At 45.7% G+C, this 57,671-nt stretch carries 44 protein-coding genes and 1 pseudogene (1 of these 45 running past the window's edge); 21 read left to right on the top strand and 24 right to left on the bottom strand.

All coding sequences use genetic code 11. The features are described 5' to 3' along the window. From NC997_RS22985 to NC997_RS22970, 4 genes are all read left to right on the top strand, one after another. Positions 1–115, top strand: partial view of a sulfite exporter TauE/SafE family protein gene (locus NC997_RS22985; protein WP_190523859.1) — the end only. The gene continues 1,313 nt to the left of window position 1, outside the view; 115 of the gene's 1,428 nt are visible here — the last part of the coding sequence; its start codon lies beyond the left edge, outside the window; it ends in the stop codon at positions 113–115. Positions 116–402: 287 nt separating this feature from the next. Next, on the top strand, positions 403–651 hold the full coding sequence (locus NC997_RS22980) for a hypothetical protein (protein WP_348257827.1): 249 nt from the start codon (positions 403–405) through the stop codon (positions 649–651). 349 nt (positions 652–1,000) lie between these two features. Next, positions 1,001–2,335, top strand: coding sequence for a hypothetical protein (locus NC997_RS22975; RefSeq protein WP_190523856.1), 1,335 nt, complete (start codon positions 1,001–1,003; stop codon positions 2,333–2,335). Positions 2,336–2,480: 145 nt separating this feature from the next. Further along, the gene (locus tag NC997_RS22970; protein ID WP_190523854.1) at positions 2,481–4,208 is read left to right on the top strand and encodes a hypothetical protein; all 1,728 of its coding nucleotides are present in this window, start codon (positions 2,481–2,483) and stop codon (positions 4,206–4,208) included. A gap of 96 nt (positions 4,209–4,304) precedes the next feature. Here NC997_RS22970 and NC997_RS22965 read toward each other — a convergent pair whose 3' ends face one another. Further along, a complete protein-coding gene (locus NC997_RS22965; protein WP_190523852.1) occupies positions 4,305–9,227 on the bottom strand; it encodes a CHAT domain-containing protein in 4,923 nt (1,640 codons plus the stop codon). Positions 9,228–10,234: 1,007 nt separating this feature from the next. Between NC997_RS22965 and NC997_RS22960 the strand changes: the two genes are divergently transcribed. Next, a complete protein-coding gene (locus tag NC997_RS22960) occupies positions 10,235–10,939 on the top strand; it encodes a DUF547 domain-containing protein (RefSeq protein WP_190523849.1) in 705 nt (234 codons plus the stop codon). A gap of 178 nt (positions 10,940–11,117) precedes the next feature. Here the strand turns inward: NC997_RS22960 and NC997_RS22955 are convergent, their stop codons facing one another. From NC997_RS22955 to NC997_RS22900, 12 genes are all read right to left on the bottom strand, one after another. Next, positions 11,118–11,873 (bottom strand): TIGR04283 family arsenosugar biosynthesis glycosyltransferase, encoded by a 756-nt coding sequence (locus tag NC997_RS22955; protein WP_190411518.1) that lies wholly within the window; start codon positions 11,871–11,873, stop codon positions 11,118–11,120. An 80-nt stretch (positions 11,874–11,953) separates the two neighbouring features. Further along, entirely contained in the window at positions 11,954–12,844 is an 891-nt protein-coding gene (locus NC997_RS22950) for a M48 family metalloprotease (RefSeq protein WP_190523845.1), read from the bottom strand. Between the two features lie 223 nt (positions 12,845–13,067). Continuing rightward, on the bottom strand, positions 13,068–14,189 hold the full coding sequence (locus NC997_RS22945) for a nucleotidyltransferase family protein (RefSeq protein ID WP_190523842.1): 1,122 nt from the start codon (positions 14,187–14,189) through the stop codon (positions 13,068–13,070). A gap of 45 nt (positions 14,190–14,234) precedes the next feature. Further along, a complete protein-coding gene (locus tag NC997_RS22940) occupies positions 14,235–15,149 on the bottom strand; it encodes an SMP-30/gluconolactonase/LRE family protein (protein ID WP_190523910.1) in 915 nt (304 codons plus the stop codon). A 76-nt stretch (positions 15,150–15,225) separates the two neighbouring features. Continuing rightward, positions 15,226–16,116 (bottom strand): SDR family oxidoreductase, encoded by an 891-nt coding sequence (locus NC997_RS22935; RefSeq protein ID WP_190523838.1) that lies wholly within the window; start codon positions 16,114–16,116, stop codon positions 15,226–15,228. Between the two features lie 8 nt (positions 16,117–16,124). Further along, on the bottom strand, positions 16,125–16,832 hold the full coding sequence (locus NC997_RS22930; RefSeq protein ID WP_190523835.1) for a glycosyltransferase family A protein: 708 nt from the start codon (positions 16,830–16,832) through the stop codon (positions 16,125–16,127). 55 nt (positions 16,833–16,887) lie between these two features. After that, positions 16,888–17,658, bottom strand: coding sequence for a glycosyltransferase (locus NC997_RS22925; RefSeq protein WP_190523832.1), 771 nt, complete (start codon positions 17,656–17,658; stop codon positions 16,888–16,890). Positions 17,659–17,661: 3 nt separating this feature from the next. Next, complete coding sequence (locus tag NC997_RS22920; protein ID WP_190523829.1) at positions 17,662–18,744, bottom strand: serine kinase; 1,083 nt, start codon at positions 18,742–18,744, stop codon at positions 17,662–17,664. A gap of 107 nt (positions 18,745–18,851) precedes the next feature. Continuing rightward, complete coding sequence (locus tag NC997_RS22915; protein WP_190411527.1) at positions 18,852–19,313, bottom strand: PqqD family protein; 462 nt, start codon at positions 19,311–19,313, stop codon at positions 18,852–18,854. Positions 19,314–19,622: 309 nt separating this feature from the next. After that, positions 19,623–20,870, bottom strand: coding sequence for a nucleotidyltransferase family protein (locus NC997_RS22910; RefSeq protein ID WP_190523827.1), 1,248 nt, complete (start codon positions 20,868–20,870; stop codon positions 19,623–19,625). Between the two features lie 460 nt (positions 20,871–21,330). After that, entirely contained in the window at positions 21,331–21,666 is a 336-nt protein-coding gene (locus NC997_RS22905) for a carbon dioxide-concentrating mechanism protein CcmK (RefSeq protein ID WP_190411529.1), read from the bottom strand. A gap of 214 nt (positions 21,667–21,880) precedes the next feature. After that, entirely contained in the window at positions 21,881–22,192 is a 312-nt protein-coding gene (locus NC997_RS22900; RefSeq protein ID WP_190411530.1) for a carbon dioxide-concentrating mechanism protein CcmK, read from the bottom strand. 92 nt (positions 22,193–22,284) lie between these two features. On the opposite strand from NC997_RS22900, the gene NC997_RS22895 reads away from it, so the two are divergent. Both NC997_RS22895 and ubiG read left to right on the top strand, forming a co-directional pair. After that, a complete protein-coding gene (locus NC997_RS22895; protein WP_277877524.1) occupies positions 22,285–22,407 on the top strand; it encodes a hypothetical protein in 123 nt (40 codons plus the stop codon). Positions 22,408–22,515: 108 nt separating this feature from the next. Continuing rightward, positions 22,516–23,271 (top strand): bifunctional 2-polyprenyl-6-hydroxyphenol methylase/3-demethylubiquinol 3-O-methyltransferase UbiG, encoded by a 756-nt coding sequence (gene ubiG, locus NC997_RS22890; protein ID WP_190523825.1) that lies wholly within the window; start codon positions 22,516–22,518, stop codon positions 23,269–23,271. Positions 23,272–23,356: 85 nt separating this feature from the next. Here ubiG and NC997_RS22885 read toward each other — a convergent pair whose 3' ends face one another. Together NC997_RS22885 and NC997_RS22880 are read right to left on the bottom strand one after the other, a co-directional pair. Beyond that, positions 23,357–24,211 (bottom strand): rhodanese-like domain-containing protein, encoded by an 855-nt coding sequence (locus NC997_RS22885; RefSeq protein ID WP_190411531.1) that lies wholly within the window; start codon positions 24,209–24,211, stop codon positions 23,357–23,359. Between the two features lie 83 nt (positions 24,212–24,294). Next, on the bottom strand, positions 24,295–25,176 hold the full coding sequence (locus NC997_RS22880; protein ID WP_190523822.1) for an alpha/beta hydrolase: 882 nt from the start codon (positions 25,174–25,176) through the stop codon (positions 24,295–24,297). A gap of 261 nt (positions 25,177–25,437) precedes the next feature. Here NC997_RS22880 and NC997_RS22875 point away from each other — a divergent pair, with 261 nt between their 5' ends. After that, positions 25,438–27,309 (top strand): tetratricopeptide repeat protein, encoded by a 1,872-nt coding sequence (locus NC997_RS22875; protein WP_190523819.1) that lies wholly within the window; start codon positions 25,438–25,440, stop codon positions 27,307–27,309. Between the two features lie 70 nt (positions 27,310–27,379). Further along, a complete protein-coding gene (locus NC997_RS22870; protein ID WP_190523816.1) occupies positions 27,380–28,822 on the top strand; it encodes a bifunctional orotidine-5'-phosphate decarboxylase/orotate phosphoribosyltransferase in 1,443 nt (480 codons plus the stop codon). A gap of 19 nt (positions 28,823–28,841) precedes the next feature. On the opposite strand, the gene NC997_RS22865 is transcribed toward NC997_RS22870, so the two are convergent. After that, positions 28,842–29,756, bottom strand: a complete 915-nt coding sequence (locus tag NC997_RS22865; RefSeq protein ID WP_190523814.1) for a histone deacetylase — start codon at positions 29,754–29,756, stop codon at positions 28,842–28,844. A 250-nt stretch (positions 29,757–30,006) separates the two neighbouring features. On the opposite strand from NC997_RS22865, the pseudogene NC997_RS22860 reads away from it, so the two are divergent. From NC997_RS22860 to NC997_RS22845, 4 genes and pseudogenes are all read left to right on the top strand, one after another. Next, a pseudogene (locus tag NC997_RS22860) lies at positions 30,007–30,156 on the top strand (bifunctional orotidine-5'-phosphate decarboxylase/orotate phosphoribosyltransferase); the annotation flags it as partial. A gap of 211 nt (positions 30,157–30,367) precedes the next feature. Then, positions 30,368–31,033 (top strand): ferritin-like domain-containing protein, encoded by a 666-nt coding sequence (locus NC997_RS22855; RefSeq protein WP_190411536.1) that lies wholly within the window; start codon positions 30,368–30,370, stop codon positions 31,031–31,033. A gap of 277 nt (positions 31,034–31,310) precedes the next feature. Beyond that, the gene (locus tag NC997_RS22850; protein WP_190523811.1) at positions 31,311–31,787 is read left to right on the top strand and encodes an SRPBCC family protein; all 477 of its coding nucleotides are present in this window, start codon (positions 31,311–31,313) and stop codon (positions 31,785–31,787) included. Continuing rightward, complete coding sequence (locus NC997_RS22845; RefSeq protein ID WP_190411538.1) at positions 31,777–32,037, top strand: hypothetical protein; 261 nt, start codon at positions 31,777–31,779, stop codon at positions 32,035–32,037. Before NC997_RS22850 ends, NC997_RS22845 begins: the two co-directional genes overlap by 11 nt. Positions 32,038–32,193: 156 nt before the next feature. Here NC997_RS22845 and NC997_RS22840 read toward each other — a convergent pair whose 3' ends face one another. From NC997_RS22840 to NC997_RS22830, 3 genes are all read right to left on the bottom strand, one after another. After that, a complete protein-coding gene (locus NC997_RS22840; protein ID WP_190523808.1) occupies positions 32,194–34,212 on the bottom strand; it encodes a family 10 glycosylhydrolase in 2,019 nt (672 codons plus the stop codon). Positions 34,213–34,294: 82 nt separating this feature from the next. Next, positions 34,295–34,840 carry a hypothetical protein gene (locus tag NC997_RS22835; protein ID WP_190523803.1) on the bottom strand — a complete coding sequence of 182 codons (546 nt, stop codon included), beginning with the start codon at positions 34,838–34,840 and terminating at the stop codon, positions 34,295–34,297. Between the two features lie 70 nt (positions 34,841–34,910). Continuing rightward, the gene (locus NC997_RS22830; RefSeq protein ID WP_190523800.1) at positions 34,911–35,897 is read right to left on the bottom strand and encodes a threo-3-hydroxy-L-aspartate ammonia-lyase; all 987 of its coding nucleotides are present in this window, start codon (positions 35,895–35,897) and stop codon (positions 34,911–34,913) included. Between the two features lie 625 nt (positions 35,898–36,522). Between NC997_RS22830 and NC997_RS22825 the strand changes: the two genes are divergently transcribed. From NC997_RS22825 to NC997_RS22810, 4 genes are all read left to right on the top strand, one after another. Then, positions 36,523–38,394: an NAD(P)H-quinone oxidoreductase subunit F gene (locus tag NC997_RS22825; protein WP_190523797.1), complete on the top strand. Its 1,872-nt coding sequence runs from the start codon at positions 36,523–36,525 to the stop codon at positions 38,392–38,394. 159 nt (positions 38,395–38,553) lie between these two features. Next, complete coding sequence (locus tag NC997_RS22820; protein WP_190523793.1) at positions 38,554–39,267, top strand: carbonic anhydrase; 714 nt, start codon at positions 38,554–38,556, stop codon at positions 39,265–39,267. Positions 39,268–39,466: 199 nt separating this feature from the next. Beyond that, a complete protein-coding gene (locus NC997_RS22815) occupies positions 39,467–40,978 on the top strand; it encodes an NADH-quinone oxidoreductase subunit M (protein WP_190523790.1) in 1,512 nt (503 codons plus the stop codon). 172 nt (positions 40,979–41,150) lie between these two features. Then, on the top strand, positions 41,151–42,452 hold the full coding sequence (locus tag NC997_RS22810) for a CO2 hydration protein (RefSeq protein ID WP_190523788.1): 1,302 nt from the start codon (positions 41,151–41,153) through the stop codon (positions 42,450–42,452). Between the two features lie 141 nt (positions 42,453–42,593). Here the strand turns inward: NC997_RS22810 and NC997_RS22805 are convergent, their stop codons facing one another. The 4 genes from NC997_RS22805 to NC997_RS22790 all read right to left on the bottom strand — a co-directional run bounded on the left by NC997_RS22805 (position 42,594) and on the right by NC997_RS22790 (position 49,675). Further along, positions 42,594–42,995, bottom strand: coding sequence for a fasciclin domain-containing protein (locus tag NC997_RS22805; protein ID WP_190411546.1), 402 nt, complete (start codon positions 42,993–42,995; stop codon positions 42,594–42,596). A gap of 148 nt (positions 42,996–43,143) precedes the next feature. Then, positions 43,144–44,940 carry a diguanylate cyclase gene (locus NC997_RS22800; protein ID WP_190411547.1) on the bottom strand — a complete coding sequence of 599 codons (1,797 nt, stop codon included), beginning with the start codon at positions 44,938–44,940 and terminating at the stop codon, positions 43,144–43,146. Further along, entirely contained in the window at positions 44,933–45,325 is a 393-nt protein-coding gene (locus NC997_RS22795) for a response regulator (protein ID WP_190427114.1), read from the bottom strand. The genes NC997_RS22800 and NC997_RS22795 overlap by 8 nt, the downstream gene beginning before the upstream one ends. Positions 45,326–45,769: 444 nt before the next feature. Beyond that, a complete protein-coding gene (locus NC997_RS22790) occupies positions 45,770–49,675 on the bottom strand; it encodes a PAS domain S-box protein (protein WP_190523786.1) in 3,906 nt (1,301 codons plus the stop codon). Between the two features lie 229 nt (positions 49,676–49,904). Here NC997_RS22790 and NC997_RS22785 point away from each other — a divergent pair, with 229 nt between their 5' ends. Then, entirely contained in the window at positions 49,905–50,480 is a 576-nt protein-coding gene (locus tag NC997_RS22785; RefSeq protein ID WP_190427118.1) for a DUF924 family protein, read from the top strand. A 61-nt stretch (positions 50,481–50,541) separates the two neighbouring features. Here NC997_RS22785 and NC997_RS22780 read toward each other — a convergent pair whose 3' ends face one another. Then, positions 50,542–53,037, bottom strand: a complete 2,496-nt coding sequence (locus NC997_RS22780; protein ID WP_242031215.1) for a glycogen/starch/alpha-glucan phosphorylase — start codon at positions 53,035–53,037, stop codon at positions 50,542–50,544. Positions 53,038–53,841: 804 nt separating this feature from the next. Between NC997_RS22780 and NC997_RS22775 the strand changes: the two genes are divergently transcribed. The 3 genes from NC997_RS22775 (at position 53,842) to NC997_RS22765 (ending at position 57,121) form a co-directional block, all read left to right on the top strand. Continuing rightward, positions 53,842–54,381 (top strand): pentapeptide repeat-containing protein, encoded by a 540-nt coding sequence (locus tag NC997_RS22775; protein ID WP_190441366.1) that lies wholly within the window; start codon positions 53,842–53,844, stop codon positions 54,379–54,381. 384 nt (positions 54,382–54,765) lie between these two features. Beyond that, positions 54,766–56,361: a DUF4419 domain-containing protein gene (locus NC997_RS22770; protein WP_190523781.1), complete on the top strand. Its 1,596-nt coding sequence runs from the start codon at positions 54,766–54,768 to the stop codon at positions 56,359–56,361. 139 nt (positions 56,362–56,500) lie between these two features. Beyond that, complete coding sequence (locus NC997_RS22765; protein WP_339380597.1) at positions 56,501–57,121, top strand: Uma2 family endonuclease; 621 nt, start codon at positions 56,501–56,503, stop codon at positions 57,119–57,121. Positions 57,122–57,671: the final 550 nt, after the last annotated feature.

The following is a 57,671-nucleotide window of genomic DNA, read 5'->3' as shown; positions in this document are numbered from 1 at the left end:
GATTCAGATGCGGATCGTAAGGATTTTGCCTGCGGTGAGTGCATTAGTGATTGCCCTCCTGGGTGTAGGCATCACCACCCAAGCCTTGATGCAAACCGGGTTGGTTCGGCTATAAAGCGTGGCGTGTTAGCGATCGCTCCTATTGCATCGCTTGCCGAACCCGTTTTCTAAAAAATTGACATTTATCCCGCTAAGTAGGTATGGCAATTGAAATTAAATTATGAAATATTGGCAACAGTAATGAGTAATTCCCAATTCAAAATCAAACAAAAATTTTTTAGCCGTTTTTGATCTAAAAATTTTCCAATCAAATTAACCATTAAAACCTAGGTAAAACCAATTTTGAGATGTTTTCGTTTAACAGCTACCGTATCTACCGTTCTAATTTCCTTGTTTCCTGGAATGGCTTTGAGCCTCCCTTTACAGGCAGACTCTCCTTATCCAGTCGTGCCCGCTTCAAATATAGATATTCCGGTTTGCTATCTACAAACCGAAGATGGAAGAACGGTGGATCTTGGTAAATTATGCATTCAAGCCCCTGAAAATTCTAATGCTCCTTTAAGTAGTAATTTTGGGGCTGGAAATTGCTACTTTGTTGACTCGGCGGGCAAACCCTGTAGAGCTTCTTCAGCCAGTAATCCTCAGCAGTAACCGTCAAGAACTTGGATTGTTGAATAATACCAATTCACTGCTTTGATGCCACATTTACGAGTCCCCAATCCGGTTAAAAAGGGGGCAATAGATGGATATGTGTCAGACATAAACTAACGACATAGGTTAGCGATACCACATTCTTGTTGAGTCACCTGCCCTAAGCGGAGGTGGGTTGGGGCAAGTCGCATTATCAGTCAGTTGAAAAACCACTTTCCAAGTGAACTGACCCTAACTGAAATAGGTACTACCTGAGCAAGGCTTTGCAAAGTTTTTTTACAAGCGGTGTTCGTTATTGGCTATTGACATCAAGCTTTGGATAGAAATATTTGATGAATGGAATTTATAGATGCCAATCGAAACAGTAGCCGGAACTTCTTTAAAGTATTACCTGCTATCCTTTGATGCCGCAGGCAAAGAACGCGATGAATCTGGCGGGTTGATGAGCCAAAAAATCTTGGAAGCGCTGGCTAGCGAACCAATCACAGATGTATTCATCATGAGCCACGGGTGGTTGGGTGATGTTCCCGCAGCCCGATCTCAGTACAACGACTGGATTGGCGCAATGGCAGGGCAAACGGCTGATATTGAAAAAATCAAACAGGCGCGACCAGAATTTCGTCCCTTACTCATCGGACTGCACTGGCCCAGCAAGCCTTGGGGTGATGAAGAATTGACAAGTTCTTCGGTGTCCTTTGACGTAAACGACGAAGATCCAGTTGATCGGTTAGTCGATGAGTATGCCGATCGCATTGCTAACACTGAGGAAGCGCGGCAAGCCCTACAAACAATTCTCAGGTCGGCGATGGAAGACAGCGCACCCGATACCTTACCGCCAGAGGTACTGAGCGCCTACCAAGTGTTGAACCAAGAGGCTGGTTTGGGTAGCGAAGGTGAGGGTGGGGCACCGGGTTCGGATTGGGAAGGTTTCGATCCAGAAGCCATCTATGAAGCGAGTAAAGATGAACCAGTAAGTTTCAGCATCGACAGTAGTTCGGTCTTGGATAAGGTTTTAAACCCCCTGAGGTTACTGTCTTATTGGAAAATGAAAGATCGCGCTCGCCAAATCGGTGAAAGCGCCGGGTTCAACTTGTTAAAAGCACTTCAAGAGAAGGCTGCTTCAACTGTGAGGTTCCACCTGATGGGTCACAGCTTCGGATGCGTTGTTGTCTCTGCCATCCTGAACGGTTCGCAAGGAAAGGGCACGTTAGTCCGCCCAGTGGATTCTTTGGTGTTGGTACAAGGAGCTGTATCGCTCTGGTCTTACTGTTCAAAGATTTCATACGAACGTAATCATCCTGGTTACTTTCACTCAATCATCGCTCAAGGTAAAGTCGCTGGTCCGATCGTTACGACCCAATCTGAGTTCGACTATGCAGTCGGCAAGATGTACCCCCTGGCTGGAAAGATTGTCTTTAGTAGTGTGGACTTTGCCCCCGGTCAATTGCCTAAATATGGCGGAATTGGCAGCTTTGGTCTAGGCGGAGATGACCTGGGAGCGGAAAACACGGATATGCTCCCCTACGATGCCTCTTATGATTTTAAACCGGGCAAAATCTACAACCTAGAAAGCGGCAAGTTTATTTGTAACGTAGAGCTGGGAGGACCAACCAGTGGTGCCCATTGCGACATTGCCAAGCCGGAGGTCGCTCATGCCGTATGGTCGGCAGCTTATCCCATGTAACCGCTAGGGTTAGACCAAATTTATTTGCCTGCGAGAACGGATAGAAACTCAGAAAGTCCCTGTTTTAAAGGTTTTTGGAGTTTTTATCTGTTTGACTCAAAAATTAAATTGTTATTATTCGCCCAACCAACCAGGAACCAAAGAGATGTCTGAAGACCTGCTATTCTTCAATGGAATTGATGGAGCAAGCGGCGATTATTTGCTACCTCCTTTGAGCGCAGAGCAAGTATCTAAGTTTGCCCAAGGCGAAGAATTCGATCCAGAAAGTTTAGAAGATATCCAGCTCAAAAAGCGACAAAAAGAAGAGCCTGATTTTGCTCCTATAGAGGGAGTAGACCCCAAAAACCTCGCAGAAACAGGTTGGGGAGTAATCTTCGCTTACGATGCCGATCCGGCAATCCGAGAGGCACTTAGCGAACTGTTAGATCATCGCAAAAAGCAAGCAACTCAGCAGCACGAGCATTACTACCAGGAATATAGCGGTGCTAAAGGTTATCGTTACGACAAGGCAAAAAATCAGTACGAGTCAAAAAATAAGTTTCTGTCGCGTCAGGGAGTAGGGCCAGGTCCTGCCGATCCAGATAAAATGCCCTACTACCTGCTGATTGTTGGAGATCCAGTAACAATTCCCTATCGCTTTCAGTCCCAGCTTAGCGTTCAGTACGCAGTAGGTCGCATTTATTTTGATACGCCACAGGAGTACGCGCAGTACGCTCGCAGCGTAGTAGAAGCAGAAACTAGCAATCTATCCCTATCCCCTAGTGCTGCCTTTTTCGGTGTGTGCAACCCAGGAGATGCTGCCACTAATCTCAGCACTCAAGACCTAATTCAGCCGTTATCTGAATGGGTTGTTGAGGAACATTCCAACTGGGATGTGAAAACGATTATAAAAGAAGAAGCAACCAAAGCGCGTCTGGGACAGCTGCTAGGAGGCAGCGAAACGCCTAGTTTGCTGTTCACTGCCAGTCACGGTATGGGTTTTCCCAACGGCGATCCGCGACAGATACCCCACCAAGGCGCATTGCTGTGCCAAGACTGGCCGGGTCGTGAATGGGGACGAAAACCGATTCCGGAAGATTTTTACTTTTCTGGGGATGATATTAGCGAACAAGCACGGCTGTTAGGGATGATTGCTTTTCACTTTGCCTGCTATGGTGCTGGTTGCCCCCAAAAGGATGAATTCGACGGTCACTCTAAATTTCTTTCCGAACGACCAGACATTGCGCCGTACCCGTTTCTTGCCCGCTTGCCGCAGAAACTCCTAAGCCATCCCAAGGGAGGTGCCCTGGCTGTCATCGGTCATGTCGATCGAGCTTGGGGTTGTTCTTTCTCTAGTTCAGATATTCGCGGTTCTAGTGCAGATCGCAGGCAGATAGCAGTTTTTCAAAGTAGCGTGAAGCGCCTGTTGGAAGGTCATCCAGTCGGATCGGCAGTGGAGTATTTTGATGAGCGCTATGCGGAAATCTCCTCCGACCTCAGCTCTGAGCTAGAAGAGATTAAGTTTGGTGCGGTTCCCAATAATCAGAGTTTGGCTGGGATGTGGACGGCTAACAATGACGCCCGCAACTATGCGATTATTGGCGACCCCGCAGTCCGCCTCGTGGTCAGTAGTAGTAAAGATGCGATCGCCGAGCGCCCCACGATTGAAACTGTGCATTTGCCTTCCAACCAGTCCGGACAGGGGTTGGCTCAGGAAACTCCAGAGCAAGTGGCTGATGAAGCTGCCCTTAAGCAAGCTCAGACGCAACTGATTTCATCATTAGAGCAATTTGTCAATACCGTACAAAAAGCTCCGGCTGACAGTGCAGAAAGCTTGCAAACAGCAACGTCAATAGCCACCAATCTATTGAATGTGTTGAAGGGATTGAGTTAATCGCGATCGCAACTATCGCAACTATCGCAACTATGTAAACGGCTGTGTGGGACAACTCCCGCACAGCTTTTAAATTTTTAGGCAGTAGCCAATGTCTCAGTTAGGTTTAGGTGGATTATTAGCAGAGCTAATACCATGACAAACCTGACGTTCTTTAAGCGTAAGTTTGGAATCTTGATTATTGAGATAGTCGTGTACCCAAGCGCAACCCCGCACCATCAGCTCATCTAATCCTTCAATTCGCCACAACTTAACCGTTCCATCTTGACCACTCGTAGCTAGAAGCTTGCCATCGAGACTAAAATCGATACTCTTGACCTCCCCTTTATGACCTTTGAATACGGCTACCTGTGGACCGGATACATCCCATAGACGAGCGGTTGAGTCAGATCCAGCAGTCGCTAGCAGCTTATCATCCTTACTCCAACGGAGTTTCTGTACTGGACCTATATGACCTTTGAATTCCTTTAATTGTTTACCAGACAAATCCCACAAACGAATAGTGCCATCGCCACTACCTGTAGCCAGTTTTTGTCCGTCATTACTCCAAATGACGCTAGTGATAGGTTCTGGATGCGCTTGGAATTTTTCTATCTCCTGACCTGATGAATTCCACAAGCGAACCATGCCATCCACTCCTGCGGTAGCTAGTACCATGCCATCCTTTCCTGCGGTAGCTAAAAGTTTGCCCTTCGGGCTAAAACTGACACTTAGGACGTCACCTATATGACCTTTGAATTTTCGCAGTTCTTTTTTAACAGACAAATCCCACAAACGGGCGGTGTCATCCTTTCCTGAGGTTGCTAAAAACTTACCATCCGGGCTAAAGTTCAAACCTAAGACTTCATCTTCATGGCCTTGGAATTGTCTCCGTTCCTTACCAAATACACTCCACAAGCGGGCGGTCTTATCCTCTCCTGATGTAGCTAAAAGTTTGCCCTTCGGGCTAAAAGTAACCTTCCAAATTACACCTTTATGACCTTTAAATTCCCCTAACTGCTCGCCTGATAAATAATCCCACAGGCGGACAGTGCCATCAGCTCCAGCAGTCGCTAAGATTTCGTCATCCGGGCTAAAACTGACGCTCCAGACTGTGCCTTCGTGCCCTTTGAGATCAGTGGACTGCTGGTGGTCTTGCAAATCCCACAAGCGTACAGTGTTGTCGTATCCAGCCGTAGCTAAAAGCTTTCCATCTGGGCGGAAAACAACACTTCTAACTGAGTTTTTATGCCCTTTAAATTCTTTCAAGAGTTTTCCATTCAAACCCCAGTAGCGAACAACACCGTCCTTGGAACCAGTGGCGAGATGCTTGCCATCGGGACTGAAAATGACGCTAAACACCCAGTCTTCATGTCCTGACAATGCTCTCAACTCTTTTCCTTTCAAATCCTTTCCGTTCAAATCCCACAACTTGGCAGTACCATCCATAGCGGCAGTGGCAAGTTTTTGACCATCAGGACTAAAATTGACACTAAACACCGTATTTTTATGCCCTTTAAATTCCTTTAATAGTGTTCCGTTCAAATCCCACAACTTGGCAGTGCCATCTCCAGAACTAGTAGCGATCTTCTCACCATCAGGACTGAAACTGATACCCCACACTTTACTATTAGTATTATGAGCGGGAAATGTAATCAAAGAATTTCCCTCCAAACTCCATAAGAGAACGATGCCATCCCCAGAACCAGCAGCGATCTTCTTACCATCAGGGCTGAAAGTGATGTTATATACCCCCTTCTTCTGCTTAGGAAATTTCGTCTTAGAAAAGTTCGTCAATAGTTTTCCGTTAAAATCCCACAATTTTATAATCCCATCCTCAGCACCAGTTGCCAGTATCTGACCCTTAGGACTAAACTTGACACTTCTAACTCGCTCTTTACTAACTTCACTTTTAAAGAGTTCATTGCCATGTAAATCTGACAAACGAACTGTGCCATCATCTCCAGTACTCGCCAGCATTTGACCATTTGGGCTAAAACTGACATCTATAACTGAGTCTGTATGTCCTTCTAAGCGATTGCGTTCTCTGACTTCAGAAGTTACTTTTTGCAGGCTGCCTATTACTTTATTCGTTAAGACTTTATTCGTTAAGGTTGTTTGTGACAGCCCCAGTTTCTTAACTCCTTTGGCAGCTTGTAAACTTCCGATCAATGTTTCTAATTGATTTGTTGCTAACTGAGCTTCTGAGGAAGTACTTAACGCCTGAATTCGCTCGATTTCTGTTTGCTGCTTCGCACTTTCTGTTTGCTGCTTCGCATTTTTTGCTTCCTGCGTCGCACTGTCTGCTTGCCGCCACTGATATGCAGCAAAGATAGCAAATCCAGCAAAGACAAAAGCTGAGCTGACAGCGGCGAAAAGCAGGCGATGTCTGCGTTGTTTTTCTTGCCTGCGGATGCGATCGCGCCGCTCCAAACAAGCCAAGACATATTCAGCTTCTTCTTGGTTGAGATGCACAAATTTGGGCTGTTTCAACAGCACTTGTGCATCTTCTAATCTTCCGCCCTGATGGATTAAATAGCTGTCTTGGTCTGGTTGCTTTTGGTGCTGGTGCCAATCTTCTGCCGCCTGACATATCGTTTCTCGGAGTTGCAAATCGCTGCGGTTCTGGCTCAACCACTCCTTCAATGTTGGCCAATAGCGGATTAAAGCTTCATGGGCGACTTCTACTTCTTCCTTCCCGGTAGTTTGGTTCCGACTGGTGACGACTAGCCGTACCCCTTCACCAGCTAGCTGCTGTACCAACTTCTTCGTCTGGGCCAGATTGCTCCCACTCGGCACCAAATCCTCTAGTTCCACTCGCTGGCGGGTGTCCCGTCGCTTCTCTCCCTGGATGGCATTCTTATCCAAGCGAGTTAAGCGCAAGAAAATATTCTGGACTTGCTCTTGTTGCTTAGCTGGGAGGCTATTGTAAAAATCATCAGCAGTTTTAGCGATCGCCTGGTGAACTCTACCGATAGATTGGTACTCCTCATCGCACATCCAGCGCCCCCGCCGCCGCTTCCACAGTTCCTGCAACGCATATTGCAGCAGTGGCATTGCCCCAGGCTCTCCTTGCACATCATTGAGAATCGAGTGGCTCAAGCCAGTTTCAAAGCGCAACCCTCCCCTATCTGCCTGCATCTTCATCGCTGTAATTAGTTCGGCAGGTTCCATCGGTCCAACCAATTTTTGTCGGGTTTCAATCCGCTTTCTCAGTTCGGGGTAGAAGGTACACTCTCCTAAAAAGTCCGCCCGCATCGTAATCACAACTTTCCGCCGGGAGGCAAGGTGTAACAACTTGTCGATAAATTCTTGGCGATTGGCTTTATCCTCGCAGAGGGTGAACAGTTCCTCAAATTGGTCTACCACCAGTACCGAATGCTGTTGGGATACCTTTAACAGTATTTCTAATTGTTTGAGCGGCTCGTTGCTTGGTGTGATGCGAACCGACTGTAGGCTTGGCTCCTGTTTAAGCTTAGGAATCAGTCCAGCTAGTACCACTGATGACTTGCCGCTGCCCGAAGCACCGATAACCGCTAAGAAATTATCCTTCGCCAGTTCCTTTTGTAAGTCTCTAATCAGCTCATCGCGCCCAAAAAAGAACTTATGGTATTGTTCCTCAGCAAAGGAAGATAGACCCGGAAAAGGACACTCAGCCTTGTATTCTGGTGGTTCTTTGCCTAAAGCTGCCAGAGCATCAAAGCTAATTTCCAGGACTTGATCGCACAGGTTATCGATCTCTACTATTGCCTGCTGGCGCTGTTCACTCGCTATGCGTGACTCGGCTCCTTTGGTACCGTTGAGCGTCTCTACCTGCCTTTTAAAGCTCTCCTTGAGTACGGAGGCATGAGGGGCGCGTTCTTGAAGGAGTTGGCTCAGCTTGCCAATACCATAGTCGATTTCCTCGTCAGTTAAATCCCGATCGTCAAGGCGATCGCTAAATAAGGGACGCCCACCCAAGCGGCTAAACAGAGCTGGGACAGCAATATCGTGGCGTTTTCCCAGTCCGGCTGTTGCCTCTTGTAGCGCCGTATCTACCTCTCCGGACTCTCTAAGTCGTCGATAAAAGCTCTGTCCTAGAGCCAAGCCTGTCTCTACGCTCACCTTGCGAGTCATCGCTACTACAGCAGGCATCCCCAAATTTCTGACCAATCGCTGACCTAATCCCCCTAATCCTGCTTCTGCTCTGGGGTCGGCACTTTCGCAAGTGCAGAGAAAGGCAAAGTGAGGTAAGCTCCTCTGATGATTACCGATATTCTTCAACTCTGAGAGTAATTCTTCCCCAGTCACTGGCTGAACTTGGTTATCGGCTTTTGCCCAGTACAGAACAGTTTCTCCGTTATCCATCAGCTTGCCGTGGGCGACAAAGTGCAGCAAGGTGTATGGCTTCTTAGAGTTAGTCAGTTGCTTAGACAGTTCTTGTAGCGTTGGGGGTCCGATAGCACCTGCAACATCATTTGCCAAAATTTCGTAAGGAATATCACCAAGCGCTTCCTTGACTCCAGATAAGACAGCTTCAACGTCAAAAGGTGCTAATTGAAACTTACCGATATTAGAGGGACTCGCTACCAGCACCAGTGCCCGCAAGTCCCGCCGCCCAATCGGGGGAAAGCGGCGATCGATAACAGTGGGAATGTACAGGGAAAAGGGAACGCGCTGGTCGCGGGCTAAAAGATCCCAATCCTCGTCGGCATCAATCGGAGCACACAGCCTTTCCCAATGCAAGGTCTTCACTTCGTCGTTGTCAGCCGCTTCAATCGATAGCAAAATTCGCAGGCGACAGTCCTGACTGCTCTTGGATAGGGCACGAACAAAGGTGTCATAGACAGCCCCTCGAAACAGGGCTTTGCCTAGTAGGGTGCCGTATTCCCTCTCGTTTTCTTGCTGTTGAGTGAGTTCGTTAAAGTCATCCTGACTTAGCTCAAGAGTCTCTTTTGAATGGATGGTTAGTCCATCCGGTTGCTTACACCTGACAACAATAGGCCAGCTACTATCGCCGGATTTGCTCTGGATGGTAATCTCGAACTCAAAGACATTCATGCATTTTTTCCTTTGATTATTTCTCGCTCTCCAGATGCCGGATAACGAATTATTTGTCGTTATTAGGAGACGTTATTACGAGGCTATAAGTACAGTGAGTAGTTCTTTTGGTGCACTCTAGGTAGAAGAAAAATAATATAGCCGTTCTCACGTATATACGGTAAAGTTTTGCTCTTTCTTTAAAATCAGAGAGAGGCTTTGAAATTAGCCCGTTTCTCGATTCCAGGAACTCTATTGGAAGTTAGGGCTTGAGTGTGCTTCACTCAAGCGAGAAGCACTATAAGGTTTTTTTGTCCCTTGCAGCAGAGCAAATTTTGAACCCCTTACAAGGAGATACTTTTACTGTTCGATAGCTTAACCCATGTTTTTATCAGCTTTTAATCAATTAAATAATTGTTAATAATAAAACTTATTGTTTGCCTATGATTTCTATTTTTATAGATTAATTACCAAAAATAAAGGGTTGAACACTTAAGCGATTGGTAAACATCAAACCAAGAAAGGTTTCTTTAAAATTTAAATAAGTCAAAGACAATGTTTGTTATGCAGTTATAATCCGAGTAATAGCTATATAGATAAAAGCCTCCGATGTTTCGAGTATTCTTTGATAATCGCCAGATAAACACACGTTAGATTGCGCTTAATATGCGCTAGTCATTCGCGTGCGCGTGGTGTTAATGTTTGCAATTTCAGCTTCCGCTTTGTGAGCTTTTTTCCAACTAACCCTACCTTTCAAAACATCCTCTAAAAGAAGAGGAAAGGTTAGTTGTTCTTCCTTCACTTATAGGGAACCACACATCTTGCATCAGTCGCAATACCTCCAGAGATAAAAATCTCTGGCTAATAGCCAAATTCCTTTTGCATAGGAGTCTCATACTGACTAGATAAAGATTTCAGTCCATTAAAAAAAACTTTGGATATAAGCTGTAGAAATTTATTTCTTGGCGGGTTTTGGGAGTAACTCTAATATGGGGTTAGATTTGTCCGCTCGGAGAAAGTATTGAGCCATGATCGACTTTACAGTTTGGGATGAGCTACTGCGCCGATACGTGGATCTAGAAGGTCGCGTCGATTATCATGCTTGGTCTTCAGAGCGATCGCAAGCGCTTTCACAATGGCTGAATTCCTTGCAGGAAGTAGATTTGGGGGATTATCCCAACCTAGATGAACGGTTAGCGCTGTGGCTGAATTTATATAATGCGATCGCGATCAATCAAGTTCTAGAACGCTATCCCATCCCCTCCATCCGACCGAAGATTTTAGGAATTCCCAACTGGATTGCCTTCCTGTTGTTCTTTATCCGTCCCGTCTATTCCTTTGCAGGTAAGCGCTACAGCCTCAATCAAATCGAACATGACATTCTCCGGCGCGAATTTGACGAACCCCTCATCCACTTCGCCCTTGTTTGTGCATCCATCGGTTGTCCGTTGTTGCGAAACGGTGCATACTTTCCGGAATCGGTGCGGACTCAGTTAGAGGATGACGCCAGCCGTTTTATCAATAATCCCGATAAAGTTCGCTACGATTTCCAAACGGGAACGCTTTACTGTAGCAAAATTTTCAAGTGGTACAAGAGCGATTTACTGAAAGTCGCACCTTCAATTCCTGAATACATCCGCTTGTATTTAAAAACCGACGTGCCTCTTGACGCTTCAACGCCGATTTCCTATCTCTATTACGACTGGAATCTGAATGAAAAAAAGAGTTATTAGTTGTTAGTTGAGCGACAGCAGATGCACTTTGATATCAAATTCAGTAATTACCCACTCCCCGGAATCCCACCCCGCCAACGCCTGCGGCTCTGGCTCCCCTCCCCGCAAGCGGGGAGGGGTTGGGGGGTGGGGTTCTTTTATTATGGGAAATTAAACAGATTCTATAACTAATAACGAATTAGCGAATTTCCTCATAAAACTTTTTCAGGTAAGTTGCTTCAACGCCGATACCCCAAAGAAAGCCGATGTAGAGATATATCGCGGTAGCCTTCAGCGAACCCCATTTTGCCACACGGCGATCGCTACTTTGCACAACTCGATTCACTTGACGAATCCGACCTCGTTGCACCAACTTCAGGCACAAATCCGCTTCCTCCATAATTGGCAATGCCGGATCAAATCCGCCACATTTCCAGAAATCGGCGCGACGACAAAACATCACCTGATCGCCAAATAACAATCGCAACCCCTGAAAAAACAAACGAGGTCGGAAAAGCAGCGGCGCGTAGTAAGTTTTGAGGTAATTATGCAGCGAAACTCCCCAGCGCGTCGTCTGGGAACCTGTCATCAAAGAAATAAACCCGCCGCCAGCAACAGATGGATCGGCTAAAGTTTGCTCAACCACTGCCACAAAATCATCTGGAACCGAAGTATCTGCGTGTAAGAAGCACAGGATATCTCCCGTCGCCGCCTCTGCGCCTCGGTTCATCTGCACTGAACGTCCGCGAACATCACAACAGAGGACACGCGCTTGAGATGACGGGGCGATCGCTTGTAAGATCCGCTGGGCGATCGCAACTGTCTCATCGTCACTTCCCCCATCTACCACCAGCACTTCCCAAGCTGGAGGATCTAGCAAATTCAACTGGCGCAGCGTGCGTTCCAAGCACGTCGCCTCATTCAGCGTGGGAATAATAATCGAAACGCGAGACATCTCCGGTTTAGCATCCTCATTCAATAAAAAACCGGCGTTACCACCGGCTAAAATCAAGCATCACCAGCACTGCTTGCACATTATGCGATTGCTGGAGTCATTTGCTTTTGTTGCTTTTGTTGCTGAGCCAATTCTACGAGACGACGAATCCGATCCTCAGTCGGGGGATGGGTACGGAAAAGAGATTGCAACCCTTTTGTCGAGATAGGATTGACAATCAGTAGCGGCGACATCGTGGGATTGCCGTTCATCGGAATCTGATGACCCATTGCCTCAAGCTTCTCCAACGCACTGGCAAGCGCCAAAGGATTCCCCGTGATTTCAGCCGAACCCAAGTCAGCAGAATACTCCCTGGTGCGGGAAATCGCAAACTGGATTAGCGCCGCAGTAATAGGAGCCAAAACGATTAGAAACAAGGCACCCAAAGCGTTTCCACCTCGGCGGTCATCGCGGGTGACAGGGCCGTAGAGCGCTCCCAAAGTGAGAATCCGTCCGACAAAAGTAATCGCTCCAGCGATGGTGCCTACAACTGCCTGAGTTAAAGTGTCGCGGTTTTTGACGTGGGTAAGTTCGTGAGCCAAAACACCTTCAAGTTCTTCGCGGGAGAGTAATTCTATAATCCCTTGAGTCACTGCCACAGAAGCATGATCCGGATCTCGTCCGGTTGCAAAAGCATTGGGGGATTTGGTTGGCACTGAAAACAGTTTCGGCATGGGAATCCCCGCCCTTTGGCTCAAAGAAGCTACCATATCGTAGAGTTCTGGAGCCTCCTGACGCTCTAGCGGTTGGGCGCGATACGCCATCAAGGCGGCTTGGTCAGAATAGTACCAGGAGCTAAAACTACTGAATGCAGCAAAAGCCAGACCTAGGTATAGCCCCTGCTCGTTGCCTACCAGATAATAGCCACCCAGAACCAGAAGACCGCTGAGGAGTCCCAGCAACGCTGCTGTCTTAATTTGGTTTCCAAACATGATGATTAGAAAGCAGTTGTTGAAGATTTTCTTTATTTGTTCTTAAGTTCTCAGATTCTGGAGTGTCTAGGCTCTATCTCATGTATGAGACTTGCCTCTTCCGGCTGGTAGGGAAATGTGTAAAGGGCTTTAGGAGACGCTTATAGTTATCTGCTAGTGCATTGATGGCGATCGCTTCCAACCCTGGTTTTCTTCATCTCTTTTCAGGTGAAAGCGATCGCTCTTACCAGAGCCTTTTTATACCCCGAATCATTGCTTGCAATGGAACTTCCCATAAGTGTTCCAAACCCCAGATATATTGTAGATATCTAGGAAAACCTAAAAAGTTTAATTTAAAATTATCTGTATTTACTGCTCTTGAATATTGTAGATATCTGCTTATCAAACGCTCGTGGACTGATTTTTCTGGTCTACTCGTGAGCTGATATTCGCTGCGCTCAAATTTAGAAATTGGTATATTTTGTACTTCTTGTAAAATCGACAGAGGGATTGGCGTATTTAGGATTTCATGTAATTTCGTCAATACATTTTGTAGGGGCAAAATTAAGCGGTAGTTTTGGGCTAAAGCTACCAGTCGGTTCCAATCAATTTCTGATTGGTATGAGTTAAGAAGTATTGCGGCATCAGCTAGCCGACTAATTGGAAAAACAAAATTACTCATTCCTCCATATACACAAACGTACAATAGCTGCTCGGTAGGATTTAAAACATAAGTTGGTAAGTCATCCAGGTTGGTTAATATCGCACTATCCCAGAAATATTTTTCAGCATCTTTTTGAAAACCATCTGCGAACAGATGCCAGCGAAGATTAAACTGTTGTTTTAATTCATTCTCAAATCCTAGATTATGAGAGAAAGGCGTAATTTTAACTGGTATTTTTTCTTTAGCTCTCCAGCCAATTTTTTGTAACAAACTTATGGCTGCTAAAGCATCTGTTGGATGAACTAAAAGATCAAAATTATGTATCATTCGGGAGCCATAATCTTTGTAATAATGTATATTCAAAGCTGCATCCTTGAGCAGCATTGTTGTGATACCATCATTCTGAAAACAACTGATAATAGCTGCGATTTGTTGCAACAAAACTTGGGTTTCACACCATGTGCGTCGGTAAACTCCCTTCAGTCTTGCCATATGCAGATCCGTCACGCCATGTGCGGATAAGTTGCGATAAAGTAAAGGCAGCAATCGATAGGATTCTACATCGAGATTCTCAATATCGGCAGATGCTTTCCATTGATTCCAAGAATCAATTGCCTCTTCTCCCTGCAACAGTGCTGCCCGCAAAAGCAATTTTTGCTCGGAATTAAGCCAGTCACAGCTATCCTTATTATATAGATTCATTTTACGCATCTTTTGTAATTGAAAATTTTAAACGATGGTAATCAATTAAGGCACTTTGATGCCTGGAACATTTACTCGAATTTTGTAAACAGAAGTGCCAGCAGTAATATAAAGACTTTGCAAATCATCATCTCCCCAAGCACAATTCGCTGGCACCTCCGGAGTCACAATTGTTCCCAAATGATTCCCTTCTGGATCAAAAACCCACACGCCTCCTGCACCTGTGCAGTAGATATGTCCTTGCACGTCTACTTTCATCCCATCAGGTAAACCCGGTCTTTTCCCATTAATATTGTAAAAGATGCAGCTATTAGCAAGTTTACCGTCAGCTTGAACATCGAACACGCGAATATGACGGCGTTCAGAATCGTCGATATAAAGCTTTTTTTCATCCGGTGAAAATGCTAGCCCATTGGGTTTATCAAAATCGTCGGCTACGACAATAATTTCTTTGCCATCAGGAGAGAGGCGGTAAACCCCCTGGATTGGTTGTTCCTGCTGTTCGGGTTTGATGCCATAAGGCGGATCTGTGAAGTAGATAGCACCGTCACTTTTCACGACAATATCGTTGGGACTATTCAGTTTCTGACCTTGAAATTTTTCAGCTAAGACAGTAATCAAACCATCTTTTTCCATGCGGGTGACACGGCGCGTTCCGTGTTCACAAGCAATGAGTCGTCCTTGCTTATCTCTAGTCAAACCATTGGAATTATGGCTAGGCTCTCTAAAGACTGTTACGTCACTACTGGGAGTCAGTTTAAAGATTTTGTTAGCTGGAATATCACTAAAGAGGAGATACTTTTCTTCAGCAAACCAAATGGGTCCTTCAGTAAATTTAAATCCGGTTGCCACCCGTTCGAGCTTTACTTTTTTAGGGAAAATAGTTTTAAAACATTGAGATTTTGCATTTAGACAACCAGAAGCTAATAGAGTTTTTATCCATTTCTCTAGCAAAAACATTTTTCTTTTATTTTGACTGAATACACTTATGAAAAAGCCAAATCCAAGTAAGAAAATAAAAAATAATATGGTTCTTCTACTGAGATGGATGTTGGCTAACACGATAATTATATAATGATAGTCCTGCATCAATCTTTAACACTGTTCCCGTAGTAAATTTAGAAAAATAGTCTGAGGCTAAATAAACAGCCGCTCGACCAATATAACGAGGACTTATTGAACTTTGATGCAGCGGCGTATATTTATGAGGGAGGGGAATTCCCTGGTCATCTTCCGCTACCCAACCGGGAGCTATTCCGTTCACTCTGATCCCATAGGCTGCTAAGTCGATAGCCAATTCTTCTATAATCATTTTTAAGGCAGCTTTTGAAGAACTATAACTAAGCCAACGTACAAGTGTCTCTTGGTGTAAAGAAGTAATAAATATAATAGTTCCCTGAATTTGCTTATCTATCATCATGATTGAGATCAGCTTCGTTAGATACATGGGACCGAAAACATTTGTATTAAAAGTTTTATGCCATTCATCTAAATTTAGATTTTTTATGCCTATTGTTTCAAATTGAATACCTGCATTGTTAATCAGTATATCAATAGTAATATTGCTCTGCACAAAAAAAGTTTTTAAAGCATCTACATCTTCATTGTTTGTAATATTTGAAAGAAAACTTTTAACTTGAACTGAATAGCTAGTTAATTCTTGTTCTAATTTTTCACATCTTTCCCGATCAATTTCAGTGAAAAAAACATTTGCACCTTGTTTAGCCATCTCTAGGGCAATGCTTCTGCCAATATTTTTACCAGCCCCAGTTATCAAAACATTTTTCCCTGCTAACAGTTGATTATCTATTACCCTAGAAGGCTCTACTTCTTGAAGCTGAATAATTGGCTTTGGAGGGATAGATAGAGATGGATTAATGAAGGATTTTAAGGCGGCTTTTAAACGAATTTTAAAATTGATTTTCATGGCAATAACTATGAGTTGTTTACCCGATCACCTGCGGCGCGTCGTCGGTCAAGAGAAGCTTTAAGAATTTTAATATATTCAGTTTGGAATTGGCGCTCTGTAATTCCCTTATTTTTTTTATGAATACGTCGCTTTGCAACCAAATATGGTAAAACCTTCATCCGAAGTTTTAACTCAACAGCACGCACATACCAACTGGCAAATTCTGCTATAGTCCAGTTAGGTTCAAAAGAGCCTACACGGAAAAAAGCATCTCGTTTTATCAGTAAGGCTGAGGGGATATGTCCCGGTACTAACTCAGTAGGACAGTGGATTTTTGCCCTCATACTCTCCTCTAAGTCTGGGCTATAAAACTGTTCGACTAATCCGAATACTAGATCTAGTTCAGGTTCGCTTTCAAAAGCTGTCATTTGACTTGCCAGTTTATCTTCTACCCACAAATCATCAGCATCGAGAAAAGCAAAGAAGTTACCTTGTGATAATTCTATGCCGTGATTGCGGGCAGCAGCACTACCACTGTTAGTTTGAAAATAGTATCGCACTAATGAGCCAAAGCGTTTTGCGACTTCTGCACTACCATCGGTTGAACCATCGTCTACGACAATAATTTCTATGGATTGATAGGTTTGAGCTAGTACGCTTTCAATCGCTTCAGCTAAATAGCGCTCGCAGTTATATACTGGGATGATGACACTGATTAGTAGATGATTTTCCATTCCGATACCTCCTTCTACTTGATTTTTTAAAATTTGCTGTCTAATTAGCTCTTCATCAAAAAAATTTGGGCGTATTCGGAGGCGCGCCCAGATATTCGTTTATCTTAGGCATTCCTGGTAGCGAACTATTAGCAAAGTGCCCTTTTTGCCTGCACCGATCGAGATGTTTCTTGTAAATTTTAATAAACCCCAATTCAATTAAATTTTTTCCCACAGTCATATTGTCTTGGTGTCTTCGATAAAAAAGCGTCACCTGTTCCAGCACCACCTTTGACACCCTATTTTCCCAGGCTCTTACAAACCAATCAACATCTTCAGCAAAACTTAAACTTTCATCAAATAAGCCAATTTTATCAAAAACGGATTTTCGATAAAGGGCACTTCCCAAGTTGATGTAATTATAAGGCTGATAATGTTTTTCAAAGATTGCACCTTCTGGTGTCAACTGAGAAATTTTCAGGTTTTGGATTAATCCTTGAACAATCTCTACTGATGGGTTATATACTAAGTAATCTGTTTGCAATTTTAGGTTATTTTCAGACCACAAGTCGTCGACATCTAGAAAAGCGATCGCATCCCCTTTTGCCATCCTTAAACCACGGTTACGAGCTGCTGATGGCCCGCTATTAGGCTGATAAACATAGTGAATACTATCTTTATAGCGAGCAGCAACTTCCGCCGTTTTATCTGTTGAGCCATCGTCAACAACAATGATTTCTAGAGGCTGATAGTTTTGATTGAGGATATTTTGAATAGCTTCTGCTAGAAACTGTTCTCCGTTATAGACAGGGACGATCGCACTAACGAAGAATTCCTTATTATTCATGGGCTATTGCTTTGAAAGTAAGCTTAAAATGACTTCAGGAATTTGCTTCAGGTCAGTGCCGAGTTCTAGATAATAACAAGGTAGCTGGCTAACAGTTTTTGTCATCAGCTCACAAGCTTCCTTACCTGCACCGGGCAATTGCAGGATTGTACTAGGAACAAGTGCTGCCAATCCTGCCGCTGATGAGGTAGCTTTCAACGTGGTATTGCTTCCCCCAGTAATGCGGGGGATTAAGATAGCTTGAAGCGGAAAACTGGGCAAGATTTTTTCGGGAAAATGGTCGTTGATGAAATAAAGCGCTTTTTCCGAATCTAAGCGATCGCTATTGCTAATTGCCTTAGCGAGAAACGGCAATCTTTGAACATCATCGGCATTTTTTTTGCCAGTGCTGTAAATGCTAAAAACAGTTGGAGTGGGGTCGGAAGTAATCAAACTATAGTCGTCGCTGGCATAGAAAAGCTCAGAGTTAAGGCAGGTTAAAGCTGTAGTTGATTTACCAGACCCCCCTTTTCCGACTAGCAACACGCCGCCACTGGGCATTCCAACTGCACCCGCATGAACCAGTTGCAGTCCCCGCTTACTCATCCAGACGTTAAAAATTGTCCGTAGCGGAGAACCTGCTTCCCAGTAAGGAAGTTGTTCGGTTGTCTCAACCCAATATATTCCCAGGTTGCGATCGCTATCTAAAATACTTAACGCAAACGCTCCCCATTGGAAACTGGTATGAATGCGCTCATTAGTAAACCCGATAATTTCCCCACGCTTTGGATGATGATGATTTATTTGCCAAGGTGGAGGTGGCATTACGGTGTTTGTCGAGGCGCTATCCCACAAACAAACTGTCAGCGCTGGATCTGAAACGGGTTCTGTAGCTAAATGTCCTAAAGCAGGTGTCATGTAGGAAATTAAAGCTGAACCAGCAAAACGCAACCGAATTTTAAACCCGCCTAAGCAATAAAAACGGTCAATAGAACCAGATGCAGCTTCAGCTTTTTCGTATAATTCATAAACCGTATTAAAAAAGGCTAAAGGGTCTTTCGCTTCTGTTTTAGTGGCAATCTCAGATGCCAACTCGTTAGTCATCATGTTGAAAAAACTTAAGGAATTAGCTGAAACCTAGGGGCAAATCCTGACGACTGCCCCTTCCCAATACACCTTGAAGCTGCTGATAATGATGCCAAATGCTGATTCAATCAGGCTTCAACTTTAACATTAGGCCAGCCCACCACCTCATTCACTTCGTGAATGGGGTCTAAAGCTAGCAATTCTTCCATATCTGTATATTTTTCTAAAGTTGGGGGTGAAAAACTCAGCTTTTCAGGATTGTCGTTTGTGGTGCTTGGTGCGCTGTCTATATTTAAATTTTTAGGATCTTCGGTGCCATCAAGAGTAATGAGTTCTTCTTGCTGCAATCTGGCAATAAAATCATTGACAGTATTTTCAATATTTTGGCGATCGCCATCGTAGCACTGGATTATTTTTTGGATAATATTGCTTTTGGAAGTACCTTTAATAATTTCTTCCCAAATATCAGCCCCAACTTTTACTAAGCTATAATAATCTCCCTTATCCAAGTTGACGATTACAACTTCACCATCAATCGTTTCGTGGACAACTTTAGGAGCATTCGCCTTAAATATCTCTGAATGATTCATGATTTTTTTGCTATACTATCAAGCTTTGTTTCGCTTTTCTTAACCCTAAGCTAACCTTGAGATATTCTAATGTCAAGGTATAACCAATTAGGTTTATTACTAAATTTATAGACTTTATAATGATTCCGCTTATATTATAAACTAACGCTTTTAAATAATATTAATTATCAAACAATACATATTATGAGCTTTTGATTTAGTTTAAATTTAAAGCTCATAATATGTATCCGGTTTAAAATTGAAAAAGATTTATTCCTTACTTACTACCATTTTGATTAAGGAATAAATTTTATAGTTTAAGCATGAAAATCATAAGTTTTTTTTACTCAGCTTGAATCTTTTTAATATTTGCTCTCCTATTAGCCTGAGTGGTCGCAGCAAATAGTAAAGGAAAGCTGGAAATTCCGCCAAAGGTAGTAGCAACCAGTCGGTAGTAGTCGGAGTGATTGCTAATTTCAGAGAGTACCGCAGCCTGTCAATCAGGCGTTCTCTGGCTTTTAAATGGAAGCGGGTGGTTGTCCCGTCTTTAACAAATCCGTCCGACGAACGGAAAAGCTGTTCGCATACTTCAGCCGCCAGCAATTCTACCGCTGGGTCAGCCTGAATCTTTTGCCAAACATCATCTGGCAGGGCAGTTCCCTGAAGACGATGTGCCAGCATTAAACCTAGAAACAACATTCGCTGACCGCCCTTAGCGCTAGCTTGCTGCATCAGTTTGACCCAATCTAGCTGCGGATGGCTGCGGATAAGTTCGGCTACGTCGCAGATTCTTGCCAGTTGCGTCCAACAGTCTTTGGTTCCGTGTCCGCAGATGGTTAGCAACGAATTCTCTGGCGAGAGGTTGGGAACTGTCGTTCCAGCAATGGAGACTGGCTCTAGGTCATCCCACAATTCTTTAGAATCGATGGGAAAAGAAAAATACTTTGGCATTACTCCCCAGTGCAGTTCCACCAACACTCCTTTCTGGTGGTTTCTAAATGGATAGGCGGCTTCGCGTACAAATTGATGAATATGAGGCGATCGCACAAAAGCCGCTTCCTGTTCTTGAGTCACTTCGATGCGCTCGATTTTCATCTGGTATCCTTGAGACAAAAACAGCGCCTTTGCCCTTTCGATGTCTCTTTCTTGCACCAGAATGTCTAAATCCCAGAACTGTCTTCTCAACAAATTACCGTAGGCAGAAGCGGCTAATACTGGACCTTTGAAAGGTAGAACCGGAATTCCTTGTGCTTCAAATAGATTCACAAGTCTAACCAGTTCGCCGCTCAAAAATAGGCTGCGTCGCGTGAGGGTTTGAAAATCAGCCCGCAACTTAGCCAGAATATTCTTCGGAACCGCTTCCGGACAGGTGCTGTTTAGGTTCGAATACAAAAGTGGCATCACCCTATGCTCAGTCGCCATTTGCATCAGTTCTGCCCAATCTATATGATTTTCCTGGAGTAAAGTGACTAGCCGCTCAACTCTTTCCAATTCCATCCGAGTGCTGGCACAGATTAGCAGCACTTCGATTTCAGGGCGAGTACCTACCGATGAAGCTTTAGCAAGTAATGTTTGCAATATCTGGCTCCACTAAATTTAGCTAAGTCTGGTAGTAATATTCACAATTCATCAATTTTTATATACAACTACGGCATTATTTGTATAGTTCTGATAAAAATATAGGGAATTTTAGTAAAGATTTAGTAATTTCTAGTTTTTGTCAGTATTTGTACGATGCTAGCGTCACGAAATTTTCACGAGACGAGAAACTCCAAATTTTAGAACCCTGACGAATCAAGGGTTTAAGAAATTACCTTTAGGGTGAGGTGAAAAACGAACACCATTAACCACTTGTAAGAGAGAGGTTTTCTCCGGTTTAAAGGGAAAGTGAGTCTTATTCAAAAAATATTGCTAAAAAAACCCATTTTCTTGAAGAAAACGGGTTGTAACAGCAGCTATGATTTTGGACGCTCTCTTGCAGGCAGTCTTTCTACTCAGCAGGCGCTGCTTACGCGCCTTTCGCTAACAGATGTTTCCACTACCTGCGTACTATCGGCTGTTCGACAGCATCTCGGAACTGTTGCACGTCTTCAGTGAAGCCAATTGGCAGTACACTCACGACATTTTCATGGGGACGGGGAATGATCACCCAGGATTCTACAACGCCACCATAAACTTTTTCTACTGCGGCAATTCCCGCCTCCATTGAGGTTTTCACTTCTGAAACATCGCCCCGAATATTGACATTAAAACGGGCGCTACCAACTCGGATATATCCGACTAGGGTAACTCTTCCAGCTTTAACCATCGCATCTGCCGCTGCTAGGACAGCAGGAAAGCCTTTCGTTTCTATCGATCCAACTGCCTGTGGCATTGGCTATCTCCTGAATTTGAATTTAATTGAGTTACGTAGAGCTAAGAACTAATTGTACGAATTTTCGATGCACCTTTGGATCGAAATGCCCCTTGCCTTTACTTTCCCACTTTTTGACTTGACAAAAGACCAAACAATCGAGTAAACAAAATCCCAATAATTGCTGGGATAGCTGGCAATGTCTACTCGCAATTAAGTTCCGATTGTTAACCAACTACGACATACGGAACTGTTCAACTTTTTGGGTGAAATGAATGGGCATAACAGTTTCAACATTTTCCGTAGGATTGGGGATGATGTAGTGGGAGATCACTTGACCTCCGTAGACTGTCTCTGCGGCTTTAATCCCTGCCTCAACAGCGATGTTGACTTCAGAAACTTTTCCCCGAACGGAGACCATAAAGTTCCCTTTTTCTACAAGTGCATAATGAACCAGCGTGACTGCACCAGCTTTAACCATTGCGTCTGCTGCTGCTAGTACAGCTGGGAACCCTAACGTTTCAATCGTTCCCACTGCCTGTGGCATAAAATCAGCTCCTTGAGTCCCAGCAATATTCCCAGCAATATTTCATTGTACGAGGCTTGTGATAATATTTTTGATTTTAGATTATAAGATTTATGCTTCTGGAGACAAAGCGAGAAGCGTGGCTGCGGGCAGTATACGCTAGCTATTATCGCTCAGATGCAGCGAAGATAGCGATCGCTACCTTTCATAAAGGACATCCTACTAGATGCCGATAGGCTAGAAGTGGAATGATTGAGTTCGCAATGTCAGCATAATTTTCCCACTGAAGCAGCGACTAAAATTACCTTAGATGCGTTTGTCCTATCAACCTTCCCAGATACAGGATGCAAAACAAACACTTGAAAAAAAACGACTTAAAATTTTATGATTTGAGTGCAGATAGATGGTGGCAGGAAGATGAGAAAATCTATGCTCTCTATCATCTCAATCAACCCCGATTTGATTTTTTCGATCGCTATGTTTCAAATTGGCAGGGATTGCAAGCCTTAGATGTTGGATGTGGCGGCGGATTTACCTGCGAATTTATGGCGAAAAGAGGAGTAAAAGTCTCAGGAATCGATCAATCGGCTAAATGTATTCAACAAGCTCAAGATCACGCATCTCTAAGCGGACTTCAGATTGACTATCAACACGGATATTCTGAAAACCTCCCTTATCAAGCTAATACTTTTGATATTGTCGTTTGTGTTGATGTTTTAGAGCATATTGCAGATTTACGTCAGACACTTTCTGAAATTTATAGAATTTTAAAGCCAAACGGCTTGTTTCTATTTGACACAATTAATAAAACTTTCGCCTCCAAATTAATAATGATTTGGCTATTAGAAAATATTTTGCAGGAAATTCCTCGTGGTATTCACGATTGGAATAAGTTTATTGAGCCGCAAGAATTAACAAGCTTAATGCATAGCCAGGGATTTAACAGTATAGAAATTAAAGGGTTTAATATATTTGGTGAAAGCATTTACCAAAACGTGCTTGCTTATATTCACTACAAAAAAACGGGCAAATTTCAAGTAGGAATTAGTAACAATACTTCAGTTATGTATATTGGTAAAGCAATAAAATCGCCTAAATAATTACTGTTTATTATTGAATTCATGAGCAATTAAAAGAAGCTTGATTGTTTGTAAAATAGTTACTGATTTTGTTTAATTTATTTTCCTACTTAGGTTCAGATTCTAGAGGATAATGATTTTCTGGCGAAGCTGACCATTCCCACATCGAACCTGCATAGTTTTTTACATGATTAAATCCTAAATCAACAAGTACAGCCGTGAAGAAAGCTGAGCGGATGCCGCCTGTACAATAAGTAATAATGGGAGTATGATGCTGAATTCCTAATCTTTCCAACTTATCAATAATCTGGTCACGAGGCAGCAAGTTCCCCTTGGCATCTTTCAAATCTTGGAAGTAGAAATGCACCGCACCAGGGAGATGTCCTCCCCGATGTTCGCCGTAAGCGGGAGTTCCTGCATATTCCCTCGCTTCGCGGGTATCAATGACAATCAAATCTTGGGATATCTCTTTAGCGGAAAGATTGGCTTTGAGTTCATCGCGCTGAATTTCCCATAAGGAAGTTCGCTGTACAAGAAAATCACCAGGTTTGGGTTGAGTCACTCCCCAAACAATCGGGACACCTGCTTTAACAAGTGCTGAATGTCCCCCATCGACAAAGACTGCTTGTGAATGTCCTAGCGTGCGTAACATCCAAACAATGCGCCCTTCTTCACCAAAATTGTGCGCTGGATTGCCAAGGACAACGACAGGTTGATTGTTACAAATGCCGACAGCGCGAAGTTTTTCTTGCAAAATTTCTGTATTCTCAATCAACTTTCCCTTATTCGGAGATTGTTGTTGCGAGAATTGCTGCCAAGTGACATGAACAGCACCAGAAATATGCCCAAGCAACCAGGAAATTGAATTGCGAACATCCAGAAGTGTCGCATCCAGCTTAATCAATTCCTTCGCTTCTTCTGCACTGACTACCCATCGATGGGCAAGAGAATCCTGATTCATAACTTTAACGCTACCCTGAAAACTCCTTTGCGTACCTTTGCGCTAACCTTTGCGTACCTTTGCGTTAACAATAAATCCTACAATTACCTAAAAGCCAAAATATGCTTAGCGGTAATCTCTGGCTGTTCAAATTGAGGAACGTGCCCGCAATTCTCGATCCAAATGAGTTGAGAATGAGCGATCGCTCTCTTAAACTTCTGGGCATCATCCGTACCCAACATATCATCAGACTCTCCCCACAGAATCAGCGTCCGCTTATTGATTTGCGGAATTTTATCTGCCAAATTCCAGTAACCGCCACTTTTCATAAACGCGATGATTGCTTCGTGCCAACCGGGCATTTCCATGTGCAGCGCTGCACACCGAATCGCCTCAATTGCAGTCGGTTCCAAGTTGCCAAAAGTGCTGCCCCATAACAGCGCTTGGAGTTTGCGCTGACGCCAATATTCGACTGCCAGAAAGTCTAAGGGAGGAAAGAGATAGGAGGCAAGCGGGAAGCTACCGCTGAAACCTACACTGTCAATTAACACCAGCTTTTTGACAGCGTGCGGGTAAGTGAGGGTGAAGTCAATTGCTGCTGCACCTCCCATCGAAGCGCCTACCAACATAACTGGCACTTGGATGTAAGTTTTCCAGAAGTAATACAGGTGTGTCTTGATGGCGTCGGGGTTATACAAAATTCCCTGCACTCGATCTGTAAAGCCAAATCCCAACAAATCTACCGTCCACGTTTCATTTTGGGCGGCGAGTAGTGGTAGCAAGCAGCGGAACTCTAGCACCGAACTATCAAAACCGGGTAGTAACAGAATTGGGGTGCCACCGTTCCCCTGGTGGACGTAAGCTGTAGCTATCGGTTGTGGCGAGAGAGGAGTTTTAATCGCCTGACGTTCAATTTTTTGAGCAAGGGCGATGGATGCGGACTCGCGCAACTGCTGAACTTGGGAGGGCAGAAAATCGGCAAACATCAGCGTTAGTGTTTCTCCACGCTTTGTAGTATGCGAACTCAGTAAATTATTCAGTACACTGCAAAGTAAATGTGCGAACATCTAGACTTGGCGATGGAAATCGCAGCTATACAAACAAAGTCCGCCTGCCCGGGCTGTAGAGATGCGAAATTCCGCGTTTCTACAAATAAATTTGAAACCTGCTGTCGTTAGGTTTTGCCTGTATAGCCGGGACTTATACTCACCAGGTGCAGGATTTTAGTCCTCTCTCCCCTTGTTTCCATGACAGACTCTCTGCCTTTGCGCGATCGCTATCTACAATTAATCGACCAAATTGTACAAACCACCCTCAAAGGGCAGATTCGCTCGAAAGAACAGGTGTACAAAATGCTCGTCAAGGATGTGACTCCGGGTACGGGCGAAATTTTCGAGCGAGTTTTGGAAGAAACCTTAAGCGCTACCCAGCAACAGGTGGACACGCAAAAGGATGAAATGAAGCTTGCCAAAGCGACTCGTACCTTGAGGGCGATGCAAACGATTCGGGGAGAATGGGAACGGGCGCAGGAAAAGAATCGGGCGACGGATGCGATCGCGACAGCTGTTCAACAAATTATCGCTTCCCCATCAGACGAGAAGCTAGCAGCTTTATTACGGGTTATCGACCCTAATTTAGCGCAAGCTTTGAACTTACCGCAGCTGGCATCTGCACTGAAGCAACAAGCGCCGGAAATTACCCATCCCGAACAAGATCGAGATGTGCAGCAACTTGCTGAAGGTCTTGCCCGTGGCTTGGAATCTTGGCAACGTCTGGAAGGGCACCTGGTAAGCTGGATCTACGACCAAAATCGCTCCTTAGGATTTGAAGGCACACCGGCGCAAAGTGGCCCTTGGGGAGTTTGGGAAAAACAAGTCAATAGCCCTTATCCTCAGGCATTATTCCACGCGCTTGCCCTCAACGAATCAGTAACCGAATTGGTCGCAAAACAACCGCCTGACTTGATTTCCTTCGTTGAGTTAGCAGTAATTTTGCAATACTTGCAGCGGGGGCTAGTGAACTGGTTTGACAAACTGGTTTACGACTCCAAAGTGGGCGCAAGGCTGTCGATTTCCACTTTTCTGACTTTTGCCGTGATTTGGTCGCAGTTAGCGAATGGGTTGAATCAGGCGACGATTCTCAATTCTACTTCGCGCGATCGCTTAGTGAATGGCTGTTTTCAAATTACCCTACAAATCCTTAGAACCTTTTCCCAGCGGCAATACTTCCCCCTCTACGGTGGCATTTTCGCCTCATTTTCCGGCGCATATCTCCGCACGACCCTTGACTATCTAGATGCACCGCTGCGACAAGTCGAAGGTACGCAAGAAAAAGCTCGGATTTTGACATTAATGGGTTATTCCCAACGGGCGCAAGGTCGATATGCAGACGCGATCGCATTTCATGAGCAAGCCCTAGAAATCGCCAGAAATGCAGGCGATCGCCCTTGTGAAATTGCCAATTTCAACCACCTCAGCCGCACCTGCGTCGCGCAAAAAAACTATGCCGAAGCTATCAGCTATAGCCAACGGGCATTAATTCTCTCTCGTCAGACGGGAGATAGATTAGGGGAAGCCAATGCCCTCGCCAATCTCGGCTACAGTGAAGTCTTTCAAGCTCAACAATTAGAACAAATAGAACCGGAAATTTACGAGACAGCCATCAACTATTTACAACAAGGATTACAGTTATCAGAACGATTAGGCGACGGTCAAAGTAAAGCCCTTTGTTGCAGCAGTTTGGGAATTGCTTTGTTGATAGTAGAACAACCGCAAGAAGCGATTAAATACCTAGAATCTGGCTTACAAGCCGCCCAATTTTCCGGCGATTTATACCTGCAAGGACGGAACTTAGCTTACTTATCCGAAGCTCATCATAGTCTGCAAAACATCGATAAAACAATCCTTACAGGTAGCCTAGGAATGTATCTTTTAGAGCAGATTGCTGCTGAAGAGTGGCGGAAAACCGCAGGCTTACTCACCATCTTACAGGGACAACTGGGAGCAGAAGCCTTCCAGAAAAAATTGCAACAATCGCGCCCACAAATCATCGCTCTCATCGGCGTCGATGGCTACGATTATATTCCCCAAATTTTAGAACAATACAAACAATCCATGTAATCATCTCCCCTATCTTCCTTTGCGTACCTCTGCGCTAACCTTTGCGTACCTTTGCGTTTAAAAAACACCTATGAACTTCTTCGATAAGCTACTTAAAGCAATCGAGCGCAATCAAAGCTTACTGTACGCAGGACTCGACCCAGACATCGAGAATCTCGCTAAACGCGATGGGGCTAGCACCATTCTCTCTTCAGTCGATCGCATTCTTCATAGCGATCGCCTACAATTTGCGATCGCTCAAACCGCCGATTTAGTCTGCGCCTATAAACTCACGCTTGGCTTTTATCAAGCACTGGGGGCAACAGGTTTAGAACTCCTTCAGCAAACCCTAGCAGCTATCCCCGCCGACATTCCAGTAATTTTAGACGCCAAGCACAGCGACCTCAACACCAGCACCCTGTTTGCCCAAACCGTCTTTGAAGACTGGAAAGTGGATGCTGTCACCTTGAATCCTTACCCAGGACTTGACTTAGCGGCTCCCTTTTTGGTCTATCCTGGCAAAGCCGTCTTTGTGGTCTGTACGACTGACAACCCATCAGCCGCCGTGTTGCAAGAATATCCAGACACCGGGCTACCCTTTTACATCCATTTGATAAAAGAAGCGCAAACTTGGGGCACCCAAGAACAACTAGGGCTAGAAGTGGGCGCTGCAATGCCGGAAACTCTGACTCGCATCCGCAATATTGCACCAGAACGCCTCATATTCGTGCAGGGATGGTCAGAAAACCAAAACTTAAGTGAAATTCTAGCGGCTGGCTTAAATAGCTATGGAGAAGGGCTACTCCTGCCAGTTCCTCTAGATTTATTAACTGCCGAACACCCCGCTGAGGCTGTCCAAGCCTTACGCGACAGTGTTAATGAAGAACGGCTCAGAATTGTCCAGGAAAGCCCCACCTGTGACTTGTGGCTTCCGGATGTCTGCTTCTTGCAACATTCTCCCAACCGAGATTTGATTTTGCAACTTTACGACCTGGGTTGCATTATGTTTGGCGATCGCGTGCAAGCCTCTGGAGCGATTTTTCCCTACTACATCGACCTGCGCGTCATCATCTCCCAACCGCAAATCTTCCATCAAATCTTGAGTGCTTACGCCGAGATTCTCAAAAATTTGCACTTTGACCGAATAGCTGGAATCCCTTACGGTTCCTTACCCACCGCTACAGGGTTAGCGCTACGCCTAGACCGTCCGATGATTTTTCCGCGCAAGGAGGTAAAATCTCACGGCACCCAACGAGTCATCGAGGGTCATTTCCAACCGGGAGAAACCATTGTCGTTGTCGATGATATTCTCATCAGCGGCAAGAGCGCTATGCAAGGGGCAATGAAACTCAAAGATGCTGGATTAAATGTCGAAGATATTGTGGTGTTGATCGACCATGAAAAAGGAGTCAAAGATCGGCTTCAGGAAAACGGCTATCGGGGTCATTCTGTGCTGAGGATGGGGGAAGTTGCCGAAACGCTGTACGAGGCGGGGCGGATCAATTCCGAGCAATTCCAAATTTTGAGCCATTAGCCCCGCCCATTGGAGGTCATCATACAAATGCGTCTACGCATCGTTTAACAGTCTCAAGTACCGATGAAGAAAGGCTCTCCAATTCATAGCCGCCTTCTAAACCAAATAATATTTTGGGTGTAATCTCTAAACAATAATCAGTGATGATGCTGTAATCTTGGGGCTGTAAATTGATTTTAGAAAGCAAGTCTGTTTGATTCGCATCATACCCAGCACTGATGATTAATATATCAGGACAAAAATCTTTGAAAAAGGGAATGACGCTCTCCTCGAATAACTTACAGTAATCCTGTATATTACTGCCTGGAGCAATCGGAAGATTCAACACATTGTTATACTTACCCCGTTCATCAGGCTTTCCAGTACGGGGATAGCCAGGGGATTGATGAATGGAACAGAAAGCCATGTTAGGGATATTTTCTACGGCTGTTTGGGTTCCATTCCCATGATGTACATCCCAATCAAGAATTCCAACTCGCTGAATTCCGATGGATTGAGCGTAAATGGCAGCGATCGCTGCATTGCAGAAAATACAAAAACCCATTCCTTCATCTTTGAGGGCATGATGTCCAGGTGGTCTTGCCAGAACAAAAGCTGGACGTTTTAACTGCGAAACCACATCAATACCATCTAACCAAGCACTGACTGCAAGGCAAGCAACATCAAAGCTTTGAGGCGAGATTTGAGTTGATTCAAAACACCCCCAACCCCGCTCAGAATAACTACGAACTTCCTGAATGTAATCAGAGGAATGAATTTGTTCGATCGCAGCGATAACATTTCTTGAGTTAGAAGGATTCAGCCATCGGATTTGATCAGCTACAGTTGAGCTTCGCAATTTATCGACAATAGCAGTGAGTCGCTCTGGCTGTTCAGGATGCATATATCCTGTTTCATGCTGAAGAAATTTATCTGAATAGAAGATGGTAATCATTCAGTTGTTTCCACAATTTTGAAATTACCGCTAGACCCTTCAGGTTGGGGTTGAACGACCGCCTGCATACGAAATCTATGAGAAGGTAGCTGATTGGCAATCCCACTACTTGTTATACACGACTGGTTATACCCGGTGTTGAGGCTCAGTCAAGCTCACCGTCTCCCAAACTTTCTCTTTGACTTGTACTCCACCTTTCTTGCGGTATGCACATGGAACAACTTTCGAGACTCCTACAAGAATAGACTTCATCTCCCAACCGCAAATCTTCTATCAAATCTTGAGTGTTTACGCCGAGATTCTCAAAGATTTGCACTTTGTCCGCATTGCCGGAATCCCTTACGGTTCCTTAGCCACGGCTACAGGGTTAGCGCTGCGCCTAGACCGTCCGATGATTTTCCTCTCAAATTTTGAAAGCTTTTAAGTTAGGACTGACGCAGAGATCCCACTCACTCCCCGATAAATGAAGGGTTAGTGAATCTCTAAGTTTCAAGCTTTCAGAGCGTAAGTCCTGTAAATAATTTTCTCATCCGTAATCCTACTGAAATCCAATCGGATGAGGTGCGCGTATTAACTGTAAGTTACTGATTTATGAATGAGGAGACACCAACATGGAGAGGGAAAATACCTTTGCCAAAAGATTCTTGCGTCCCAGCAAAACATTCTCACGGCGTGGGATTATGGTGGCGGGGACTGTGACTGGCGTAGCGAGTGCTTTAGGGCTGACCGCGATCGCAGACGGTGCCAGTGCTGCCTCTAGAGAGGATAAAAGAAATGATGCTGCCATCCTCAATAAAGCTTTGTTTTTCGAGCATCAAGCGATTTGGGCGTATGGTTTTGCGGCAACAAAGCTGAGTGACACCGATGTAGGCAAAGCTGTTTTGGCGTTGGCACTCCGCAACCAAGCCGATCACAAAACGCATCGGGATACTCTGGCATCGGTGGTGAAAAGTTTGGGAGCTACCCCGGTGACGGCAAAATCTAGCTACGATCTCTCGTCCTACATCAAGGCAGGAGAAGGCAACATCGACTCAGATGTGAATATTGCCAAGCTAGCACTCGCTCTGGAGACTGACGCAGCGATCGCTTATACCAGGGAAATTGCAAAGCTAAAAACCCCAGCCTTAATTACCGCAGGCGCAAGCATTGGTTCCGATGAATCTGCCCACGCGACAGCAATTCGCGCCGCTTTCAAGTCACTGGGCGTTGATATCGAAATCGTTCCCGCATCCTTCGTCAGTGCTGATACTCGCAAAGACTGGGTGCTGAAAGTCTAATTCAACGGTAGCCTCATGAAGCCTGTAGGCTTCATCTGTTAGCCTGAGTGCGATTCCACAATCCGCACTCAGGCTATATAGGAAGCGATTTGATATTCAACTTAAGAAATTCCCAGAGTAATATAAACTCTTAAAAAAATCTCTTTAATTTTAATTTTCTAGTAAAAATCATCAAAAACGTCTTGTAATTGATAAAATTTCAAAGCAAGCAGATTCCGAAGCGTCAATTGCGAAAAAAAATTTACCAACGAGCAAATGACTTGGGTGGTGAAGAGAATTGGAACACTTTGAGGTTAGCGAAACCGTCTTCCTCCCCATAGAAACCGTCTGGGAAGCTCACGAGGATGTACATCTGCTAGAACGCATCTCTCCACCGTTTCCAGTCGTCAGGGTATTGGATTCAAACATTATTTGTGGTTTAGGGACGCGCTTTACAATCCGGGTAGAACTTTTCGAGCAGATAGGAATCGACTGGCAAGTGCAAATTACTCGCTGGGAACCTCCGAGAAGATTTATTGATAAACAATTGCGCGGCCCATTCCAATTCTGGGAACATATCCATCAGTTCATTCCCATTTCTGACACAGAGACACGCCTAGTTGATGTCATTAATTTTGAACTGAACCCGTTTCTGGACAGTACCGCGATCCGCTGGGGTTTAGAGACAATGTTTCAGATGCGGATGAACAACCTCAAACAAACGTTGTTAAATGAAAATTTTCGGAGAAATTTGAAGAATTCTGATGAAAGATAAACTCCTCAATTGGCTCAATCTGATTTTAGTCGCAGATGTGTTCCTAGTTTTGCTCAGTTTTGGGTGGCTAGCGATCGCTGTTGTCGGTCACTCGGTCGGCATTCCCCTCGGTCTCGATTTGTGGTACAAACTCTGGCAACCCTTGTTTACCCCAGCGCTTGGAGTTCTCATGGGAGGGGCAATTTTGAGTGGGATAATTAGCCAAATCTCCAAGCGCCTGAACTCTAAAACCGAGTCTTTAGACTTATAAGGACTGGAAACACAAACTTATTGAATTGGGTGGTTTAAAACATGCCGGATTAACCACAAAGGCACTAAGGAAACACAAAGTTACTTCCCTGTTATTTCCCTTAGTGTCTTTATGGTTCAAAAAAGTGCTTTCCACGGATACCTAGACGATGACAAGTTAGACGGTGACGACGACTCCCCCACTTTCATTTGCCATCTTATCTACCGCGCACACAGCATAAGTTCCCGGCTCAACTGTGGCAAACGTGGCCTCTCTTGAAAGGATTCTTTGCAGCGTCCAAGTTGTACCAGTTTGCTTATAAAGCGTCCAAGAACGAATATCGGGAGTGCTAGCAAGATTCCATGTCAGCTTGCCATTTCTCAACCCCAGTGCTGTTGGGGGCGGGGGTGGTGTCGTATCTCGCCAGGGCATCGGGGGTGCTAGTGCGGGTTTAGTATAAGTCGAGGTTTTGAATTTTTCATAGATGCCCTGACGATTTTCAACGAAGGCTTCCATACTGAAGAAGATATTCCCTAAAGACAAATTCCCGCTCAAGTTGCGAGTAATGTCAACTTGCTTTTCTATCTCCGTAAGAGTCCAAGCCTTGCCATCCAACTGCCCCAGATTATTACCGGCGTAAATATGTCGATCTTTGGGGTTATTCTCCGTCCACCACTTCAGCAACACGGGGTAACTTTGTGCAGTTTGGTCGATGCGCCAGTAGAGTTGCGGGGCGAGATAATCAACCCAGCCTTGCTCTAGCCATTTTTTGGAATCGGCATAAAGTACGCTGTAGGCATCTAGTCCCCGAATTTGAGATGGTTGTCCGGGACGATAAATGCCAAAAGGACTAATGCCAAACTTGACGTGTGGCTTGGTTGCCTGAATTCCCCGCGATAGGCGCTGAACCATTTGATTTACATTGTCCCGCCGCCACTCACCTAAAGAAAGTTTCCCGCCAGCCGCCGTATAAGCGGCGTAGGTTTTATTGTCGGGAAAAGATTTGCCTTCGATGGGATAGGGATAGAAATAGTCATCCAAATGAATGCCATCTACGTCATAGCGACGCACCACATCGAGAATGACATTGTATGCCCTGTCCTGAACCACTTTCAATCCGGGGTCCATCCACATCTGATTACCCCATACATAAACTGCTTCGGGGTTAGTGACGGCGATGTGAGGACGGGCTGGCGGGGAATTGTTGATAGAGACTCTGGCGCGGTAAGGGTTGAACCAAGCATGAAGTTCAATATTGCGCTTGTGGCATTGAGCGATCGCATACTCCAGCGGATCGTAAAATGGCTCTGGTGCTTTTCCCTGGCTTCCAGTCAGCCAATAACTCCAAGGTTCTAATTGCGAAGCATAAAAAGCATCCCCTTCCGGTCGTACCTGCAAGACCAGCGCATTCATTTTCATCGCTTGCATCCGGTCAAGGATACCGATAAGTTCGGCTTGCTGTTGTGCAGCCGTTAGTCCCGGTTTGGAAGGCCAATCACTGTTCCACACCGTTGTCACCCACGCACCCCGAAACTCCCGTTGATGGCTGACTTTGACGGTTGGAATCTGACTAGGTGGAATGGTTTTTGGAGGCACTACGAGGTAGGGAGATTCAATCCGAGAAGCTTCGTCGAGATACACTAAAGCTTGATAAATAAAAGCCGCAACATCGCCACGAGTCGCTGCCAGATTGGGATTGAATAATTTTACATTCGGGTAGTTCGCTACCAGCCCTGCTTTCGTCGCGACTGCGATGTCGTCGGTGGCATAGCTAGGAATTCCAGCGACATCTTGATATATCTGTGGAAGTGCCGTTTTTAAATCAGATTTTACGTTTGCAGCAATTTGCAAGCCGCTGACTAGAGAAACCAAAACTTGCGTTCGGGTAATCCTCTCTGCTGGACGGAAGCTGTTATCGGGAAAACCACTAATAAATAGTGTTTCGTAAGCTTTTTTAATCGCACTCGCCGCCCAGAAAGTAGAAGGAACATCAATAAAGGGGACATACTGTCGTTTTACAGGTCTGGAAAATGCTGTGGCAATTAGGGCTGCAAATTCAGTGCGGGTGATGGATTGATTTGGGCGAAAAGTCCCATCTGGAAATCCGTTAATAATGCGACGCTGGGCTAAAGCTTGAATGAATAAGCGTGCCCAATGAGTTTGAATATCAGAAAACTGAGTAGGGGAATTTACCATAGTTGTTGGTAATTGGTAATTGGTAATTGGTAATTGGTAATTGGTCACTAGCAACAAACCAAGGATTCAGGACTACTGACGATTAACCATTACGCTTGATAAGTTGTTCTAATGCTTCAGAGAGCACCTGTCGTTGTTCGGAATCGTAACCGCGGCGTTCTAAAAATGCTTTGTAGCTACCTTCGCCAGTAACGGCACTTTCCAATAACTTTTGAGACACTTCGTAGACAGAAGGAAGTTCCACCTGTTCGATAATTCGAGTGGTACGCGATCGCACTCTTTGGGATGATTGCGCCATCTCTTCGTTACCATTGCGATGATGGGCAACTGCCATCACCGCAGACATGGCTACATTTTTGACTAATAATTCTGCAACGGTGTCTGGATTTGACTGCAATGCCCGTATAACAGCAGCAGAGGGATTATCTGCGATTGTCCCCTCTGATGTCAGGTAGGTGACGAAAAAGCCTCTTGCACCATTTTCAGTTTTCACTAATTCTGCAATGGCTGTTTCTATTTCTGCTTCGGATAATTCCCCCGCTTGCATCTGGGAAAGCAAAGATTGAGTCAGCGCGATCGCACTCTCAAAGCTTACTTTTTCTGGAACTGTAAACGCAGATCCACTCATAATTGTGCCTGAAAATCGTTCTCATGCGATGATAGCCAATTTAGAGTTGTACCAGGTTAAGCGATCGCATTCACAATTTACAGATTTGCCGAATATCTACATTTCCCCCGGTGATCATCACCCCAATTCGGGCACCCGGTTCTTTCACCACTTCCGACAGCAAAGCGGCGGCGGCTAAGGCACCCGTCGGTTCCACTACGATTTTCAGACGTTCCCACAAGAAAAACATCGTGGTGCGGATGGCTTCTTCCGATACCGTCACCATATCATCGACGTAGTGCAATACGAGTGGGAAGGTGATGTTTCCCAGGCAAGGAGTGCGTGCCCCATCAGCAATCGTGTCAGGATTGTTCGTAGTATGCAGCGTTTTACTGTGAAAAGAGCGTGTCGCATCGTCGGCGCGTTCTGGTTCTACCCCAATCACTCGGCAATTCGGTGAAAGGGTTTTGGCAGCGAGGGCGCATCCTGATAGTAAACCACCGCCTCCGCAGCAAACGAGAAGTAAATTGAGGGAACCGACTTCTTGAAAGAGTTCTAAAGCAGATGTACCTTGTCCGGCGATGACATGAGGATGATCGTAAGGGGGAATTAAAGTTAAACCGCGCCGATCTACCAGACTTTGCGCCAAAGCTTCCCGCGTGGTTTCCTGACGATTGTACAAAATCACCTCAGCACCATAACCACGAGTTGCCGCTTGCTTCACGCCTGGGGCATCATCCGGCATGATAATCGTGGTGTGGATGCCCAGCAATTGTCCGGAGAGTGCGATCGCTTGAGCATGATTCCCTGATGAATACGTCAGAACCCCGCGTGATGCTTGTTCTTCAGATAGCTGTGCCAGTGCATTGTAAGCACCCCGAAACTTAAACGAACCCGTGCGTTGAAAGTTTTCGCACTTCAAGAATACTTGAGCATTGGTGCGCTCGTTGACCGTTCTGGAGGTCAAAACCGGCGTGCAACGGGCAATTCCAGCCAACCGCACCGCCGCAGCTTCCACATCGGCGCTCGTAACAGGTAGGGCACTGAAATGAATCGCAGACGGGTTGTGTTCTGCCATAACAAAATCCTATCGCCTGTAAAGATGCTTCAGGATAGTCTTCATTGGATTCGCTAAACACTTTGCATCATCCAACATCCTTGCATCCCACCGATACCAATCCTAAATGGATTGTAAAACTCTCTCCCTTGTGTCTCTGGAGCGTTCTCTTTGATTCGTGAAGGCAAGATATCCAATTTCTCTCTCGAAATTGGATATCTTGCCTTCAACTCAAATAGAACTGTTATAGTAGCCTAAGTAGAATTGCTTATAGATGTTTATCTATAGATGCCATATAAAGCCTTGATGGTAATTTCTAAAATACACTTAAAAATCAAAAAACTTATTTGTTAAAAAATATTTTTACCTATAGACATTTATCTATCAGTACCATATAAATTCTTGATGACAACTGCTCTAGGCATAAAAACCTATGATAGCAAAGAGTTATATAAGTTTTTTTTAGATGATTTATCGCTTAATTCTTTAAATCAATTATTCCCTTTTGGTTACTTGAACCATTAAGATAAGCAGAACGCTTAAGAAATTATTAATTCGGCATTCGCCTTACTGCATAGGTTGGTTAGGGAAATTACGGGTTGGCTGAAAGCAACCCTAGCTTTGCTGCAAGTTTGGAGGGAATTCAGTGGTTCAGGCTCTCATCGATACTATTTGGTTAGTCCCTTGCTATGCCTTAATTGGTGCTATTTCCGGGCTATTATGGTCGCCCGGTGTCATCCGCCGCACAGGGCCGCGCCCCGCTGGTTACATTAACTTGCTGATGACCTTTTTGGCATTCGTTCATAGCTTAGTGACTCTGCAAGCGATTTGGAACCAGCCGTCTCAAGAAATAACGTTTACATGGCTGTCGGCAGCGGGTTTGGATTTAAATTTCCCCCTAGAAATCTCAGTAATTAACGTTGCAGCGATCGCTTTAGTAACCGGGTTAAACCTGCTAGCCCAGATATACGCGATCGGCTACATGGAGATGGACTGGGGCTGGGCACGCTTTTATGCCTTGCTGGGGCTTTTTGAGGCAGGGATGTGTGCTTTAGCTTTGTGCAACTCCTTGTTCTTTAGCTACGTAATCCTGGAAATCCTCACCTTGGGGACTTATTTGCTGGTAGGGCTTTGGTTTAGCCAGCCGCTAGTGGTGACGGGGGCGCGGGATGCTTTCTTAACCAAGCGGGTTGGGGATTTAATCATGCTGATGCCAGTCATTGCCTTGTATCCCCTGGCAGGAAGTTGGAATTTTAACGATCTAGCAGAATGGGCAAAAACCGCTGATTTAGACCCTACACTAGCCGCGCTATTAGGTTTAGGTTTAATTGCTGGCCCGATGGGTAAATGCGCTCAATTTCCGTTGCATTTATGGTTGGATGAGGCAATGGAAGGGCCGCTTCCCAGCACGATTTTGCGGAACTCGGTCGTCGTGGCAACAGGTGCCTGGGTGTTGATTAAGTTGCAACCTGTGTTAGCGCTTTCTCCGATAGTGTCGCTGGCGCTGATATCGATCGGTGGTGTGACGGCGGTTGGCGCTTCCTTGATTGCGATCGCCCAAATTGATATCAAACGCGCTTTATCCTATTCCGTCAGCGCCTACATGGGATTGGTATTTATCGCCGTAGGCACTCAGCAAGATGATGCAGCTTTGTTGTTGATCTTGACTCATGCGATCGCAATGGCGCTGTTGGTAATGAGTGTTGGTGGAATTATTTGGAACAACATCACCCAAGACTTAACCCAACTCGGCGGTTTATGGTCGCGCCGTCCCATATCCGGGTTAGCCTTTCTGGTTGGGACGCTGGGGTTAATCGCTTTTCCGCCTTTAGGCAGCTTCTGGGCATTGCTGAAATTGGCAGATGGTTTGTGGGCAACTCAACCTTGGCTAGTCGGGTTATTGCTGGTGGTCAATGGTTTGACAGCCTTCAGTTTAACGAGAGTGTTTGGGCTGATTTTTGGCGGAGAACCCAAGCCAATGACTGTACGATCGCCAGAAGCATTTTGGCCTTTAACTTTCCCCATGATAGTTTTGGCCGCCTTCACCCTCCACCTCCCCTTAGTGTTACAAAGCTTGTCGCTACTGCCGAGTTGGGCAACTCTCAATAAAGATATGGCGCTGCTGTTGATTTGGTCTAGCATCTTTGGTTGCAGCCTTGGCGGGATAATTTATCTGAATAAAATGTGGAAAAAACCCGTCCAACTTCCTTGGAAACCCCTGCAAGATTTGTTGGCTTATGACTTTTACACCGCCAAAATTTACCGCGTGAGTATTGTTTTCAGCGTTGCTTTAGTTTCCCGCTTCATCTCTGCCTTTGACCGCTACTTAGTGGATGGCTTCGTTAATTTTGTCGGAGTTGCTTCCCTTTTCGGCGGACAAAGTTTGAAATACAGCACTTCCGGACAATCCCAAGCTTATGCGATGACGATAGTAATGGGAATAATTGTCTTAGGAATGCTATTATATTGGCGCTTCTTTCATGCCGCTTCACCACTCTTTGTAGCACTCGCTCAATAGGTCGAGAGTGGGCGATCGCTGCCCTACCAAACTAACTGAAAACCCGGTTGGTTGAGAACTTTTTGTCATTAGTCCTTTTTAAATTGCAAAGGATACATAACTAATGACAAAATACAAAGAGAGCAAGTCTTTAACCCTTAGGAAGGAAGCTACGAACCAATGAATTCAAAAAAGCAGAAAGGACAATTCTCCAGACGGAATTTGCTGAAATTTAGCGCAGGCGCAGTAGGAGCAGGGGTCGTAACTGCCGGACTCGGAACCAAGTTGGTTTTCCCCGACCAAGCCGTTGCAGAGAATGACATGACCCCCGATCAAGCGCTGCAAAGTTTAATGGAGGGGAATCAACGGTTTATTACCAGAAAAACTAAAAATATCAACCGAGATTTTCAACGTTTGACCGCCGTTGCGAAAACTCAGAAGCCATTTGCGGCGATTCTCAGTTGCGCGGATTCGCGGGTTCCTTCTGAGATTATCTTTGACCGGGGATTTGGAGATTTGTTTGTATGCCGCGTGGCAGGAAATATCGCAACTCCGGAGGAAACCGGGAGCCTAGAATTTGGGGGTTTAATATTAGGAACCAAGGTAATCATGGTCATGGGGCACAAAAGATGTGGGGCGGTAGATGCCACCATTAAAGGTGCCCAAGTGCCCGGTCAAATTGGTAGCTTAATTGAGGCAATAAAACCAGGTGTAGAAAATTCAAAAGGCAAACCCGGCGATCGGCTAGAGAATGCTAGCAAAGCGAATGTTTTGGTTCAAGTAGAAAGATTGAAAACCTCTCCTGTTATTTCTCAGTTAATTCAGGAAAATAAACTGAAAGTTGTAGGTGGTTATTACGATTTGGACACTGGCAAAGTCACCTTACTGAGTTAGGTAGAGCTATAGCAATCCTATTTAAGTGGTGAGATGTCTTCGATTAACGAAGCGCGATCGCGTGTTAACGGAGGGAAAAAAGAGAGAAGAATATCTCCTACATAAATTGGGATTGCTATATAGCCAAACCGCCGTTTCTATGATTCTCATTCAGCCGGTCAACAGAAATCAGCAATCAGGAATCAGCAAATAACAAACCATGCTCAGCACTTTTATTTGGCTACCCTTTTTAGGTGCCGCTCTCGTCGGATTCTTACCTAACTTATCTGCTAGTCAGCTCCGTTTACTTGCATTAGCGATTATCAGTGGAATTTTATTAGAGACAGGATTTCTTTTAACCCAATTCGACCTGAACAATGCCGGGATGCAATTCTCTGAATTTATGCCCTGGATTGAAAAATTGGGATTGAATTACAGCCTTGGTGTTGATGGTTTGTCTTTACCGCTGTTGGCTTTGAATAGCCTGCTGACATGGATTGTTATTTACAGCACCTCAAAGCAGATTACTCGTCCTCAGCTTTACTATTCTTTAGTGCTGCTGGTCAATGCTGGAATTGCGGGTGCCTTCCTGTCGCAGAATTTGATGCTGTTTGTGTTGTTCTACGAACTAGAACTGATTCCGCTGTACTTGTTAATTGCCATCTGGGGCGGAACTGAAAAGCGTGGCTACGCAGCGATGAAGTTTCTCATTTATACAGCGCTTTCTGGAATTTTAATTCTGGCGGCATTTTTGGGTATAACTTGGCTGGGTAACGCTCCTAATTTTGATTACAATGCCAACATTGCTCAAGGTTTACCGTTACAAGCGCAGCTAATCCTGCTAACAATGCTGGTAGTGGGTTTCGGAATCAAAATTCCCCTAGTTCCGTTGCATACTTGGTTGCCAGATGCTTATGTCGAGGCTTCACCACCCGTAGCCATTCTTTTAGGTGGCATCCTGGCAAAGTTAGGAACCTATGGTTTAGTACGGTTTGGTCTAGGAATGTTTCCCGAAACCTGGACAATTGTGGCACCAGGGTTAGCGATTATCGGAGCGTTTAGTGCCGCTTACGGGGCGCTGAGTGCGATCGCTCAAAAAGATATCAAGCGCATGGTCGCTTATAGCTCTATTGGTCACATGGGCTATGTTCTGTTAGCCGCCGCCGCCGCTACACCGCTTAGTTTACTCGGTGCCGTCATGCAAATGGTTAGTCACGGCATCATCTTAGCCATCCTTTTCCATTTGGTGGGTGTTATCGAAAGCAAAGTTGGCACCCGCGATTTAGATGTCTTGAATGGTTTGTTGAGTCCCCAACGCGGCTTACCGCTTACCACTGCTTTGCTAGTTCTAGGCGGAATGGCGAGTGCTGGTATCCCCGGTATGGTAGGCTTTATCGCTGAATTTTTAGTGCTGCAAGGTAGTTTCATCGTATTTCCAATTCCAACCCTAGTTTGTGTGGTTTGTAGCGGTTTAACGGCAGTTTATTTTGTGATCCTCATTAACCGCACCTGTTTTGGCAAACTGAACAATGCCGCAGCCTACTATCCCAAAGTTGAATGGGTTGAGCGTACCCCAGCTTTAGTTTTAGCAGCCTTAATCTTCTTCTTGGGAATCTTCCCCAATTGGCTGGTGCGTTGGAGTGAACCGACAACAGCTGCAATGGTTGCTACCATGCCCGCGACTACTACTCAGCAAGTTGCTATCCACTACCAGTCTTCAGTTCAGCAATAGAAAATTACTTTCATTCCTCTCGTTACGGCGCTCAGCCTGGAAACGAGAAACCTAAGCCCCCAGCTCCCTTAAGCGCTAGGGAAGGGGTTGGGGGACAGCTAAAAATACCGTCCTCACAACAAAATAACGACTCATTAAAAAACATTCAGCAATTCACCTAAAAGAACTAAAAATGGTACAAACTCCATCTAAGCCTTCAACAAAATTACCTCCTTCTAACCATGAATTTGCCGAAATTATTCACCGCTTAGAAGCTGGTGGTGCCATGCTGCCAGATACGCCGGAAAATCTCATGCAAATTATCGGTATTTATAAAGCGTATGCAGTACCGATGGATTTCTACTGGCGCGACCTGCTTTATATTGCCGAGCATGTCTTTTTAAATCCCTTTCCCTTCTTTAAATACTTCCTGCCCAAGGAGTATTTAGAGTTACATAATCATTACGCTGGAGATGATGCAGATTTGCGAATCTGGCGTGGAGAAGCCACTGCTCATCCCGAACTTCTAGAGTTTATGGAGAAGGGCGAAACTTCTAAAATGCCCAAGTTATTCCATCACTTAGGGCATGACCGAATTAATATGGAATTTGCCGAAGCTTGTATGCAAGCAATGCTTTGGCACGGCAGAGATATGGGCTGGGGTAAATTCGATGCCTATCTGGATACCGATGAATATAAAGCGAATGCAGATAGAGCAATTAAGGCTTACTTCCAAGGCAATCCGGCGATGCTGGGATTGTATAAACTGTTCCCTGATATGTTCTTAGAACAGGTGCGCCAACTGTCTTACTACAGTAATTTAGGCTTGTTCTGGGAAGTGATGGCTCCAGTTTTCTTTGAGATGTCCGACCTCTACGATGAGGGGAAAATTACCAGTGTGCCGGAAGCGATGAATTTTCTGGTAAATGGAATTTTTGCGATCGCGGGTCGTCCAATTTATCATCACGTTTACATTCGGGGTGAAAAGTATGAAATTATCCCCAAATCTTGCGGTTTCACATGGCTGTACGAAGCAGCATTACCGTATGTGGAAGCTGTATTCTACCGCACGGCTCCCTTCCGGGGTACAAAATCTTACAATGCTCAGGCAAAGCAAGTTCCGGAAAATCAGAAAGATTTCCACTATGGAATTCTCTATGCTGATGTATTTCCGGTGGGAACTGCTGGCATTCCGCCGACATTGTTAATGCAGGATATGCTGCATTTCCTCCCACCCTATCTCGTGGATTACTATCGCCAACACTGCCGCGGTGAAGATGATATGTTAATCCAATTAGGGATTACTTTCCAACGCTCGATGTACTGCGTTACTTCTGCTGTTATCCAAGCATTGCGGACGGCACTTCTCTATCCTTTAGATGACTCCAATCCGAAGCATTTACAAGCAAATCGGGAGTTTTTTGAAGCTCAGATGGATCGCTTTAAGCGTCCTGAAGCTCGTTTGCGGGATATTCAGCAGTCGGATTATCGATAGGAGATCCCCCCAAACCCCGCGCTAACGCGCCGCTTCGCTAGAAAAAAGGGGGGCTTTTAAAAGGAGCGCTCGCACTCTGATTCCTCCAACACACCTCAAATAGGGTTTTTAAAAAGGGAGCGAGCGCTCCCTTTTTTTTATTTAACCCATTAAAATTACCGTGTCGATAACGTGAATCACGCCATTATCCGCTTCGATATCTGGTGCGAGAACTGTAGCATTTTTCACCTCAAAACCATCAGAACAATCAATTCTGATGGGTGAACCTTCAACTGAGGTGACAGAACTTACTTTCTCTAAATCGGCTTTCATTAACTTGCCAGGAACGACATGATAGGTGAGAATTCTGGCAAGCTGGGGAATATTTTGCACCAAGGTTTGAATCGTTCCGGGTGGAAGTTTGGCAAAGGCATCATCATTCGGTGCAAAGACAGTAAAAGGGCCAGGACTTTTCAGCGTGTCCACCAACCCTGCCGCTTGGACAGCAGTTACTAAAGTTTTGAAAGAACCCGCACCAACGGCAATATCAACAATGTCAGCCATCTGTTCTCACTTAATAGATTGTATGGAAAAGCTCTGATAACAGTGTAGGGTGAGCCTTGCCAATATTATTGGATTGGCTATTTGCGATCGCTTTAAATCTTTAATGTTCGTTAAAAGCAGTTGTAATCTCTTGATCGCAGAGATTTGTTCACGTAGACAGAACCACCTGATTGCGTCCGCGTCGTTTGGCTTCATAGAGAGCTTTATCTGCGGCTTCATTGAGTTGGGTCGCTTCATCTACGTTGGGAAAGACAGCGATGCCACAGCTAAAAGTAACCGAAAACTCAGCGCCGTCAGACTGCTGCCGAACTTGTGCAAAACCTTCGCGGATTCGGTTGAGAACTTGCACGGCTGTTGCACCATCTGTATTCGGGAGGATAGCCGCAAACTCTTCCCCGCCATAACGACCCGTGATATCAGTTTTTCGCAAACGCTGCTGTAACAGACGGGATAAACTTTTCAGTACGCGATCGCCTGTGAGATGACCATAAGTATCGTTGACTGACTTAAAATCATCAATATCAATCATGGCAAAGGCAAGGTTCGTCTTTTCCCGCCGACCTCGTTGCACCTCAATACTGAGTTGCTCTTTAATCGTCGTATGATTGAGCAGCCCAGTCAGACTATCGCGCACCATCACCGAACGTAAAAGACGCGATCGCTGCACTCGCGGCATCACCGACGCAATCAGATGATTTGGCTGAATCGGCTTGGTTAAAAAATCATCCCCGCCTAGCTGAATCGCCGCTAGCTGCTTATTCAGATCCGTCTCCATCGACAGAAACACAATCGGAATGCCCACATAAGCCGGTTGCTGACGGATCACCGCTGCCAGTTCCACTCCATCGCATCCCGGCATATACATATCCATCAAAATTAGATCCGGTCTGAACTCAATTAACGGCGGCATCACCTGCAACGGATCTGTCACCACCAGCGCCGTCATTCCCGCCTGTTCCAAAGTCCAACCATAGAAGGATGCCAAAGGCGCATCATCGTCAACAATTAAAATGCGATACGGCTCTGGTGCTTGCGGCACTGTCAGCAAATCCAGCGCATCAATCAATTCTCCAATATTAATTGGCTTGGGAAAATACGCCTTTCCACCCGCTCTCACCGCCTGTAAACGAGCCATGAGATCGTTTCTGGCAGAAATAAACAAAACTGGCAGCGGTTGCTCTCGGTGCTGCTGGATGGCAGTAATTGTTTTGGGGCCAGCGAGACTGTCTTGGGGGAAAACAACATCTACAATTGCAGCGGCAGGTGGTGTTTGCGCGATCGCCTCCTCCAGTTCAGCAATTTTGTCAAAAGTGCGAACCTGATAACCAAAACAACTGATTTGCAACGCCAAATCCTGCGATAGATGCGGATCGTCTTCCACCAAAAAAATCAGCCGATTCTCTGTCCAAGGCTCTTGAGACTGCAACGGGGGGAGGTTTAGATCCAGTACACAAGTGTCCTCCACTGCGATCGCCTGTTTCAATCCTCCTACCAGCACGCAGATTTGTGCTTGCTCTTCTGCGGTTGGCAACTTTCCACTATCCAAAATCGCCTTGAACACCAGTTCCAAGGTTCGTGCCGCATTCCCTAACCCCAGCAACCCAAACGTGGCACTAGAACCCGCCAAACGGTGCATCAGGTGGTGTAGCGTTTCCAAAGGTGAGGCAGCGGCTTCTAGCAGGGACTGAGGCGGATTTTGAGAAGACGAAAGGGGCTGAACCTTTGAGGTGCTGAGGGGTTGATGTTCTTGATTCTCTCCTGCTCCGGGCAGGGTTTCCCCGCCCCTACATCCTGACTCCCCAGCTACGGTCCCTCTTTCCTCAAGGCTTCCCAGCAGCTGATTCCAAATTGTTTCAATCTGCTCAATTCGACTCGGCAGTTGTTGCCTATAGGCAAGGCGTAGGGCATTGAGTTGTTCTTGCGGATCTTGAAGCGCATCAATCATGGTACTGGAACCACATACGATTGAGAGTTGCAGAAAGGGTCATGGGATCGAACGGCTTCGCAATCACATCCAATACACCAAGTTGCTTATAATAAGCTACTTCATGGGTTTGCACTTTGGCTGTCAAGAAAATTACCGGAGTGCTTAAAGTTTGCGGGAGTTCCCGCAGTGCCTTTAGGGTGGTCATCCCATCCATCCCAGGCATCATCACATCCAGCAAAATCAAATCTGGGGCAAATATCGGCGCTTTCTGAATCGCTTCGCTCCCAGAACTACAGACTTCTACCGTGAAACCGCCGACTACTTTCAAACCCAAGCAGGCAACGGTCTGAATGTCCGGATCATCTTCCACCAACAAGATACGAGTTAAAGATGGAGTTGTCATATTGCTTTTGATTGATTACTCATTAATTTAAACTGAGTCGGAAGAAAAAGCATATCTATAAAAAAAGAGAAGATTCTACAATTCATTTGGGATTGCGATAGTTTAGGGTTTATTGTTATTCCCTCTACGAATAACGAACTCATTCCCTATCTCCAGAAAGTAGTCAGACTAAATTATTAGTAAGCTCGGAAAAGCGCTTTTTACTCCCCGTCTTACCCTTGCCATGTTGAGTTCCTTACCTCAAACTCCACGCCTCTCAACGCGGAGAACCAAGCAGGATGGGAATGGCTCCCCAGTTTACAATATGACATGGTTTAATTCGGTCATCCTACTAAATATTTTGATTTTTAGTTTATAAATTAAAAATTTAATAACAACTATTTAAACTCCATTAAATTTAAGTTTCAATAAACGTTTAATTTATTGAAACTTAAAAAAACAGAATTAAGAAGCGGAATTACCGCGTCCAATTAGGGATTTAATCGTTTCCAGCAACTGCTGATTGGAGGTGCGGGACTTGACGAGTGCCGCAGCTACGTGATGTGCCGCCTCCATGCCAACGGTATTGGCGGAGAAAATGACTGCGGGGATGGAGGAAAAAATCTGATTGTTGAGATCCGCTAGCAATTCTAGACCAGAACCATCCGGTAAACTGAGGTCAAGAATCACTAAGTCAAAAGTTTTAGAAGACAGCTTGTGTCTTGCCTCATGAAGATTTTTAGCTGAATCAATTTCGGCGATATTCTGCAAAATTGTTGAGACCACCTGAGTTAAATCCGGATCGTCCTCAACATACAAAATATGAGGCTTACTGTCTGAGTTCTGCCGAACTGCTTGGCGGACAGATGCCATCAATCGCGCCTGATCTATTGGTTTATCCAGCCAGTCTATCACCGGCAATCCACCGCCACTGAGTTGTTCGCGCCCCTGTTGGGCTTTGGCAGAAACGACCACAATCGGGAGACTCTGAGTATTTTCATCTTCCCGCAGTTCGCGGATCAAAGAGATGCCATCTTGACCGGGTAGCGCCAAATCTACAGTCATCGCTGCATAGCAATTTTCTGACAAAAGCTGCTTGGCTTGGGCTGCATTGTAGGCGATATCTGCACTTAAACCTTCTTGTTTCAGCATCAGCGACAGCAGCGTGGCAATATCGGGATCGTCTTCACAGATAAGGATGGGGAGACTTTCCGGCGAGTGGGAAGTCATAATCTTTGAGATCCGTGCTTCTTGCCATTCTGGTAAATCGAAGTAGAAAGTCGTCCCGACATTCGTTTGAGTTTCAAAACTAATGTGTCCTCCGAGTTTTTCTACGATCGCTTTGCAGATACTTAAACCTAAGCCAGTTCCTCCCTTTTGACGGGTATCTGAGGAATCTGCTTGAGCAAATTTCTGAAAAATCCGAGGGCGAAAGTCTTCGGGAATCCCACAACCGCAGTCGGTAACGGCAACGCGGATGGTATTTGGCGATTGAGTTGGACGGGAAACGGAGAGGGTGACGGTACCATTGGGGGGAGAGAATTTGGCGGCGTTGGAGAGTAGATTCGTTAGTACCTGCATCAGGCGGTCGCGATCGACATTTACCTGAACACCGGACAACTCAGACTCCAGTACCAACTGCACCCCAAACTGTTCGCCATAGCCCCGGTTCGCCTCCAGCGCCTGCTCTACGAGTGGCATTAGTTCCAGCGGCTGGAGATGAAAATCCATTTTGCCGGATTCAATCTTTTCAATATCTAAAATGTCGTTAATCAGGAGAATCAGACGCTCGGTATTTTTATAAGCAATATTCACTAGCGCCTTTGCCTCATTGGGAATTTCACCCGTCACACCTCCAGCAATTAAACTCAAGGAGCCTCGCACCGAAGTGAGCGGCGTCCTCAATTCATGGCTGACGATGGAGACAAATTCGTTTTTCAGTCGCTCCATCTCCTTGCGCTCGGTAATATCGCGCACGATTGCCAGCACTTCATCCGCTCCGTTGACAACAACGCGAGCTTCATAATCGCGCACAGAGCCTATCTCTCCGGTTGGGTAAGCGGGATTCAAGGGAGCGAGCAGTTGATATTCAAAAACTTGGATCTCGTTAGCAGACAGCGCTTTGGCTACATAATGCAGCATTTGCTGCGCTACCTCGGTTGGCAAAAGCTCCTGCACAGTTTGACCGATGACTCGAGCGGGAGCGATCGCCCGAACGTCATTTTTAGCGGCTCTGAAGTCTAGAAAGGTGCCATCTTCACGGATGCGAAACATCGAATCTGGGATCGCGTCGAGGAGGGCGCGAGTTTTGGCTTCACTTTGGCGCAACACTTCGCTTTGGCGGAGGGTTTCCTCTACTTGGATGCGTTCGGTGATGTCGGTGGCGACGCCAATTGCGCCCATGACTTCGTTGTTGGCGTTTCGCAGGGGCGAATAGCGAACCTCGAAGGTCAATTTGCCCATTTTTACCAGGGATGTTAAGGCTTTGCCGGATAGCGCTTGCCGAACCTCTTCGAGAATCTGTGGGAAGCGGCGGTACACCTCAAAGATGGATTGACCAACCACCTTACCCGCTTCCAGTCCCAAAGTATCCAGACCGCTCCCTTCGGAAAAGGTAATGACACCCCGATCGTCTAAGGCAAATAGAACGATGGGCGCACTTTTCACCACAGTCCGCAGACGTTCCTCGCTATCGCGCAATGCAGTCTGAGCGGCTTGCGATCGCGCTAGTTCCGCTTCTACTTGCTCGAACAAAGCGGCTTGTTGAATGGCGATCGCGATTTGCACGCTCAGTGCCTCTAGCAGTTCGACTTCCTCATATTGCCACTGCCGCGACGAGCGACAGTGATGGGCAATTAGCAACCCCCACAAGTGGTCTCCTTGCAAAATCGGTACGACTAGATTCGCTCGCACCTGAAATTGCTCTAACAATTCAATATGGCAGGGGTTGAGCTGAGCCGTGTAGATATCTTCAATGACACGGATACGACCTTGTTGATAAGCCGCAGCGTAGGTTTTGCCAAAGCACGGATCTTTGATATTGCTTCCCAGCACCGCCAACCACTGGGCACTCACGGACTCTACAACGACGGTGCCACTTCCATCCGGCTCAAAGCGGTACAAGATCGTTCGGTCTGTCTGAAGAAACTGCCGCACTTCCTCCACGGCAGTGTTGAGAACATCCTCCAGCTTCAAGGATTGGCGGATACGCTCTTGCATCGCTCCTAAGAGCTGCTCCCGTCGCAGAAGCTGCCGTAAAACGGCTTCAGCCTGCTTGCGGGCGGTAATGTCGGTGTGAATCCCAATCAACCCGACTACATTACCATTGTCATCGGCGATGGCATCAGCCCGAAGCAAAATCGATATAGTGCGATCGCTACGAGTACGCATCTCGACTTCACCACTCCAACAGGAGTTGCCTTGTTTGATCGTGCTGATGACTTCACGAGCGACATTCGGATCGCAGTAGCGGATAGCTGGCCCCCCAGCCGCATTTATTTCGTCTGTGGTGTATTCAAACAATTCCACAAACGCCGGATTGTGATAGAGGGACTGCCCTTTGGCGTTCGTAATGATGATGGCATCACTCGCATTTTCAACGGCTTTGCTAATCCGAATCAGATGTTCTTGGGCTTCCACTCGGTCGGTGATGTCAGTTTGGACACCCACAAAGTTTGTGAGTTTTCCTTGGGGATTCTTTACTGGCGCAACTCGCAGTTCGTTCCAGAAAAGCGTCCCATCTTTGCGGTAATTCCGCAAGGTGACATTGCACTCTTTTCCGTCCCGGATTGCCGTTCGCAATTGAGCGATCGCCGGTTGCTCTGTATCGATTCCTTGCAAGAAGCGGCAGTTGTGCCCTAAAACTTCGCTCTCGGAGTACCCGGTCATTTCCTGGAAACTGGGATTGATATAAATCAAGGGATTGTCTGGCAAGCTCGCGTCGCTAATCACGATGCCGTTATTGCTAGCAGCGATCGCCTTCTCCAACAGGTGTAGGTGTTCCTGTGATGGATGGCGCTCGGCGATCGCATCTCTCGACACGATCAATCCGCCGATTTCACCTGTGCCAGTGCGCCACGGCTGTACTTCCCACCTTACCCACTCCACAGTTCCATCAGTACGGGGTAAAGATTCTTCAACCTTCTCGATGCTTCCCGCTAAACAACGCTGATGAATTGCCTGCCAACGGTCTGCTACTCCACGCTCAATTTCATAGTAAGAGCGCCCGATAATATCCTCACCAAGATTTTGCTCCGTCAGCCATCGATGACTGAACAGCAGGTAACGCATCTTGCGGTCGAACATGGCAACGGCTGCTGGCGCTTGCTGGATAAACAGTTGAAGCAACTCTTGGTTATCGGTGTAATTCATGAGTCAGGCTGGGGGTGAGCGGGAAGTTAAAGTGACGCAGCTAAACACTTCTATTCCAAGGGTGCCCAAATGCAATCTTTAGCTATCATCGGCATCACCAAATCGCTGCTTCCGGGCGCTGACAATCCGGCTCAGTGCAGGAACCGATCCCTCCTTAGCCCCTTTTTTAAGCGGGAATTAGATTGGAGGATTGGGGAGATCGAAATTGAGGGCGTTGGAGCCAAAACTCATGTCACAAGTCCATGAAATTTTGAATTTTTGGTTTGGCAAACCCGATGAGGCGGGTTATGGGAAACCCCGTAAAGTCTGGTTTACCAAAAAACCGCAGTTTGATGAGGAGATCCGAACCCGCTTCTTAGGAGACTACGAACTAGCCGCAGCGGGTCAGTTAAATCCCTGGAAGGAATCGCCCCAAAGCTGTTTAGCACTGATACTGCTATTAGATCAATTTCCACGCAATTTGTTTCGCGGGAGTGCCCAAGCCTTCGCTACCGATAGCCTTGCTCTGTCTGTGGCACAGCACGCAGTTGCCAATGGCTTCGATCGAGAATTGCTGCCAGTCCAGCGATGCTTTATTTATTTACCTTTTGAACATAGTGAAAATCTCGAACATCAGCGTCAGTCAGTGGAGTTATTTCAGCAATTGGGCGACGATCCTGACTGTATTGATTACATTTCCTACGCAGTTCGACACTTCGAGGTAATTGAACGCTTTGGGCGATTTCCCCATCGCAATCAGATTCTCGGTCGAGAGACAACGACCCAGGAGGCAGAGTTTCTTCAGCAGCCTGGGTCGTCATTTTAACGATTAAGATGCAACTGCATTGACTGTCTTGTCGCGCTGTCCCCTACTTACGAGTTGCTCGTTAAAGGACAGGGCGCTTGGCTTGCACCTTCACCTGCAAACCCGCTGTATGCGGTTGATACTCTTTCAAGTCGATCTTGACTGGCTGGACGTTCCAAATTTCTTGGCAATACTCCTTAATCGTGCGATCTGAGGAAAATTTCCCCGTGCGAGCAACGTTGAGAATTGACATTCGAGTCCAGTGCTTTGCGTCTCGATAAGCTCGGCTGACTTCTTGCTGGCAGTCAATATACGCTTGGTAGTCGGCAAAGAGCATATACTCATCCCTGTCTAGCAACGATTCCACAATTGGTTTGAAAAGGTCGCGATTGTCGGGTGAGAAGTAGCCGGAAGCGATCGCGTCGATCGTTTGTCGCAGTTCGGCGTTGCTATGGTAATAGTCTCGCGGGTTGTATCCCCTTGCCTTCAGTGCATATACTTCTTGAGTTGTCAAGCCAAATAAGAAAAAGTTTTCAGGCCCGACTTCTTGGCGGATCTCGATGTTGGCACCGTCCAGCGTTCCGATAGTAAGCGCCCCATTCATGGCGAACTTCATGTTGCCCGTCCCGGAAGCTTCTTTGCCCGCCGTGGAGATTTGCTCGGAAAGATCGGCGGCTGGATAAACTCGCTGACCGAGAGAAACCGAGAAATTTGCCAAGAAAACGACCTTAATGCGATCGCGCACATCCGGGTCATTATTGACGACTTTCGCCACCGAATTAATCAACTGAATGACCAGTTTGGCAATGTAGTAGCCAGGAGCGGACTTGCCTGCAAAAATAAAAGTCCGGGGCAAGATATCAACATTGGGATCTTTTTTGATCCGGTTGTACAGCGTAATAATGTACAGCACATTCAACAGCTGACGCTTGTACTCGTGAATCCGCTTCACCTGAATATCAAACAGAGAATCTGGATTTACTTCAATGTCGTTGTAGAGCAGAATGTACTCTGCCAAGGATTGCTTATTTTTGCGCTTAATCGACGCGAAGCGAGAGCAAAACTCAGCATCGTCAACAAATGCTTCTAGCTGCTTGAATTGATCGAGTTGTGTTACCCAATCATTGCCAATTTTCTCGGTAATCAGCTCAGACAGATGGGGATTGCTCAGCAACAACCACCGGCGCGGTGTCACCCCGTTCGTTTTGTTATTAAACTTTTCGGGCCACAATTCGTAGAAATCTCGCAAGACATCTGCTTTGAGCAAATCGGTATGCAGTGCTGCTACCCCATTGATGGAATGGCTGCCCACGCAAGCTAAATGCGCCATGCGGACGTACTTCTGGGCACCTTCCTCAATAATTGACAATCTCCCCACCCGCGCCTCATCTCCCGGATACTTGGCACGTACCTCATCGAGAAAGTGACGGTTAATTTCATAGATAATCTCTAAGTGCCGAGGCAACAGATGCTCAAACAAGCTCACAGGCCAGCGTTCTAGAGCCTCAGAGAGCAGTGTATGGTTCGTGTAGGCGAAGACGCGCCGAGTGATGTACCAAGCTCGGTTCCAGCCTAATTCGTACTCATCCACCAGCAACCGCATCAGTTCGGCAACCCCAATCGATGGGTGCGTGTCGTTGAGCTGGATAGCGACTTTGTCGTAGAACCGATCGAAAGTCCGGTGAATGCGCTGATGCGAATTGATAATGTCTCGGAGAGAACAACTGACGAAGAAATACTGTTGTTCTAGGCGCAGTTGCCGACCCTGAGAGGTGTTGTCGTTGGGATAGAGAACTTTTGAGATATTTTCAGAAAATATCTTGTTGGTAACGGCACCGGCATAGTCACCGCTGTCGAAAACTTGGAAGTCGAACTCTTCAGAAGCCCCCGCCCGCCAGAGACGCAGCGTATTCACCGTATTGTTGTTGTACCCAGATACGGGTGTATCGTAGGGCGTCCCTAAGATTTTCCGATCGGGAATCCAACGCACTCGATAACGACCTTGTCCATCGCTGTAAGCTTCTGTATATCCGCCGAACTTCACTTCAACGGTTAATTCTGAGCGGCGAACTTCCCAAGGGTTGCCAAACCGGAGCCATTTGTCGGGGTGTTCGACTTGAGCGCCATCCTGAATCCATTGATCAAAGATCCCGAATTCGTAGCGAATGCCGTAGCCAACTGCCGGAATTTCTAAGGTGGCGAGGGAGTCGAGAAAACAAGCCGCCAGACGTCCTAAACCCCCATTGCCGAGTCCGGGTTCTGATTCTAATACTTTGAGGTCGTTGATGTCGAGTCCGGACTCGTGGAGAGCTTGGCGTGCCCGTTCGTACAAACCTAAATTGAGTAGGTTATTGTCCAACTGACGACCCATCAAGAACTCTGCCGATAGGTAGTATACGGTTTTGACATCTTTGTCAATGTAGGTTCTGCTGGTGTTAATCCATCGGTGCAGCAAGCGATCGCGCACAGTATAAGCGAGAGCCATGTAGTAATCATGGGGCGTCGCCCAATACTCATCTTTTGCCAGCAGGTAATACAGATTATCTGCAAAGGCCCGTTTCAGGGTCACGACCGTCATCCCAGTGCGATCGTCTTCCACCTGAACTTCAACGGGTTCAATGGGTTCAATGGGTGTCTCCAAGTGGTCGGCGTGCCCGTCATACGGCGGCTCAAAACGCCCCCCCTGCGAGGGCTGATGACTACTTTCTGTCATGTATCAATCTCCGTTTAACAGCAGTCTGTTGCTAGTCCCAATCCTGTCATAACCGGCTTTAGGCTGGCACGGCGGGAAGTATTGGCGGGAAGTATTGGCAATATGCCTCCGGCACGCTGCACGAACGCATCTTCACAAAACCCGTGCCTAAGCGAATTGTGTAAATCTTTAATTTAAACCCAAAATTATTATATTTTGGCTAATGATTTTTATAGTTTTTTATTAAGCAAACTTAGAGAAATAAACATAACTCTTTATAGCGGCTAATGGTGAATTTTCTCAGGGTTCCAGCAGTACCGTGCCCTTAAAAAAAACAGATACAATAACTTTTGTTACAATTAATCTGTAAATAAATGCAGACTAAGCCGTTTTTTTATTAAAAAGTAACAACTTTTTAAGGTTTAATGTCCGATTTAAAAATTTTTGGTTCAGCATCAACACAGAATCTTCACGATTTATTCCCTAAATTAGATGTAAAAGTAAAATGAAAGATTTACTAAATACTACAGGGAGAGAAAATAGCATGAGCTTGCTGTCTTGCTTTGCGTGGTTGAAAAACGGCTTTCTGGGAGTCCCGCAAAAAACAACTAGGGAACTTATTGCACGACATTAACATTCGATAGGGAAAGAACAAGATTGTTAAGTGTTACCTAGGAAGAAGTAGTGAATATGAATGGTGAGACACTCAAAAGCAAGTATGCAGCAGGACAAAGAGACTTTCGGCAAGCGAATCTATACCGAGAAAAACTCACCTTTGCTTGTCTAGATGGAGCGAAGTTCAGTCAAGCTAATCTAGGCATGATCAACCTCAGGGGTGCAAATCTGCGTGGAGTAGACCTCCAACAAGCACACTTGATGAGGGCGAACTTGAAGGATGCAGATTTAACGGGAGCCAACCTGGAGGGAGCGAATTTAGCGGGAGCAAATCTCAGCGGAGCCAATCTTACGGGAGCCAATTTGAAAAAGGTAAATCTAAACCGAGCCGTATTAGGTGGAGCGAACCTGAGTCAAACTAATTTAAGGTACGCAAATCTCTGTGAAACCATTCTGTTTGGCGCAATTTTAACAGGAGCGATTCTGCTCAAAGCAAATGTAGCTGGGGCAGTTTTGCTGAAGACAAATTTGACCAATGCGGCTGTAATTGAAACCGATTTGAGCGAAGCACGCTTAGAAGAGGTCACGATGCCTGATGGTACAATCCATCAGTAATCGGTACGATACTGCTCAGTGCAAAACATTTTTTACATTCTGAAAAACCGTTTGTGAGCAGCCCTAATTAAATAACCGATATACTTTCACCTTGTCAGTTGGATTTAGCCAAAGCAAAATCTAACGCTAAATCCGGCAGTCTTGGTGGGTGCTGTGACCTCAAACGCCACTTGTTGGCATTACCGTTAGGGCATCAATCGGATTAGGCTGAGTTTCGTGCTTTCACCTAACCGATAGGCGATCGCATCTGACCTTGACACCATCTTGACACCATAGAGAAAGACACGATTAGTTCCTTGATTCGTAAGATATATTCTTGAAGGATGCCACTCCCTTGTAAGTAGGCTTAGCCTCCATCCTATTTACTCACCACCAGAAATTTTTATGGAAACCGTAGCGTCGATTTTGCATCAATCGGACGGAGAAATTAGTTTTCTTGTTGATGATGTCCAGGTATGTCGAGATATCATTCCTGTTAGCGAGGCTTGGAGTAAATTTGAGGAGCGATTAGGTTCTCCATTATTGGCATTCAGCCACAGTAACTCATTTGAAGTCATTCAGGAATCAGGGAATCATCCTCTAGTCACTGCTGTTCATATTGCCCACAGCGAACATCGACCGCTGTTGCTGACTCCAGATGCAATTTGGCTGACGATTGCCCAAGGGTTTGCACAACACATCAACAATCATGCCGAAGAGTTGCGATCGCGTTTTGTGGGTCATTCAGGCAAGCTGGAGTTAAAGGTTGAGACTCAAAAACTCGCTCAACCGAGTGACTGGGCTGAAGTGATTGAACAATGGTCAGAACGCATTCGTCACAATGTTCAGCCCGATATTCACTCACTCATGGTGTGCAACTTCAGCACCACTACATCCATCATTCAAACCGCAAGTCAGGTGGTGATGATGGATGCATTGCAGCAGTATTTTGATTATATAGTCCGTGGCATTTGCGGCATTCCTTGGATTACAGTGCGCGGAATAGAAGCCGACTGGCGCAGTATCCGACACCGGGTTGAAGCGATCGCTGCTTACGATTTGGGTTGGTGGACAGAACGACTGTTGCCAATTTGTGACGCTTTGATTGACACTGTTGCTGGTAGACCTCCACTGAAATTTTGGCAGCACATATACAAACCAAAGGAGATATACAGTGGAAAGGTGATTACAGGATGGTTAGCCGAGCTATTTCCTTACATTAATCACTCCGTCACCCACGCTCCTACATACAAGAATCCGATTCTAGATATCCCTCGTGCAGAACTCACGGTCGAGGACGGAATCTCACCAACAGTATTACCCACGGGACTCTCTAAAGCACCGATCGTACTCATTACCTCTCAAGGAGAAGGTTATTTAGAAGTGGTTGCAGGCTTTATTGGAGTTCGGCAACAAGATGGCTATCTCCAACCGGAAATCGGCTGGGCAGTACGGGAGCAAAATCGATTTCTCAGGTTCCTAAACACGCTAAAGCAAAAACCCGGTGTGCGATTGCCGATTGATTGGTCAGAGTGTCAACCCCCACTTGCAATGCCAAAGGAACTGACTCAACTCCACAGCCATTTCGACGGTGGCACAATTGTTGGTCAAAGCGAATATCCTTGGCACATTCGGGCATTACAGGACTATACTCATCACGAGTTGAAAGGTATTAACAAACCGTTCACTGGTTTCATCGATATTCAGGGCGATCGGTTCACTGGTTTCATGGATATTGAGGGCGATCGCTGCATTGCCTACGGTTATGTACGCCGCCTCAACAGTAGAAATCGCCTTTGGGAATGGTGGGTGATTGTAGGCAAACCCGTTTGGGAAGGAACCATTTTTGGGGAAGAAGTTTGGGCATTCACAACCGAAGACGTAAAGGTAATTGCCAAAGGAATTCCGCAACTGTTTGAACGTATCGCGAAAGCTAAGGGACAATACTACTTTGACGATCCTGACTTCCAACCAGATGATTCATTGTCGGCATCCAGATAGTTTTGGCATCCGATTCAATGGCATCACTTACTCTGATAGGTGCGATCGCGCATTCGCCTAAGCAGCCCCATTCTCCGCATACAAAGGCAATTTCACAAGTGCTACGATTGCCAGTAAATGCGCTCAACTCACATACCCAGTGTCCACATCCATACCATCTGATACACTAAATACCCAAACCATTGCGGCAGTACCAACAGAACCCGTGTGGCGTTTGAGTGTTGAGCAGTATCACCAGATGATTCGTCTTGGCATCCTAAGCGACGACGATCCGGTAGAGCTGCTGGATGGATGGTTGGTCTACAAAATGCCGAAAAATCCGCCCCATCGTGCGACCACAAAACTTACTCTAAATGCCTTAGAAGCGGTCATTCCAGAAGGCTGGTACGTCGATACTCAAGAACCTATCACCCTAGCCGATAGTGAGCCAGAACCGGATGTGGTGGTCGTTCGGGGAAGTACCCGCGATTATCTTGATCGTCATCCCGGTGCCTCTGACATCGCTCTGATTATTGAAGTTGCCGATTCTACCCTAGAGCGCGACCGTACCTCAAAACAGCGTCTCTACGCTCGTGCTGGGATTCCGATTTACTGGATTATCAACCTCCCAGAAAAGCAGATTGAGGTCTACACCGAGCCGGTTGTGGCTGAGGAATCCATCTATCAGCGTCGTCAAGATTATCAACTGTCTGATGAAGTACCTGTTGCGATCGCAGGGCAAATAGTCAGCCCTTTATCTGTGTTGGACTTGCTTCCTTAAGTGCTGATGGCTGATTGGGTTTAAGTAGAAAAATGGTAGCTGACAAAGGAAAATTCGTGAACCTAATCGATAGGCGATAGGCGATCGCGCCTAGTCTATTAACTCTCTCTTTTTATTGAAGCCTTTCTCTGTCCCTAGGTGGATTAGGCAATTCGTAACTCTTCACTACGATCCCAGTAAATTGAACCGTATAAAGCACTAGAAATTAAATCAAGGTAGGAAAATAGAATGAGAATTTTCTTTTGGGTAACTTTGTCTTTTGTCAGTGTTGGGGCGATCGCCCTTCTTCTCCAACCCATTATTGACGTTCATTAATTTATGTTTTTTTCTAACCAAAAGGCCAGTCGTTAGTTCAGTTTAGCCCTTTCAATGTAAGGGCTAATTTTTATCTATTATTCCGTCCCAAAGTCTTACCTTAACTAGCTTGCTTTTGTTAATTATAGCAATCGCCAAGGTAATTAGGACGACAAGCATAAGACATGCTCGATTGCATCTCGCAAACAATTAAACTGGTCGAGTTGTTTGCGGATGCGGCTCTTGAGCCAAGACC

The organism is Trichocoleus sp. DQ-A2 (genome assembly GCF_039961915.1).
Taxonomy (GTDB): Bacteria; Cyanobacteriota; Cyanobacteriia; order Cyanobacteriales; family FACHB-T130; genus FACHB-T130.
The sequence above is the reverse complement of the archived record's forward strand: the minus strand, read 5'-3'. Positions and strand labels throughout refer to the sequence as shown.

Bases quoted from the DNA above. Each gene is read 5' to 3' on its own strand.
- NC997_RS22980 (WP_348257827.1), top strand. From the start codon at position 403: ATGGCTTTGAGCCTCCCTTTACAGGCAGACTCTCCTTATCCAGTCGTG.
- NC997_RS22975 (WP_190523856.1), top strand. From the start codon at position 1,001: ATGCCAATCGAAACAGTAGCCGGAACTTCTTTAAAGTATTACCTGCTA.
- NC997_RS22970 (WP_190523854.1), top strand. From the start codon at position 2,481: ATGTCTGAAGACCTGCTATTCTTCAATGGAATTGATGGAGCAAGCGGC.
- NC997_RS22965 (WP_190523852.1), bottom strand. From the start codon at position 9,227: ATGAATGTCTTTGAGTTCGAGATTACCATCCAGAGCAAATCCGGCGAT.
- NC997_RS22960 (WP_190523849.1), top strand. From the start codon at position 10,235: ATGATCGACTTTACAGTTTGGGATGAGCTACTGCGCCGATACGTGGAT.
- NC997_RS22955 (WP_190411518.1), bottom strand. From the start codon at position 11,873: ATGTCTCGCGTTTCGATTATTATTCCCACGCTGAATGAGGCGACGTGC.
- NC997_RS22950 (WP_190523845.1), bottom strand. From the start codon at position 12,844: ATGTTTGGAAACCAAATTAAGACAGCAGCGTTGCTGGGACTCCTCAGC.
- NC997_RS22945 (WP_190523842.1), bottom strand. From the start codon at position 14,189: ATGAATCTATATAATAAGGATAGCTGTGACTGGCTTAATTCCGAGCAA.
- NC997_RS22940 (WP_190523910.1), bottom strand. From the start codon at position 15,149: ATGTTTTTGCTAGAGAAATGGATAAAAACTCTATTAGCTTCTGGTTGT.
- NC997_RS22935 (WP_190523838.1), bottom strand. From the start codon at position 16,116: ATGAAAATCAATTTTAAAATTCGTTTAAAAGCCGCCTTAAAATCCTTC.
- NC997_RS22930 (WP_190523835.1), bottom strand. From the start codon at position 16,832: ATGGAAAATCATCTACTAATCAGTGTCATCATCCCAGTATATAACTGC.
- NC997_RS22925 (WP_190523832.1), bottom strand. From the start codon at position 17,658: ATGAATAATAAGGAATTCTTCGTTAGTGCGATCGTCCCTGTCTATAAC.
- NC997_RS22920 (WP_190523829.1), bottom strand. From the start codon at position 18,744: ATGATGACTAACGAGTTGGCATCTGAGATTGCCACTAAAACAGAAGCG.
- NC997_RS22915 (WP_190411527.1), bottom strand. From the start codon at position 19,313: ATGAATCATTCAGAGATATTTAAGGCGAATGCTCCTAAAGTTGTCCAC.
- NC997_RS22905 (WP_190411529.1), bottom strand. From the start codon at position 21,666: ATGCCACAGGCAGTTGGATCGATAGAAACGAAAGGCTTTCCTGCTGTC.
- NC997_RS22900 (WP_190411530.1), bottom strand. From the start codon at position 22,192: ATGCCACAGGCAGTGGGAACGATTGAAACGTTAGGGTTCCCAGCTGTA.
- NC997_RS22895 (WP_277877524.1), top strand. From the start codon at position 22,285: ATGCTTCTGGAGACAAAGCGAGAAGCGTGGCTGCGGGCAGTATACGCT.
- ubiG (WP_190523825.1), top strand. From the start codon at position 22,516: ATGCAAAACAAACACTTGAAAAAAAACGACTTAAAATTTTATGATTTG.
- NC997_RS22885 (WP_190411531.1), bottom strand. From the start codon at position 24,211: ATGAATCAGGATTCTCTTGCCCATCGATGGGTAGTCAGTGCAGAAGAA.
- NC997_RS22880 (WP_190523822.1), bottom strand. From the start codon at position 25,176: ATGTTTGCCGATTTTCTGCCCTCCCAAGTTCAGCAGTTGCGCGAGTCC.
- NC997_RS22875 (WP_190523819.1), top strand. From the start codon at position 25,438: ATGACAGACTCTCTGCCTTTGCGCGATCGCTATCTACAATTAATCGAC.
- NC997_RS22870 (WP_190523816.1), top strand. From the start codon at position 27,380: ATGAACTTCTTCGATAAGCTACTTAAAGCAATCGAGCGCAATCAAAGC.
- NC997_RS22865 (WP_190523814.1), bottom strand. From the start codon at position 29,756: ATGATTACCATCTTCTATTCAGATAAATTTCTTCAGCATGAAACAGGA.
- NC997_RS22855 (WP_190411536.1), top strand. From the start codon at position 30,368: ATGGAGAGGGAAAATACCTTTGCCAAAAGATTCTTGCGTCCCAGCAAA.
- NC997_RS22845 (WP_190411538.1), top strand. From the start codon at position 31,777: ATGAAAGATAAACTCCTCAATTGGCTCAATCTGATTTTAGTCGCAGAT.
- NC997_RS22840 (WP_190523808.1), bottom strand. From the start codon at position 34,212: ATGGTAAATTCCCCTACTCAGTTTTCTGATATTCAAACTCATTGGGCA.
- NC997_RS22835 (WP_190523803.1), bottom strand. From the start codon at position 34,840: ATGAGTGGATCTGCGTTTACAGTTCCAGAAAAAGTAAGCTTTGAGAGT.
- NC997_RS22830 (WP_190523800.1), bottom strand. From the start codon at position 35,897: ATGGCAGAACACAACCCGTCTGCGATTCATTTCAGTGCCCTACCTGTT.
- NC997_RS22820 (WP_190523793.1), top strand. From the start codon at position 38,554: ATGAATTCAAAAAAGCAGAAAGGACAATTCTCCAGACGGAATTTGCTG.
- NC997_RS22815 (WP_190523790.1), top strand. From the start codon at position 39,467: ATGCTCAGCACTTTTATTTGGCTACCCTTTTTAGGTGCCGCTCTCGTC.
- NC997_RS22810 (WP_190523788.1), top strand. From the start codon at position 41,151: ATGGTACAAACTCCATCTAAGCCTTCAACAAAATTACCTCCTTCTAAC.
- NC997_RS22805 (WP_190411546.1), bottom strand. From the start codon at position 42,995: ATGGCTGACATTGTTGATATTGCCGTTGGTGCGGGTTCTTTCAAAACT.
- NC997_RS22800 (WP_190411547.1), bottom strand. From the start codon at position 44,940: ATGATTGATGCGCTTCAAGATCCGCAAGAACAACTCAATGCCCTACGC.
- NC997_RS22795 (WP_190427114.1), bottom strand. From the start codon at position 45,325: ATGACAACTCCATCTTTAACTCGTATCTTGTTGGTGGAAGATGATCCG.
- NC997_RS22790 (WP_190523786.1), bottom strand. From the start codon at position 49,675: ATGAATTACACCGATAACCAAGAGTTGCTTCAACTGTTTATCCAGCAA.
- NC997_RS22785 (WP_190427118.1), top strand. From the start codon at position 49,905: ATGTCACAAGTCCATGAAATTTTGAATTTTTGGTTTGGCAAACCCGAT.
- NC997_RS22780 (WP_242031215.1), bottom strand. From the start codon at position 53,037: ATGACGGTCGTGACCCTGAAACGGGCCTTTGCAGATAATCTGTATTAC.
- NC997_RS22775 (WP_190441366.1), top strand. From the start codon at position 53,842: ATGAATGGTGAGACACTCAAAAGCAAGTATGCAGCAGGACAAAGAGAC.
- NC997_RS22770 (WP_190523781.1), top strand. From the start codon at position 54,766: ATGGAAACCGTAGCGTCGATTTTGCATCAATCGGACGGAGAAATTAGT.